The sequence below is a fragment of the Sulfurimonas sp. genome, from assembly GCF_019429335.1.
Lineage (GTDB): Bacteria > Campylobacterota > Campylobacteria > Campylobacterales > Sulfurimonadaceae > Sulfurimonas.
The window spans coordinates 1-57,671 of sequence record NZ_JAHYJB010000003.1; the positions used below are offsets into that span (position 1 = coordinate 1).

Annotated in this window: 57 protein-coding genes; 18 read left to right on the forward strand and 39 right to left on the reverse strand. The window is 38.7% G+C overall.

The features are described 5' to 3' along the window. Nucleotides 1–200: 200 nt before the first annotated feature. From K0A91_RS01960 to K0A91_RS02030, 15 genes are all read right to left on the reverse strand, one after another. Complete coding sequence (locus tag K0A91_RS01960; protein WP_295007622.1) at nt 201–2,015, reverse strand: citrate/2-methylcitrate synthase; 1,815 nt, start codon at nt 2,013–2,015, stop codon at nt 201–203. Between the two features lie 9 nt (nt 2,016–2,024). Then, nucleotides 2,025–3,359: an ATP citrate lyase citrate-binding domain-containing protein gene (locus K0A91_RS01965; RefSeq protein WP_295007624.1), complete on the reverse strand. Its 1,335-nt coding sequence runs from the start codon at nt 3,357–3,359 to the stop codon at nt 2,025–2,027. 87 nt (nt 3,360–3,446) lie between these two features. Next, entirely contained in the window at nt 3,447–4,640 is a 1,194-nt protein-coding gene (locus K0A91_RS01970) for a hypothetical protein (protein ID WP_295007626.1), read from the reverse strand. Next, nucleotides 4,637–5,206, reverse strand: coding sequence for an aminodeoxychorismate/anthranilate synthase component II (locus K0A91_RS01975; RefSeq protein WP_295007628.1), 570 nt, complete (start codon nt 5,204–5,206; stop codon nt 4,637–4,639). Before K0A91_RS01975 ends, K0A91_RS01970 begins: the two co-directional genes overlap by 4 nt. A 78-nt stretch (nt 5,207–5,284) precedes the next feature. Next, entirely contained in the window at nt 5,285–6,079 is a 795-nt protein-coding gene (locus tag K0A91_RS01980; RefSeq protein WP_295007630.1) for an ABC transporter permease, read from the reverse strand. 7 nt (nt 6,080–6,086) lie between these two features. Next, nucleotides 6,087–7,970, reverse strand: a complete 1,884-nt coding sequence (gene flgK / locus K0A91_RS01985) for a flagellar hook-associated protein FlgK (RefSeq protein ID WP_295007632.1) — start codon at nt 7,968–7,970, stop codon at nt 6,087–6,089. A gap of 1 nt (nt 7,971) precedes the next feature. Beyond that, a complete protein-coding gene (locus K0A91_RS01990; RefSeq protein WP_295007634.1) occupies nt 7,972–8,400 on the reverse strand; it encodes a hypothetical protein in 429 nt (142 codons plus the stop codon). A 28-nt stretch (nt 8,401–8,428) separates the two neighbouring features. Beyond that, nucleotides 8,429–8,638, reverse strand: coding sequence for a flagellar biosynthesis anti-sigma factor FlgM (locus K0A91_RS01995; protein ID WP_295007636.1), 210 nt, complete (start codon nt 8,636–8,638; stop codon nt 8,429–8,431). A gap of 70 nt (nt 8,639–8,708) precedes the next feature. Next, the gene (locus K0A91_RS02000) at nt 8,709–9,011 is read right to left on the reverse strand and encodes a rod-binding protein (protein ID WP_295007638.1); all 303 of its coding nucleotides are present in this window, start codon (nt 9,009–9,011) and stop codon (nt 8,709–8,711) included. Then, complete coding sequence (locus tag K0A91_RS02005; RefSeq protein ID WP_295007640.1) at nt 9,011–10,054, reverse strand: flagellar basal body P-ring protein FlgI; 1,044 nt, start codon at nt 10,052–10,054, stop codon at nt 9,011–9,013. Before K0A91_RS02005 ends, K0A91_RS02000 begins: the two co-directional genes overlap by 1 nt. A 45-nt stretch (nt 10,055–10,099) precedes the next feature. Next, nucleotides 10,100–10,690 carry a 16S rRNA (guanine(966)-N(2))-methyltransferase RsmD gene (rsmD, locus tag K0A91_RS02010; protein WP_295007642.1) on the reverse strand — a complete coding sequence of 197 codons (591 nt, stop codon included), beginning with the start codon at nt 10,688–10,690 and terminating at the stop codon, nt 10,100–10,102. Next, nucleotides 10,680–11,075, reverse strand: coding sequence for a hypothetical protein (locus tag K0A91_RS02015; protein WP_295007644.1), 396 nt, complete (start codon nt 11,073–11,075; stop codon nt 10,680–10,682). The genes rsmD and K0A91_RS02015 overlap by 11 nt, the downstream gene beginning before the upstream one ends. A gap of 37 nt (nt 11,076–11,112) precedes the next feature. Then, on the reverse strand, nt 11,113–11,844 hold the full coding sequence (locus tag K0A91_RS02020; RefSeq protein ID WP_295007646.1) for a 3'-5' exonuclease: 732 nt from the start codon (nt 11,842–11,844) through the stop codon (nt 11,113–11,115). Beyond that, the gene (locus K0A91_RS02025; RefSeq protein WP_295007648.1) at nt 11,838–12,377 is read right to left on the reverse strand and encodes a hypothetical protein; all 540 of its coding nucleotides are present in this window, start codon (nt 12,375–12,377) and stop codon (nt 11,838–11,840) included. The genes K0A91_RS02020 and K0A91_RS02025 overlap by 7 nt, the downstream gene beginning before the upstream one ends. After that, nucleotides 12,370–12,798 (reverse strand): hypothetical protein, encoded by a 429-nt coding sequence (locus K0A91_RS02030; RefSeq protein ID WP_295007650.1) that lies wholly within the window; start codon nt 12,796–12,798, stop codon nt 12,370–12,372. Before K0A91_RS02030 ends, K0A91_RS02025 begins: the two co-directional genes overlap by 8 nt. A gap of 112 nt (nt 12,799–12,910) precedes the next feature. Between K0A91_RS02030 and K0A91_RS02035 the strand changes: the two genes are divergently transcribed. After that, a complete protein-coding gene (locus K0A91_RS02035; RefSeq protein WP_295007651.1) occupies nt 12,911–14,800 on the forward strand; it encodes an EAL domain-containing protein in 1,890 nt (629 codons plus the stop codon). A gap of 56 nt (nt 14,801–14,856) precedes the next feature. Beyond that, complete coding sequence (gene murA, locus K0A91_RS02040) at nt 14,857–16,119, forward strand: UDP-N-acetylglucosamine 1-carboxyvinyltransferase (protein WP_295007653.1); 1,263 nt, start codon at nt 14,857–14,859, stop codon at nt 16,117–16,119. Here murA and K0A91_RS02045 read toward each other — a convergent pair whose 3' ends face one another. From K0A91_RS02045 to K0A91_RS02055, 3 genes are all read right to left on the reverse strand, one after another. Further along, the gene (locus tag K0A91_RS02045; RefSeq protein WP_295007655.1) at nt 16,120–16,497 is read right to left on the reverse strand and encodes a helix-turn-helix transcriptional regulator; all 378 of its coding nucleotides are present in this window, start codon (nt 16,495–16,497) and stop codon (nt 16,120–16,122) included. 3 nt (nt 16,498–16,500) lie between these two features. Continuing rightward, nucleotides 16,501–17,385, reverse strand: a complete 885-nt coding sequence (locus K0A91_RS02050; protein ID WP_295007657.1) for a DnaJ C-terminal domain-containing protein — start codon at nt 17,383–17,385, stop codon at nt 16,501–16,503. 75 nt (nt 17,386–17,460) lie between these two features. Then, on the reverse strand, nt 17,461–17,988 hold the full coding sequence (locus tag K0A91_RS02055; protein ID WP_295007659.1) for a M48 family metalloprotease: 528 nt from the start codon (nt 17,986–17,988) through the stop codon (nt 17,461–17,463). 156 nt (nt 17,989–18,144) lie between these two features. Between K0A91_RS02055 and K0A91_RS02060 the strand changes: the two genes are divergently transcribed. Beyond that, nucleotides 18,145–18,933 (forward strand): hypothetical protein, encoded by a 789-nt coding sequence (locus K0A91_RS02060; RefSeq protein ID WP_295007661.1) that lies wholly within the window; start codon nt 18,145–18,147, stop codon nt 18,931–18,933. Next, nucleotides 18,923–20,020, forward strand: a complete 1,098-nt coding sequence (locus K0A91_RS02065; RefSeq protein ID WP_295007663.1) for a hypothetical protein — start codon at nt 18,923–18,925, stop codon at nt 20,018–20,020. Before K0A91_RS02060 ends, K0A91_RS02065 begins: the two co-directional genes overlap by 11 nt. 55 nt (nt 20,021–20,075) lie before the next feature. On the opposite strand, the gene purH is transcribed toward K0A91_RS02065, so the two are convergent. After that, a complete protein-coding gene (gene purH / locus K0A91_RS02070) occupies nt 20,076–21,611 on the reverse strand; it encodes a bifunctional phosphoribosylaminoimidazolecarboxamide formyltransferase/IMP cyclohydrolase (protein WP_295007665.1) in 1,536 nt (511 codons plus the stop codon). 200 nt (nt 21,612–21,811) lie between these two features. On the opposite strand from purH, the gene K0A91_RS02075 reads away from it, so the two are divergent. Both K0A91_RS02075 and K0A91_RS02080 read left to right on the forward strand, forming a co-directional pair. Then, the gene (locus K0A91_RS02075) at nt 21,812–22,771 is read left to right on the forward strand and encodes a 6-phosphofructokinase (protein WP_295007666.1); all 960 of its coding nucleotides are present in this window, start codon (nt 21,812–21,814) and stop codon (nt 22,769–22,771) included. A 22-nt stretch (nt 22,772–22,793) separates the two neighbouring features. Continuing rightward, nucleotides 22,794–23,084: an NGG1p interacting factor NIF3 gene (locus K0A91_RS02080; protein WP_295007668.1), complete on the forward strand. Its 291-nt coding sequence runs from the start codon at nt 22,794–22,796 to the stop codon at nt 23,082–23,084. Here K0A91_RS02080 and K0A91_RS02085 read toward each other — a convergent pair. The 5 genes from K0A91_RS02085 to K0A91_RS02105 all read right to left on the reverse strand — a co-directional run bounded on the left by K0A91_RS02085 (nt 23,081) and on the right by K0A91_RS02105 (nt 28,430). Next, the gene (locus tag K0A91_RS02085; RefSeq protein WP_295007670.1) at nt 23,081–24,691 is read right to left on the reverse strand and encodes an EAL domain-containing protein; all 1,611 of its coding nucleotides are present in this window, start codon (nt 24,689–24,691) and stop codon (nt 23,081–23,083) included. The genes K0A91_RS02080 and K0A91_RS02085 overlap by 4 nt on opposite strands. Further along, nucleotides 24,670–25,041: a hypothetical protein gene (locus K0A91_RS02090; protein ID WP_295007672.1), complete on the reverse strand. Its 372-nt coding sequence runs from the start codon at nt 25,039–25,041 to the stop codon at nt 24,670–24,672. Before K0A91_RS02090 ends, K0A91_RS02085 begins: the two co-directional genes overlap by 22 nt. A 241-nt stretch (nt 25,042–25,282) precedes the next feature. After that, the gene (gene purL, locus K0A91_RS02095) at nt 25,283–27,496 is read right to left on the reverse strand and encodes a phosphoribosylformylglycinamidine synthase subunit PurL (protein WP_295007674.1); all 2,214 of its coding nucleotides are present in this window, start codon (nt 27,494–27,496) and stop codon (nt 25,283–25,285) included. 70 nt (nt 27,497–27,566) lie between these two features. Further along, nucleotides 27,567–28,079 (reverse strand): transcription elongation factor GreA, encoded by a 513-nt coding sequence (gene greA, locus K0A91_RS02100; RefSeq protein WP_295007839.1) that lies wholly within the window; start codon nt 28,077–28,079, stop codon nt 27,567–27,569. Nucleotides 28,080–28,103: 24 nt separating this feature from the next. Then, nucleotides 28,104–28,430 (reverse strand): hypothetical protein, encoded by a 327-nt coding sequence (locus K0A91_RS02105; RefSeq protein ID WP_295007676.1) that lies wholly within the window; start codon nt 28,428–28,430, stop codon nt 28,104–28,106. 121 nt (nt 28,431–28,551) lie between these two features. Between K0A91_RS02105 and K0A91_RS02110 the strand changes: the two genes are divergently transcribed. From K0A91_RS02110 to holA, 3 genes are read left to right on the forward strand one after another with little or no spacing between them, the layout of a single operon-like run. Beyond that, entirely contained in the window at nt 28,552–29,349 is a 798-nt protein-coding gene (locus tag K0A91_RS02110; RefSeq protein WP_295007679.1) for an HDOD domain-containing protein, read from the forward strand. An 8-nt stretch (nt 29,350–29,357) separates the two neighbouring features. Then, nucleotides 29,358–31,304, forward strand: a complete 1,947-nt coding sequence (locus K0A91_RS02115; RefSeq protein ID WP_295007681.1) for a ribonuclease R family protein — start codon at nt 29,358–29,360, stop codon at nt 31,302–31,304. 2 nt (nt 31,305–31,306) lie between these two features. Beyond that, a complete protein-coding gene (gene holA / locus K0A91_RS02120) occupies nt 31,307–32,269 on the forward strand; it encodes a DNA polymerase III subunit delta (RefSeq protein ID WP_295007682.1) in 963 nt (320 codons plus the stop codon). A gap of 142 nt (nt 32,270–32,411) precedes the next feature. Here the strand turns inward: holA and ilvC are convergent, their stop codons facing one another. After that, nucleotides 32,412–33,434, reverse strand: coding sequence for a ketol-acid reductoisomerase (gene ilvC, locus K0A91_RS02125; RefSeq protein WP_295007684.1), 1,023 nt, complete (start codon nt 33,432–33,434; stop codon nt 32,412–32,414). Between the two features lie 107 nt (nt 33,435–33,541). Here ilvC and K0A91_RS02130 point away from each other — a divergent pair, with 107 nt between their 5' ends. Then, nucleotides 33,542–34,162: a hypothetical protein gene (locus K0A91_RS02130; RefSeq protein ID WP_295007686.1), complete on the forward strand. Its 621-nt coding sequence runs from the start codon at nt 33,542–33,544 to the stop codon at nt 34,160–34,162. A gap of 121 nt (nt 34,163–34,283) precedes the next feature. Here K0A91_RS02130 and K0A91_RS02135 read toward each other — a convergent pair whose 3' ends face one another. The 3 genes from K0A91_RS02135 to K0A91_RS02145 are packed head-to-tail and all read right to left on the reverse strand — an operon-like array spanning nt 34,284 to nt 39,714. After that, nucleotides 34,284–37,382 (reverse strand): multidrug efflux RND transporter permease subunit, encoded by a 3,099-nt coding sequence (locus K0A91_RS02135; RefSeq protein ID WP_295007688.1) that lies wholly within the window; start codon nt 37,380–37,382, stop codon nt 34,284–34,286. Between the two features lies 1 nt (nt 37,383). Further along, nucleotides 37,384–38,484, reverse strand: coding sequence for an efflux RND transporter periplasmic adaptor subunit (locus K0A91_RS02140; RefSeq protein ID WP_295007690.1), 1,101 nt, complete (start codon nt 38,482–38,484; stop codon nt 37,384–37,386). Beyond that, nucleotides 38,485–39,714: a TolC family protein gene (locus K0A91_RS02145; protein WP_295007691.1), complete on the reverse strand. Its 1,230-nt coding sequence runs from the start codon at nt 39,712–39,714 to the stop codon at nt 38,485–38,487. Between the two features lie 92 nt (nt 39,715–39,806). On the opposite strand from K0A91_RS02145, the gene K0A91_RS02150 reads away from it, so the two are divergent. The 5 genes from K0A91_RS02150 (at nt 39,807) to K0A91_RS02170 (ending at nt 45,661) form a co-directional block, all read left to right on the forward strand. Further along, the gene (locus tag K0A91_RS02150; RefSeq protein ID WP_295007693.1) at nt 39,807–40,304 is read left to right on the forward strand and encodes a MarR family transcriptional regulator; all 498 of its coding nucleotides are present in this window, start codon (nt 39,807–39,809) and stop codon (nt 40,302–40,304) included. Nucleotides 40,305–40,668: 364 nt separating this feature from the next. Then, a complete protein-coding gene (locus K0A91_RS02155) occupies nt 40,669–41,808 on the forward strand; it encodes an HD domain-containing phosphohydrolase (RefSeq protein WP_295007695.1) in 1,140 nt (379 codons plus the stop codon). Next, the gene (locus tag K0A91_RS02160; RefSeq protein ID WP_295007698.1) at nt 41,805–42,188 is read left to right on the forward strand and encodes a response regulator; all 384 of its coding nucleotides are present in this window, start codon (nt 41,805–41,807) and stop codon (nt 42,186–42,188) included. The genes K0A91_RS02155 and K0A91_RS02160 overlap by 4 nt, the downstream gene beginning before the upstream one ends. 6 nt (nt 42,189–42,194) lie before the next feature. Then, a complete protein-coding gene (locus tag K0A91_RS02165) occupies nt 42,195–43,325 on the forward strand; it encodes a PAS domain-containing sensor histidine kinase (RefSeq protein ID WP_295007700.1) in 1,131 nt (376 codons plus the stop codon). After that, nucleotides 43,310–45,661, forward strand: coding sequence for an ATP-binding protein (locus tag K0A91_RS02170; RefSeq protein ID WP_295007702.1), 2,352 nt, complete (start codon nt 43,310–43,312; stop codon nt 45,659–45,661). Before K0A91_RS02165 ends, K0A91_RS02170 begins: the two co-directional genes overlap by 16 nt. A 135-nt stretch (nt 45,662–45,796) precedes the next feature. On the opposite strand, the gene ruvX is transcribed toward K0A91_RS02170, so the two are convergent. The 9 genes from ruvX to K0A91_RS02215 form a co-directional block, all read right to left on the reverse strand. Beyond that, on the reverse strand, nt 45,797–46,195 hold the full coding sequence (ruvX, locus tag K0A91_RS02175; RefSeq protein ID WP_295007704.1) for a Holliday junction resolvase RuvX: 399 nt from the start codon (nt 46,193–46,195) through the stop codon (nt 45,797–45,799). A gap of 112 nt (nt 46,196–46,307) precedes the next feature. After that, complete coding sequence (gene mnmE / locus K0A91_RS02180) at nt 46,308–47,648, reverse strand: tRNA uridine-5-carboxymethylaminomethyl(34) synthesis GTPase MnmE (RefSeq protein WP_295007706.1); 1,341 nt, start codon at nt 47,646–47,648, stop codon at nt 46,308–46,310. 3 nt (nt 47,649–47,651) lie between these two features. Then, complete coding sequence (locus K0A91_RS02185; RefSeq protein ID WP_295007708.1) at nt 47,652–48,587, reverse strand: Jag N-terminal domain-containing protein; 936 nt, start codon at nt 48,585–48,587, stop codon at nt 47,652–47,654. After that, nucleotides 48,580–50,187 carry a membrane protein insertase YidC gene (gene yidC / locus K0A91_RS02190; RefSeq protein ID WP_295007710.1) on the reverse strand — a complete coding sequence of 536 codons (1,608 nt, stop codon included), beginning with the start codon at nt 50,185–50,187 and terminating at the stop codon, nt 48,580–48,582. Before yidC ends, K0A91_RS02185 begins: the two co-directional genes overlap by 8 nt. Then, complete coding sequence (gene yidD / locus K0A91_RS02195) at nt 50,184–50,528, reverse strand: membrane protein insertion efficiency factor YidD (protein WP_295007712.1); 345 nt, start codon at nt 50,526–50,528, stop codon at nt 50,184–50,186. The genes yidC and yidD overlap by 4 nt, the downstream gene beginning before the upstream one ends. After that, nucleotides 50,525–50,875, reverse strand: a complete 351-nt coding sequence (gene rnpA / locus K0A91_RS02200) for a ribonuclease P protein component (RefSeq protein ID WP_366511617.1) — start codon at nt 50,873–50,875, stop codon at nt 50,525–50,527. Before rnpA ends, yidD begins: the two co-directional genes overlap by 4 nt. Beyond that, on the reverse strand, nt 50,863–50,997 hold the full coding sequence (gene rpmH, locus K0A91_RS02205) for a 50S ribosomal protein L34 (protein ID WP_295007714.1): 135 nt from the start codon (nt 50,995–50,997) through the stop codon (nt 50,863–50,865). Before rpmH ends, rnpA begins: the two co-directional genes overlap by 13 nt. Nucleotides 50,998–51,070: 73 nt before the next feature. Continuing rightward, nucleotides 51,071–51,424, reverse strand: coding sequence for a hypothetical protein (locus K0A91_RS02210; protein WP_295007716.1), 354 nt, complete (start codon nt 51,422–51,424; stop codon nt 51,071–51,073). A 7-nt stretch (nt 51,425–51,431) separates the two neighbouring features. Further along, the gene (locus K0A91_RS02215) at nt 51,432–54,026 is read right to left on the reverse strand and encodes an AAA family ATPase (RefSeq protein WP_295007718.1); all 2,595 of its coding nucleotides are present in this window, start codon (nt 54,024–54,026) and stop codon (nt 51,432–51,434) included. Between the two features lie 142 nt (nt 54,027–54,168). On the opposite strand from K0A91_RS02215, the gene K0A91_RS02220 reads away from it, so the two are divergent. Continuing rightward, a complete protein-coding gene (locus K0A91_RS02220; RefSeq protein WP_295007720.1) occupies nt 54,169–54,846 on the forward strand; it encodes a nitroreductase in 678 nt (225 codons plus the stop codon). Here K0A91_RS02220 and K0A91_RS02225 read toward each other — a convergent pair. Together K0A91_RS02225 and K0A91_RS02230 are read right to left on the reverse strand one after the other, a co-directional pair. After that, on the reverse strand, nt 54,839–55,690 hold the full coding sequence (locus K0A91_RS02225; RefSeq protein ID WP_295007722.1) for a 1-aminocyclopropane-1-carboxylate deaminase: 852 nt from the start codon (nt 55,688–55,690) through the stop codon (nt 54,839–54,841). The genes K0A91_RS02220 and K0A91_RS02225 overlap by 8 nt on opposite strands. Before the next feature lie 4 nt (nt 55,691–55,694). Further along, complete coding sequence (locus K0A91_RS02230) at nt 55,695–56,525, reverse strand: peptidyl-prolyl cis-trans isomerase (protein WP_295007724.1); 831 nt, start codon at nt 56,523–56,525, stop codon at nt 55,695–55,697. Between the two features lie 85 nt (nt 56,526–56,610). Here K0A91_RS02230 and nth point away from each other — a divergent pair, with 85 nt between their 5' ends. Further along, nucleotides 56,611–57,252 (forward strand): endonuclease III, encoded by a 642-nt coding sequence (nth, locus tag K0A91_RS02235; protein WP_295007726.1) that lies wholly within the window; start codon nt 56,611–56,613, stop codon nt 57,250–57,252. Between the two features lie 35 nt (nt 57,253–57,287). Beyond that, the gene (locus tag K0A91_RS02240; protein ID WP_295007728.1) at nt 57,288–57,530 is read left to right on the forward strand and encodes a hypothetical protein; all 243 of its coding nucleotides are present in this window, start codon (nt 57,288–57,290) and stop codon (nt 57,528–57,530) included. Nucleotides 57,531–57,671 lie beyond the last annotated feature (141 nt).

A 57,671-nucleotide genomic window follows, 5' to 3' on the forward strand; every position in this document is an offset into this window, starting at 1 on the left:
TCTCAAAAAGATAGCTAAATCTTTTAAATCTGGAATATCCTCTTATGCCGTTGAAGAGATAATCTGTTTGCATTTTTCACTCTTTAGTTCTCCTCTAGAGAGTGCCATATGTTTCTGAACTTATACATAAAGATTGTGCAGAGAAGAGAGAGACAGAGAGGTTCAAGGAGAGAGTTCTCCTTGAAGTTAGAAAAAAGGGATTATATCTCTTCTGCTACCTGAACATCATAAAGAATATCAGTCATTGGATGTCTATACATCGGCATTGCAAGACGTTTTTCATCAAGTACATGACCGATAAATCCTATGCTTCTTCCAACGATAAAGAATGAATTTAGAGTACCGCTTGAGATAAACTCACTTATCTCATCTTCACTGTATCCGAGCGCTCTCCACATATCAACCATTAAGATACCGATAGTACCGTCAACGTTAAGGATAAGATTCTCTTTTTTAGACGTTGTCAACTGCTCAACAGTCAATGCGTAATCCAAAAGAGGAGTAGCAGGGAAAGATTTGGCTGCATATTTCTTAAGTCCCTCTACGCGTAAGTCAGGATTTTTAAGAGACTTGATTCTATGCCCGATACCAGGAATAGGAATACCCTCTTTTTTCATATGATTTAAGAAATCCGCAGGAGATAACTTATTGTCATTTGCATATTTGAAATATTTTGCAGCATCATCAATTGCACCACCGAATCTTGGTCCGATTGTTAAAAGTCCTGTTACAAGTGACTCAACAACGCTTTTGCCGGCACGTGCTGTAACTTTTGCATTGTGAGCACCTGAAACCGCAGGACCATGGTCTGCTACTGTCTTGATAACAGTCTCAATAAAATCCGTAGCCCATTTTGGATACTGTTTTTTGAACCAAAGAAGTGATATAACATCACCGATTCCTTTTCCTGTGTCCGGAGTTGCAAGAGAGGAGATAGGGAAGCCTGCATATGTTGCCTCATCGCCTCTATCGTCAGAAATTGTACAGATAAACTCTTTAGATTTTCTCACGCTTGGGCATACATTGGTAGCCGGTTCTTTGATATCTTTTATAATACCCTCTGCGTGTAGCTCATGATGAACGGCACTGATTATTTCCGGAAGATTGTTGAATGATGCAGGAACATGGATTCCAGCCTCTTTCATAGCCTTGTTTTTAGCTTCAGCCGTTTCCATGTCACCGTTCGCAGATGCACCAGCATGACCAAACTGTACGCCGCTGTCATAATACTTGGCAATAGTTCCGATACACCATGCGATAATCGGCTTTTTAATTTTTCCGCTTTTTACAGCTTCGATAACTTTATACTCTTCAGTTCCGCCCACTTCGCCTAAAAGTAACATATATTTTACTTCAGGATTTGCTTCCATTCTAAGAAGATTATCAATGAAAACAGAACCTACAAATCTATCTCCGCCGATTGCCACACCCTCAGCAATACCGTCTGCATTGATAGCAATGATATTTGAAAGTTCGTTAAATAGACCGCCTGAACGAGTCACCAGTCCGCATGAACCTGCACGGTGAAGCTTAGATTGAACTATGTTCTCAATTGTGCCGCCGATATTTGCGATTTTAAATGCGCCCGGAACTATTGCACCGACCGTTGCAGGTCCGATTACGATAACATTTTTAGCTTTAGCTGTTGCATTCATTTTACGTGCTAATCTCTCAGGAATACCCTCAGCCGTTACCATGATAGATTTAAATCCACCTATCTCCAACGCCTCCATAGTTACATCGTAAGCAGTTCTAAAAGATGCAAAGTTTAAAAGTACATCAGCTTGCGGCTGAGCAGCTTTAGCTTCTGCACTGTTTTTATACAGTGGAATCATAATCTCATCCGGTCCATAGAAAAACTTCTCAAATTTAGAGCTGCTTGTAGGTGCGACAATGCCCGCTACCGAAGGTTTTTTTCTTTTTATAGTGTAGTCATAATCAAGCATTCTCTGAATAGCGCTTGAGTTGTTGTTCCAAAAAATTGCTTGCGTATCTTTAGTATATAATTGTGCCATCTCTTTTCCTTACTTTGCTAGTGCCATACGCACGATGTCAGTGACATGTGTTTCAGGTCCGTAAACTTCTATATAAAGACCAAGTCTATCAGCAGCCTCTTTAATATCTTTTAGACCTTTTTCATAGTTTGGTCCGCCGCGTCTAACATAAATTTTTATGCCGACTTTTTTCATTTTATCAGCGTAATTTTCAAATGCTTGAATAATACCCGTAAAAGTTTTTGCAACATCCGTAAAGTTAGCGATAGCTCCACCGATGACCAGAACTTTATCTCTGCCTTTTGCATCTTTGCTTCTTGTCATAAGGTCTAGAATTGTCTCAGCATAAAATTTTGTTTCGCTTGTAGTCGGTCCGCCTGAATACTCACCGTAATTAGCAAGGTCTTCGATTCCAGCCAAATCCGCAATAGTATCAGCGTAAACAACTGAAGCGCCGCCGCCTGCTACCATCGTCCAGATTCTAGCATCAGGTTTAAGTATAGTAAGTTTTAGTGAAGCACCTGATTTGCTGTCAGCATCTTCAATAGCTAAAACTTCAGGAGATTTCTCTTCCATACCAAAAGATGTAGGGTACTCAACATCGCCCCACTGCTCTCTCATCATAAATCCTGCAGTATCGTCAAGTTTTGCAACCATATCGAGAAGCTCAACTTTTTTGCCCTGAAGAACAAATGGGTTAATCTCTAGATATGCGAAGTTTAACTCTCTGTAAGCTTTAAAGAAACCTACTGCGAACTCTGCAAATGCTTCTTTATCATGTTTTGCAACATCTTTTGGGATGTTTTTTTTGATTTTTTCTGCAATCTCTTCTTCTGTTGCAGTAATCGGGAATGCTACTTCTATAACTTTGTCCCAATTCTCTTCAACTTCCATACCGCCCTCAGCAGACATGTAAAGAACGTCATCATCACCAACGCATGTAGCAGAGATGTAGTACTCCTCTTCTTGAGAGTGCGGAGTGAATGGCTCAACGATAAAATGAGTAAGCATGTCTACTTTAGCTTCGCCGTTTGGAGTGTCGCCGTCAAATGAAAAATAAACCGACTGTTTTTCAGACGATTTCTCATCAATCCAAGATGCCGCTTTAGCCAAAGATACATCACCCGGTTTAGTGTCTCTAAATAGAACTAAACCATTCTTTCCTCTTTTACCAAATAGCATATCCGGTTTAGCAACTAACGTTTTTTCTTTTAACCATGCTTTTTCTTTAGCACCCTTAGTAAGTTCTGATCCGTTTTGAACCATAACTGTTTCGTATGCATAAGTGAAACCTGGAAAATACTTATCCCAATGCTTAGCCAAAATTGACTTTGCGTCAAATTCTCTAATCGCTTTTTGAGCCATTGCAACTCCCTGTCTTTAATATTTATGAAATATTATCACATGTTAACTAATCTAGTACCATTTGAACAGATTAAGTATTGTATAGATTTAATTTATGTTTATCTTTGTAACATTTGCAGAGTAAACTAGTCTATTTTTGTAACTAATTGTTACACTATCTAAATTTGTTGAATTTATATAATTTTCTTCAAGCAGATAATTGTTGCATTTTGTTACACCGTAAAATTCTAATCTTTTTGACATCTTTATATTTGTATCTACACAATTTATATCTCTTTTTTTAAGCTCCCGCGAGAGCTCTTTTGCTACATGTAAATTGTAAGAGAAGTGTTTTTTTGGCTCTTCTAATAAGTGATACAGGTGTTTGTTAAAAAAAACTGCCGAAGAGTTTGTGAACAGGAGTGCGAGCGATATGACAAATGCCAACCTGTATTTTTTTCTAAATATATTTAAACGAACTCTATATGAACTCTCAAATGTTTGTCCAATCAGAGGAAGCGCCAAAATCAGATATGGTGCAAAAAACTCTACGCCTATTCGCTGTCTAAATGACAACAATAGTGAAAAAACAAGTGCCGTCGCTGCTATAAACCACAACGTATCCATATCTTTTGTAAGATATCTTCTATAGAGAACATAAAAAAGATAGACAAAAATAATCGGCGTAAAAATTGCGGCATAAAGCCCGAGCGTATTTAAAAAATAGCCTCTTGGTGAACCGTGCATGTCAATGCCGTAGATGAAAAGCGAAGAGAGCAACAGCGCGATACCAAACAGTAGAAGTTGTCTCTCTTTTTTGTAGATAAAAAATAGTACCAGCGCCATAAAAAGATAGACAAAGTTACCGTCAACAAACATGTACAAAATAAGCAGCGGATAGATAAACGATATAGGATAATTTTCATACAGATAGACAAAAAGCAGCAGTCCAAAAAGAATTATGCCTGCGCTGTTTACTATAATTGCCGAGCTCATAACCCCCGGTAAAAGCACAAAAACAAGGAGCAGCCAGAGTCTGTTTCTCTCAACATGTAGATATTTTGCGGAAATTTTATAAAGCAGTATTGCGCTTAATATATGCAACACTATCATTGGAAATCGCAGGGCAAAATCGTTTTGACCAAAAACAGATATAGAAGATTTTATAATAAGCTGCAAAAATGAGAAATCACCGCCTAAAAGCAGCGCCTCATTGTAGGAGATTGACAACTCGTCAATCTGAAATATAAGCATTAGTGCATCCAATCCCAAAATTAAGAGCAGGATGAGTTTTGTGTTCATATTTTTAAAAAGTTTCCAATCATCTCGTGCCCGTACTGACTCATAATTGATTCAGGATGAAACTGCACGCCGTAAATCTCTTTGCCCTTGACTTTAAGCGCCATTATTTCATCATCGTCGGTGCTATATGCAGTCGGCTCTATAATGTCAGGAAGAGAATTTTTCTCCACTATCAAAGAGTGATATCTGGTTGCGATAAACTCCTGCGGAATATCTTTAAATATCTCGCAATCTTTTGTGCGTCTCATAGTGGATGTTTTGCCGTGCATCATATTTTTAGCCCGCACAACTTTTGCACCAAAAGCCTGTGCAATGCTTTGATGACCAAGACATATGCCTAAAATAGGCACTTTATCTTTAAAGTGCTCAATTACTTTTAGAGTAACGCCCGCATCATCAGGAGTTGCAGGACCTGGAGAAATTATGATTTTTTCAGGGTGAAGAGCCTCTATCTCTTCAACGCTGAGCTCATCATTTCTAATTATCTTCAAATCAGCCCCCAACTCTCTGCAATACTGAACGATATTGTAGGTAAAGCTGTCATAATTATCAATCATTAAAATCATAATTTATCCTAAATTTGTATGGAGAAGTATATCTATTTTGCTCTTTTGTTTCACTTATTTAAAATCTACATGTAGATTTTACTGAATCTCTTTTTTATTGGTTAACTGCTGAAGATAATTTGATATATTTATAAGTGAGAACGTGACCAAAAATATCATAAGACCCGGGAAAAAGCTGACCCACCACGCAATCTCTACAACATCTTTTCCGCTGCTGAGAATCGTTCCCCAACTCATCTGCGGTGCAACTATTCCTAGTCCCAAAAAGCTAAGCCCAGACTCTGCAAGTATGGCACCGCCCACTCCAAAAGTAAAGCTGACAAAGTAGATGGGTGCGAGAAGCGGAGCGTAATATTTAAAAAGTATTTTCAGCTTGCTTGCATTTGCGATGTTTAGTATTTTTATATATGGCTGAGAGGTTATTTTAAAGCTCTCAGAGCGGATAAGCCTTGCGGTCGTCATCCATCCTGTGATGGAAATAATAACAATCAAAACCCATGCAGAAGCGTTTACGTAACTCACAAGTGCTAGAAGAAGAAAAAAAGTTGGAAATGTTAAAAATAGGTCAACCAAAACAATAAAGCTCTTATCCACACCACCTCTGAAGTACCCAGCCATCGAGCCTAAAATAAGCCCGATTACAGAAGCGATAAACGCACTCCCCACTCCGATAATAAGCGAAACTTTTCCGCCCTCCATCAATCTTGCAAGAATATCTCTTCCAAGCCTGTCTGTTCCCAAAAAATGCTCAAACGACGGCGGAAGCAAGATAGCGCTATTATCAAGGTCGTAGGCATCAACTTGATAAATTGCTGAGCCTAAAAAAGAGAATAAAAAGACAAAAACAAGTATAAAAATACTAAATTTAGGCATCTAAAAATTACTGCTTGATTCCAAGGAGTGTCTGCATCATCTGATCAACCGTTGTTATCACCTTGGAAGCGGCACCGTATGATGTTTGGTATTTTATGAGATTTGTAAGCTCTTCATCTATGCTCACCTTTGAAACAGAAGCGTACTCCTGCTCGGTTGCATTAAATAGTGCCGTAATTGTTTGATTGTTTAATATCGCTTCGTTTGTTCTTACTCCAACTTCAGTTGCAACTACGTCAAACATCCCATAAACTGTTGATTCATAAAGAATAGTGCCAACTTTAAACTTATAAACTTCAAACTGCTGCTGAATCATGTTCATTGACAATCTGTTGTCACCGGTAATAGGAGCTTTTCCTGCACTAATCTTAGTAGGATTTTCTTTCAATTGATAATTTAGCTGCATGCTTCCAGCGCTGTTTCCATCAAAAAATCTGCTTAGCCCTAATGCTCCGGCAAAATTTGAGCCAGAATCGTACTTGTCACCCTGAAGCTTATCTTCTATAGCAAATTTATATCCTTTTGCCGCGGATACAGAATCCATAATAATTTCAACAGCATTCTCGCCACTTGCATATGTTGCCCAGTTAAACTGTATAAAATCGTCCACATCGTTGTTTGCATTTCCATCAGAGTTATCGTCACCCTGAGCAATAATTTGTCCCTGTATCGAGTTTGAACCTGCAACGCCTGTCATTGATGTAGTCAGATTAATATTTATAGTTCTTCTTGCCGTCTCATTTCCGTCAATATCATATATAACGATATCAAAAGAGCCCTCTTTTATATTTAGCGGCGAGTGAACAAGCGATTGAGCCCCTGTTATATTAACGGTGTTTGACTCCATCCTACTTGTTGCACCCGAAGCATAAAGATTATTTGTGGATTCAATCAACGTAGTCGCAAACGCATCCATCTGGTCTATAACCTTTTGCAAAGCACCGTTTGTAGGTACTCCTGAAGAATCAGTACCCATCTTATCGCCTCTTAGGTCTAAGATGGCTCCGACTCTTCCGCCTGAAATAACTTCATCCATTGATATCAAGACACCGTCTTGTCTCTCATATGAAAGCTCGTAATATCCGTTTGAGTTATTGCTACTTGATATGTGTATCGGATGATATGAGCCGCCATCGACTATATTAAAGCCGTTAATACTTAACGTATAGCTTCCAAACCCCTCATTAGACGAGCTGCTTACCCCAGTATTTGATTGAATCATGCCTATATATGACTCTGCGCCGATTAGTTTTGAGAGACTCAGCTCAATAGAATTCCTCTTGTCTCTTAGGTCGTTTGCCGCATAAGCCCCTCCAGCCTCGGCAACCTCTATTGTTTTGTTTACGGTCGCCAACTCTTGGGCTAAAGAATTTACCTCTGCAATACCGACTTTTATCTGTTCGTTGAGGCTTGACTGAAGAGTTGTTATTTTGCTCTGCAGTGATGCAACACTGCTAGTGAGAATTTCAGCTTGCTTAGCAAGCGCCAATTTTATGGCATCATTGTCAGGATTGTCCGCAAACGTCTGCCACATATTGTAGTACTCTTTTAAATCAGACTTTATCCCGACGTCATTAATCTCAGGAAAATAGGTCGATAGCGTCTCAAGGGTACCTTTTGTAAAATCAGAATACTCTTTGTCGGATGAAATTCCAGTATATCTGTCATAAACAAAATTATCGAATACTCTGGCAATATCCATTATCTGGGTACCGTTGCCGACATTTCCCGGAGCGGAAAAAATAGGCATGGCTGCAGCCGTTACAACTCTCTGTCTAGAGTACCCTTCACTCTCAGCATTTGCTATATTATGGCTTGTAGTACTGACCCCGAGCTGCGCTGCCGCAAGACCGGTGTAGCCGATATTTAAAGTGTTAAATATTGATGCCATCTTATACTCTCACTTTTAAAAAGGTAGACTCTTTTGAAGCGACTTTATTATAGCCCTGCATCTCTGTCGGAACCAATCTCTCTAAAAAGGTGTTGTAGAGATTACTTACCGCAAGCACTAGTCTTGCGTAACGTTTATTTACATCACGAAGGTTTGAGAGTTCCACTTTTAGCTCTAAAAGATATTGGTGCTGCTCTTCGCTTAGAAGCTGCGGCAAATCAACATCCCCATTTGCACTCATCAAAGATGAGATTTCATGGTCTATCATCGCTTTTTTAGATTCAAAGCTCTTTAGCTTCTCCTCTTTGAGTTTTAGTCTTTCAAATTGAGGATTGTTATTTGCCACTTTTATATCTTCTACATCAGACTCCGTAATTTTTATTAAATCTCTGAGGTCGCCCAATGCACTTTGTAAATGATATGACAGCATAATATAATCCTTCCCTTTGTTTAAAAAACTACATCAACTCTTCGGCAATCTTCTCTGAAAGAGCTTGTAGATTTATTTTATATTCACCAGACTCGATAGCTTCTCTTATCTGTTCAACCTTGCTTGTGTCACCCTGTTTTGAGACGCTAGCCCCATTTTTTTGCACAACTTCCTTGCTCTCGCCAAAATTGCTGGCGTATGCAGTGCGGATGCCCGCGCTATTTATTTGTGGAATCATAACCCATCCTTTTTTCGTTCATTTGTCACTATAATTCTGTTCAACTATATCGGCATAATAAAGAAAAATATTAACGCTTTTCGCTCAAAAAGTCGTAAAGCATCTGAGAAAATCCAAACCCTCCTGCACTGGCTTTTGCAAGCTCTTCTCTGTACATAGATTTATATATCTTATCTCCTGGGTCGTTTGCTTCAGAGAAAAGATTTTTTTCATTTTGCATCGCATTATCCATAAGCATTTTAAGGATAACAGACTCAAAAGCGTCAGTCTGCTCTCTTAGCTCAGCATTTTCTGCCTTCTCATCTATTTTGGGAATCATGTGCTGCTGCGATAAAAAAGCAGCTTGTAGATTTATAGAATTAGCGCCCTGCATTAAATCAACTTCAGTTCAGCAGAGATGCTTCCCGCACTCTTCATAGCTTCAAGGATTGAGATTATATCTTTTGGTGTTGCACCTAGTTTTTGAAGTGAGCGAACCAGATTTGCAACTGTTGTCGTTCCTGATTTTGTATAAAGCTCATTTTCATTAAGTCCTATTACCATATTTTCATCCACAACCATTGAACCGGCCGGTCTGCTTAAATCTTCCTGCTCAGTAATTTTTATGGTTATATCGCCGTGAGTCATAATAATAGGCTTGATAGCTATTCCCACGCCCGAGACTATTGTTCCCGTTCGCTCGTTAATTACTATCCTCTCTTTTACATTGTAGTCCATGTCGATATCTTGAACCTCAGCCAAAAACTCTATCATTGTTTTATTCTGCGGTTTTTTCAATTTAACGGTTCTAGAGTCCATTGCCACCGCAACTTCAGTGCTGTAAAAATCATTAACGGTTTTTTGGATTGATACGCTGTTTTTAAAATTTGCGTCTCTTAGAGAGAGTGTTACAAACTCTTGATTGTACAAATCAATACTTATCTCTCTCTCAACCAATCCGCCGTCATAAATAATGCCTGCCGTAGGGTGTGAATCTCCCCCGCCCTGCCCATTTCTTCCGCCGATACTGATAGCTCCCTGAGCAAGTGCGTATATCTTGCCGTCAACCCCTTTTAATGGAGTCATAAGAAGCGTTCCGCCCTCAAGCGACTTTGCATCGCCGATTGATGAAACGGTTATGTTTAGCTTGTCACCCTGTCTTGCAAACGGAGCAAGTTCAGCCGTCACGACAACTGCTGCCACGTTTTTTGACTTAATATCAATTGGCTTCATGTCAATATTCATAGCTTTTAACATGTTGGCAATTGATTGGAGAGTAAACTTTGAAGTGGTACCGTCACCAGTCTTTTGAAGACCAACGACCAGTGAGTATCCGATAAGATGATTGTCTCTTACCCCTACTATATTTGCGACATCGCTTATCTTAGTAGCATATAGAGTAGTAAAAGTAAGTAAAAATAGAATAAATGTTCTCATCGCTAATCCTTGAATATAGCGATAAGTAGCAAACTTTATTCCACTTTATTCACTCTCTAGGTAGGTCAGCGATGTATTGCCGAATTTTTTGAATTTTTTTATGGTGTAAGGACCTATGATTTTTGGTATCTCCAGTCCGCTCATATGCTCTATAATGATGAGTTTTACACACTCTTTCGGAAGAGATGCTATTAAAGAGATTGTCTTGTCATATATCTCCTCCATCCCCTCTCTTATGCTAAAAGGAGGGTCAATATAAAAATATGCATCTTCGCCTCTTCTTTGAAGACTCTTGATAACAGATGCTATGTTTGCAAACGTATCGCCGCCGTGTACCTCACATGCAGATGGGTCAGTTTGAGCAACATTTTCCCTTAAAACCTTTAGCGCTTCATGATCTTTTTCCATAAAGATAATTTTTTTGGCACCGCGGCTAAGGGCTTCAAGCCCGATGGAGCCGCTTCCTGAGAAGAGTTCTACGAAATTAGCGTCGATTACCTCAAACTGAATCGTGTTAAAGAACGACTCCAGTACTATCGCTTTTGAAGTTCTTGTAGTTGCTTTTGAGGGGAGTTTTATAGTTTTATTTTTAAACTTGCCAGATACTATCTTTTTTGTTATTGGACTACTTTTCATAAAATGCCCGCACCGCTTTTAAAATATTCTCTTGGTACTCTTTTGTAAGTGATTCTATGCGCTTTTGCAGTATCTCAAAATCAGGCTGCTCATCATCAATAAAATCACTCTCTTCGTCTTCATTTGATTTTGGAAATGAGTACAGATTTCCTTTATTGAGACTTTTATATCTGTTTTCAAGTGCCAAAAAAAGCTGCGATTTTGAAAACGGCTTAACTAAATCTGAATCTTTTGAAGAGGAGATATAAAAACATCTCTTATCATCAAGGCATCTAGCATCTCTTATTGCGATATCGCAATTTTTAAGTGTACTGAGATGCTTGCCGAGAAAAAGCTCCAGTGATTTTTGCAAAAGCGGTGATTTACACTCAACGGCTACTCTCAAAAACACTCCTTATACATTTTGGAAGAAGTATAACACATCAAAAATTAGATTTTGGGTTTAAATATCTATTTATGCTGTATTTCAAATCTTCATCCAAATCTGGGATATTTATAACCATCCACTCCAGATATCCTCTGTCAAACATACTTATCTCCTCTATATAGCGACCGCTGTATTTTCCAAAATCGAACTTCTCCAAAAGTACATTTTTAAAGCTTAGAGCTATTAGCTCTTCGTGGCTCTTCATCTCTCTTAGGCAGTCGTATAGAAGTTTTACACATAGAGCGTCACTAAGCGCGTTATGCGCACTCAAGCTACTCTCTTTCAAGGAGCAAACTTCTGCCTCTTTTTTCTCATTTTGGTAGAGTTTGAGCTCGTACCTTAAAAACTGCAAAGAGAACTGTTCACACTCAGGAATAAGATGTTTAGTGCCTCTTAGCGTGTCGATTATTTTGCCATGCCAGATAAAACCTGCACCAAGGAGCATTTTTATGTCAAAGTTTACATTATGAGCTATTATGGTTGCATCTTCATTGTTGTGTTCTTGCAAAAACTTCCATGCCATGCTCTCTTTTAGCGGTAGCTTTGCCTTAATCATCTCATTTGTTATATGGTTTATACTAGAAGCTTTCGATGAGATTTTTTTGCCCTCGTTTACAAGCTCATAAATTGAGATAATCTCATTATCTTTAACGCCTATGATGCCTATGGAACATATTTTGTCAGAGCTCTCTAAACCCGTTGTTTCCAAGTCCAAAAAAATCAACATGCAACTATCTTTATTTTTTTACACTTAGAACTCATAATGATAAAAGAGATGTAGCCTCCAAGAAGTATGAAGCCGTAGAGCCAGTAGATGTTAAACCACTCAAAAAGACCGCTATACGAGGTAAAAAGATTTGTAAAAACAGTAGCTAAAATTGTAAAAGAGCCGACAAGCCAAATAAGCAGCATAAGCCACTTTCGCCAAACTTTTATCAAATCTCCATAACCGATAGCCTCTATCGTCTGGCTACCATCGCATGTTAAAAGTTTTAGCTCAATGCCGTTTATGCAACTGTTAAATATATATTTCAGCCCTCTAAAGAGTGCCAAAAGTATGCCAAGCGACCAAAAAATGGGAAACCAGAACTTAAAAATTTCAAAAAGCGCAAGCGATACTTCAGTTGTAAACTCCGGCATATCGCGTAAAAAATATATAAATAGTGTCGCAAAAAATGAAAATAGCAGCGCAAAAAAGAGGCTGCAAATAGTCAGGCGAACTGCCCATCTATACCAAAGAGTTACGTAAAATCTACTCATTTGGTTTAAAGGGCTCTAACATTGTGTAGTAGTGCTCAAGCGTCATAAAACTTTTCTCAAACCTGAAGCGGATTATAAACTCTACTATCTTGTTTTTCAGCTCCTCATCCACACTTTCAGTTTTTCCAAAATACCCAAGAGAGACATTTTTACTCTTAACAACCGCATCCCTGTCATAGCCGATTGCCAATATCTGCAGATATTTCCCTTTTTTTATCTCGCCTAGACTCTCGCTAAGAAGCGATGCCCCTGATAAATTTATCGCCTTATAATTAAAAAGTTCGCCAAACTCTTCAACTTTTTGATTTATATTTAATTCATTAAATAGATTTTGCAGCAACACAAGATTATCTCTTCTGGCACGCTCATAACTGGAGATTTTATTTGTTAAAGTTTTTAATCTGTCTAAGGCTGAACTCATCGTTTATCCTATCTTTTCTTGACAAATTATATCTAAAAGCATCAATTAAGACAATCATTATGTATAATACACTCAAAAAAAAATAGATTCAAATATTTGACAGAAAGATTACATGAAGCTAAATATCCACTCCATAATTGCAAAAGTAGTGATTCTATTAGTAATTCTTATATCCATGTTGGCACTTTTTCTTCTATACGGCAGCTTTTATGAAAAGCTTATAATAGGGCTGTTGTCATCAGGTATCATAGTATCTCTTCTTCTATATAAATCGCTAAAACCGCTCGACCAGATAGCAAACAATTTGGAGAGCCTAAATGAAGAGGTATATAAAAAGGCTGCCCACCTAAAAGATGCTCAAAGAATTGCGAAAGTTGGAAGCTGGGAGTATAATATTGTTACAAAAAGCTTCACCATAAGCGATGAAGCTTATCGTATGCTGGGCCTAAAACACAGCACGCAGGTTCATTGGGAAGATTTTTTAAACTTTACGGATGACTGCGACTATCCAAAAGTCGTAGCTATACTAGAAGATGCCATTAAAAACGGCTCTCAGTTCAATATGAAATATGCTCTCAACCTCACAAACAACAAAAAAATCTATGTACAAACAAGTGGGAAAGTGCGTAAAAAGCAGGACGGTTCTGCAAAAATCACCGCAGTAAGCATGGATATATCTAACGAGATAGAAAACAAGCAAAAAATAGAGCAGCTCGCATACTACGACTCTCTTACAAACCTTGCCAATAGACTGCTTCTTCAAGACAGAATAACAAATTCTATGCAGCTTGCAAAGAGAAATGATACAAAACTGGCGGTAATGTTTTTGGATTTGGATCATTTCAAACTAATCAATGACACTCTCGGTCACGGTGTTGGAGACAATCTGCTTATGTACATCTCAGAAGTACTTAAAGGGCAAGTTCGCGAAGCAGATACTGTATCGCGTTTTGGCGGTGATGAGTTTGTTATTCTGCTCTCATCCATCAAAACTGTCGAAGACGCAAAATACATTGCCGAAAAAATTCAAGCCGCCTTGCAGCAAAAACACACAATAGGAACGCACCAGCTCTATATAACGACAAGCATAGGCGTTGCAATCTATCCAGAACATGCACAAAACGTCAATGACTTAATTACAAATGCAGATATCGCGATGTATGATGCGAAAAACAGCGGCAGAAACTGTTGCAGATTCTACCAGCAAAGCATGGGAAAGAGCATAAGCAAGCGTCTAAATATAGAACAAGATTTAGCAGAAGCAATAAAAAGCAAAAACGGCATAGAGGTCTACTATCAGGCCAAAATAGACACTATTACAAATGAGATAACAGGTGCAGAAGCGCTTGTGAGATGGGTTCACCAAAGAGACGGACTTATCTATCCGGACGAATTTATATATATTGCAGAGAGCACAGGCCTTATGATAGAACTCGGATACCTAATAATAGAAAATGCGGTTTTACAAGCAAAAGCTTTAAAAGAGTTAGGATTTTCAAACTTAGTTATTGCTATAAATCTATCTTTAAGACAATTTCAAGATGTAAATCTTGTCGCTTATATCTCCTCAATAATTAAAGCCCACGATATCTCTCCGTCTCAGCTTGAGTTTGAAATAACGGAATCTATCTCCATGTATAATCTAAACGAGACGCTTAGAATATTAACGGAACTGAGCGCAATCGGCGTCTCAATTGCAATAGACGACTTTGGAACAGGACACTCCTCTTTGCTTTACCTGAAAAAATTCCCGATAAAAACTTTAAAAATTGACAGATCCTTTGTTATGGATATGACAACCGATAACAATGACAGGGTAATTGCCCAAACAATTATACTAATGGCAAAGTCTCTAAATCTATCCACTGTTGCCGAGGGTGTAGAGACTTTGGAACAGGCAAATCTCCTTAAAAAGATGGGGTGTAACCAGCTTCAGGGATACTTTTTTTCAAAGCCTATATCCAAAGAAGAATTTACAAAATTTTTACAAACTTATATTTAAAATCGCTTATATATGAGATATAATTTCACCAAAAACAACTAGGGTAAAAGAGAGAAATGGACTACTTACAAATTAAAAGAGTTAATTCTCTAAATGGAAATATAAAAATCTCAGGCGCCAAAAATGCTTCTCTTCCGCTTATAGCCATGGTAATACTTGCAAAAAACAGCGTCAGCATAAAAAATCTGCCTCACGTTGCAGACATTAACACACTATTAAAACTGCTCTCAAATTTAGGCGCAAAATGTAACAGGGAAGAGGATATAACGACCGTTGACACCTCAACTCTTACGCAGACAAAAGCGACTTACGATATTGTAAAAACTATGCGCGCTTCCATTCTTGTATTGGGTCCTATTTTAGCAAGATTCGGACATTGCGAAGTGTCGCTTCCAGGCGGATGTGCAATCGGGCAAAGACCGGTTGATTTGCACTTAAAAGCGCTTGAGCAGATGGGAGCCGTTATAAACATAGAGGCAGGATACATCCATGCTATGGCTCCAGATGGACTTAAAGGGTGCAATATCATTTTTGACAAGATTACTGTTACCGGAACTGCGAATATTGTCATGGCAGCAGCACTTGCAGAGGGTGTCACTACTATAACAAATGCAGCAAGAGAGCCTGAGGTTGTTCAACTTTGTGAAATTTTAAATGCAAACGGCGTAAAGATAGATGGCATCGGCACTGCTGTCTTGACAATTCAGGGAACAGACAAAAAACTTATACATATTGATGAGTTTAGCGTCATTCCAGACCGTATTGAGGCTGGAACATATCTCTGTGCAGCAGCCATAACAAGGTCTGAACTTACATTGACAGACGTAAATCCTAAGCATTTGGGTGCCGTTTTATCGAAGCTTCAAGAGATGGGCAGCAAATTTACGACAACAGAAGATACAATTACGATTCATCCCTCGGATGTTATAAAAGCAGTTAAGATAGTCACTCAGGAGTACCCTGCGTTTCCTACCGACATGCAGGCTCAGTTTATGGCACTTGCAACTCAGGCAGAGGGTACTTCTATCATTGAAGAGAGACTTTTTGAAAACAGATTTATGCATGTCAGCGAGCTTCAAAGAATGGGTGCGGATATCTCTCTAAACGGAAATGTAGCAACGGTAAACGGAAAATCAAAACTAAGCGGAACGGACGTGATGGCAACTGATTTGCGCGCTTCAAGCGCACTTGTTTTGGCGGGTCTTGTAGCAGATGGAATAACAAATGTTCACCGCATATACCACCTTGACAGAGGATATGACTCATTGGAGAAAAAACTCCAAAATGTGGGCGCGGACATAGTAAGACTTAAAGAGTAGTTACTTCTTAAAAATTATCATCTCATAGGTGCTTTTTTTGGTCACCAAAGCTTTGTCATGTGATACGGTCTGGGAATTTTTTACCTTTAAAACCTCTTGTCTTAACTCCAAAATATCCTGTTCCATAATGTCAACATTCTCTTTTAATCTTAAAATAATATCCACACCTGCCAAATTTACACCAAGCTCGCGAGTAAGTCTTAGTATCAGCTTGATTCTGTCTATATCTTTTTGAGAATATAGTCTTATCTTGCCGTTAGACCTAGAAGGAGTTACAAGATTTTCTCTCTCATACTGTCTAAGCGTTTGAGGATGTATCTCCAGCACCTTTGCAACAATGCTAATCAAATATACGGGTTCGTCATATTGGTGTATCATCGGCTACTCCTTTGGTAATTTATCTTTCATAAATTCTACCAGCTTTTCGTCTAACTCTTCAACTTTTGGCAAAACTATATTTGCTTCAAGGTAGAGATTGCCACGCTGTTTTGTCTTGCGGTTCATGACTCCCATCTCTTTTACGCGAAATCTCTGCCCGTTTTTAGTGTTTTGAGGGATTTTTAGCTTTATCTCTTTTTCTAATGTCTGGACTGATATTTTTTCACCAAAAAGAGCTGCATAAAGAGGCACATCAAACTTTTTAATAAGGTCGTCTTCCTCTCTTATATAGTCAGGATTTGACGCTACGTTTATCTTTAAAAATAGATCTCCCGCGCGTCCTCCCTGAGCATGTCCTTTACCTTTAACACGCATCTTCTCTCCGCTTTTAACACCCGCTGGAATTTTAATGTCAAATCTCTCTCCATTGACCGCAACAGAGTGGGAACCTCCCAAGATAGATACGTTAAATCCAATTGTGACGCTTGTTTCTATATCAAGATTTGGCTGTTGCTGTCCGCCAAAACCGCCGCCTCCAAAGCCTCCTCCAAAACCGCCGCCTCCAAATCCACCGCCAAATCCGCCGCCGCCTGAGAACATACTTCTTAATATCTCGTCCAAGTCCCCTGAACCGCCATGTGAGCGTGAAAAGTCATGGAAGTTTTGTCCGCCGAACATGTTGTCGCCGTGAGCGTCATACTGCGCTTTTTTCTTCTTATCACTCAATATCTCATATGCAGAATTTATCTCTTTAAACTTATCTTCTGCGTCTTTGTCTTTGTTAACATCCGGATGGTACTGTCTTGCTAATTTTCTATATGCTTTTTTAATCTCCGATTCACTTGCATTTTCAGAGATTTCAAGTGTTTCGTATAAAGATTTGCTCATTACTGTTTCCTAAAATTTATAGTATGTTTATTAAGCGAGATTATATCACAAGAGTTGAGTGGATGTCAATCAACCTTATTGCGGTCTTTTTAGCTTCTCTATTCTCTCTTCAAGTGATGGATGTGTACTAAAGAGCTTCATCAAGCCCTTGCCGTTTATTCCAAAAGCTTTTGTCTGCTCTGGCAGATGAGGCTCCTCTTTTGAGCGCGCCAAGGCCTGCAGCGCAGCTATCATATTCTCTTTGCCGGATAAATATGCACCTGCCTCATCGGCTCTATACTCTCTATATCTTGAAACTTCAGGTATCTTTATGCCAGCTTTTTGAGAAAGTCTTGCCACGGTCTCAAGCAGCCAAAACTCCTCTTGATTTGCAGGGTTTGTAATAACTCTAGCCCCAACCGCCATCTTTGCCATCTGCTTTGACATTAAAAGAGAGATGATAGAGCCTGTAAAACCGACAACCAGAGAGAAGACAAAAAGAGAGACTAAATTAAGTCCGTTTTCGTTCAAAAATCTGTTTAGTCCAAAAACATTGACAACAATACCGATTACAATCATTATTCCCAAGTTTGTTAGCAGAAAAAGTCCGACTCTTTTAAACATATCTATTCCTCTTAGATTTTTTGAAAATTATAGTTGAGATGGGTTAATGAAAAGGTAAAGAAAAAAACACCTTGACAAAGTGCAATGCTATATGGGATAATGGTCTCTTTTAGGGCAAATATTTATAAGTATAAATTATTGAGAATGGATAGAGAAATGGGTTACTTTGATATCAGGCAGGTTGCAGGTGCCATATCCGTAATATTTTTAGTATTGTTATTATGGGTAAACAGTTATAAGATAGGTTGCTTCTCTTTATTGATGCCTATCATAGTAACTGTTGTCATTGCCTCTAGTTATATAGAGATTAAAATGAAGCAGAAAAAATGTTTTCGAGATTGTTATTTTGAAAAAGGCACACTCATTTCAAAAATTCTAACATCTCCTGTTTTAACTTCAATCATTTTTATTCTATTGTCAATTTCTTACTCGCTTACACTGATGTACATATCTATAAATTTTGACTCTCTTTTTTACCTCTTATTGATTATCTTTATAGCTGCAGTTTTTGGAATATACAGGTTCTTTTTAAGCTTTTTTGCAAACATTGTTAATGATGCGCATTTAGAGATTTTTGCCAGAGAAACAACAGTTAAAATTTCAGCTTTACTGCTATTTTGCATATACGCATATCTGTTTTTAAATAGCAGTGAGCCTCAATATCTGAGAGAAACTTTAATAGAAACAATCAACGCAGCCACAAACTCCATCTCTTCAAATTGCGGCTTTATTGATACTGTTCTAAGAGTACAGACTGAAATAGAGAGCCGTGTCTGGTTCTTAATGAAAGAATCAAATAGTGCCATAGAAGAGCAAAACAGTAAAAATATTTTATGGATAGGTTTTTTGCTTATAAACTCCATGGCCATTTTAGGTTTAAATCGTTTTATAGTACAGGTCGTATATTTATTAAATAAAATCATTAAGAGAGACGATGGAAGATAACTCCCAGAATTTAGAAAATAAAAAAACCAAGAAGAGAACTACCAAATCTAACATGTCAAAAAATGAAAAATATTTTTGGGGTACGATAGTTGTGTTTCTTATTGTGTTTATTGCTATTTCCTTAATTGCGCTATACAAAATAAACAGTAGTTCCTCAAAAGAAAATGAAAAGGACAAAAAGCCGATTATTGTTGAAAAATGGCTTGAATTGCCATCTCAGAGGATAAGAGAAAACTTGTCTCAAAATCAAGAAAGGATTAAAGAAAATCTAAATCTACAAATAGAAAAAATAAACAGCAAAATAGATGATGAAGTAGATATGCTCTTTGAAAAAGTAATCAATGAAAATATAGAGAACTTTCTAGACTTTCACTACTCACTTGTCGGCGGCTACGTAGAGTTAGGAACTATGGCATTTAGCGATTATGACAAATATATAAATGAAAAACTTCTTGGAAATGATTTTTTTGATAAACTTGAAAAATCTTCAAAAATTATTACGAATTTTTATGAGAATAGCATGAAAAATCATCAAGATTTTGTAGAATCCATTTCTACGGATCAAGTGGATTTAGAACTAAATTCTAAAGCACTTGCCAGCATAAAAGAAGAGATAAACAATAATTTCATGCAACAAAAAATAAAACTAGGTGTAGTGGGTGCGGCAATAGGAGCTAAAGTTACAGCTCTTGTCTCTGCCAAGATTACCGCAAAAACGGCTATTACATCAGGAGCAAAAGCAGGTACAAAACTTGCAGCCTCAGCAGGAGGTGCTGTTGCCGGTGCAAGTGCCGGATTATTTTGTGGTCCTGGGTCTATAATATGCAGCCCTCTTGGCGCTATTGTTGGCGGAGCAATATTTTGGTTTGGTACTGATGCAGCAATTAATGCGGTTGATGAGACATTGCATAGAGAAGAGCTAAAAGAAGAGATTTTAAGTTCAATTAATGAGACAAAAATGGAATTAAAAAATAGCTATGTTTCAAGTTTTGAGCATGAAATAGTTAGATTTTCGGAGCAAATTCAAGAGAGCTATAAAAATGTTGAAATAAAAGAGAAAAAGAAAATTATTGATTATATAAAATAGCTAAGATGATTAAAAATCTACATGTAGAGCAAAAAGCTTTACATGTAGAAAAATGTTAATGCAAAAAGTGTCTAACTTCCGAGAAGTAAAGGCTCATGCCAAACTCGTTTGCAGCCTCTATAATCTCATCATCTCTTATGCTTCCGCCAGGTTCGATTACGCTTTTAACACCTGCGGCAGCTGCAGCGTCAATGCTATCACGAAACGGGAAGAACGCCTCGCTTGCAAGTGCTGCACCCTCTACGTCAAGCCCCATCTCTTTTGCTTTTTTAAGCGCACATTGGCTTGCATCGACACGGCTCGTCATTCCCATGCCAACAGCTACCATTGCAGAGTTTTTGACATAAACAACGCAGTTAGATTTTGTAAGAGATGCTACTTTATAAGCTATCTCCATATCTTTTTTCTCTTGGCTTGTTGCTTCTCTTTTTGTCATTAGCTTTGCGTTTTTTACTTCATCGTCATTTACTCTATCCGCATCTTGGTAGACAAAACCGCCGTCGATATGTTTAAAATCTTTCTCGTCATTCGCAAGAACTAATTTGTCATGACCCATTTCAAAGAGTTTTATGCGCTTTTTAGAAGCAAACACCTCTTGCGCTTCCTCGGTAATACGTCCTGCAATTATAACTTCCAAAAATATCTCGTTCATTTTTAAAGCCAACTCTTTTGTCACGACGCCGTTAACAGCAACTACTCCGCCAAATGCTGAAACAGGGTCGCACTTTAGAGCCTCAATATACGCCTCTAAAAGAGTATCTTTTATAGCAAAACCACACGGATTGCCATGTTTGGTTATACAAACTGCATTGTCGCTTCCAAATGCAGAAGCTATCTTAACAGCTCCGCTTAGGTCATTCAGGTTGTTAAAACTTGCTTCACCTTTTAGTGTTTTAAAGTTATTTGAGTAGTGTTTGTCAAACTCATACAATGCACCCTTTTGATGAGGATTTTCGCCGTAACGTGTATCCATCACTTTGTTTCCGACTATAAACTGCTTTTCGCCAAAACCGCCGTTAAAACGCTTGTTCATGTAGTTTGCAATCATTGAGTCGTACGCCGCTGTGTGTTCAAACGCTTTTATCATAAGAGCTCTTCTAAACTCAAGCGTATTTTTCTCATTCTCTATCGCATCTATAACTTTTGCATAATCGTTTACATCAGTCACAATCATAACACTCTCAAAATTTTTAGAAGCCGAACGAACCATCGCAGGTCCGCCGATGTCAATATTTTCTATGATTTCTTCAAAGTCATCAGTTTTTAGAATTGTCGCTTTAAACGGATAGAGGTTTACACAAACCAAGTCAATTGCTTCAACGCCTAACTCTTTTGCCTGATCTAAGTGCGACTGCTTATCACGTCTGTGTAAAATCCCGCCGTGAACGTATGGGTTTAGAGTCTTTACACGCCCTTCAAAACACTCCGGAAATTTTGTGACCTCATCTATCTCGATAGCTTTTATGCCCTCTTCTGCCAATATTTTATACGTTCCACCAGTTGAGATAATCTCAAAACCGTTTTTTACTAAAGATTTACAAAAATCTACCACTCCTGCTTTATCGCTAACGCTTACCAATGCTCTTTTCATTAATGACCTTGTGAAAATAAATTATGAAATTTTATCTCATTTGAGATTAGAAGATGGTAAACTAACTTTTTTCATAACTTATACTCACTCGCTTAGGCTTCACGGTGGGTACCCCAAATTGCAAAAGAGAAATTTGACCCTTCCGTTGCAGAATCGTTCACTCGTATAGTTATGAAATATATTTCAAAAAGAGAGATGAAATGAAAAATATAGCTATTTTATGTTCCGGCGGCGATGTTAGCGGTATGAATCCAGCCCTTAAACATTTTGTGGAGTATTCAATACACAATGGTTTGACACCCTATTTTGTATATGACGGTTTTGAAGGTCTGATTGATAATAAAATATACAGAGCAGCCCATCAACATGTAGCCGGAATAATCAACCGCGGAGGAACTATAATCGGGAGTGCCAGAAGCAGAAGATTTATGGAGAAAGGCTTTAGAGAAGTTGCCAAAAACAATCTTGATGCTCTTAAAATCGACATGTTAGTAGTTCTTGGAGGTGACGGCTCTTTTAGAGGAATGGAACTATTTTACAAAGAGCATGGGATAAGATTTTGCGGCATTCCATCTACCATAGACAATGACATAAACGGCACAGAGTACTGCTTGGGAGTAGATACTGCGCTAAATGTTATCAAGGACTCAATCGATAACGTCAGAGACACGGCAGCCTCCTTCTCAAGAGCGTTTGTGATAGAGACTATGGGAAGAAACTGCGGATATTTAGCTCTTGTTTCAGCTCTATGCAGCGGTGCGGAACTCTGCTTAATACCTGAAATAGAGTATGATTTAAAAGAGTATGAAGAAAATTTTAAAGAGCAGATAAAAAACGGGCGCAAATATTTTATTGCCGTAATCTCAGAGGGGATAAAAGAGGAGTCAAACGAGATTGCAGAGTGGTTTGAGCAGAAGATTGGGCTGGAGTCAAGAGTGACAATCTTAGGGCATACGCAAAGGGGCGGAAATCCGACAATTTACGACAGATTTATGGCATATAAGTTCGTAAACCACGCAATTGACGGTCTACTTGGCGACAAAGATGAGAGTGTCGTCTGCTACACAAAAAAAGATTTTGAGTACAAAAGCATAGATGAAGTTGCGAACAAGAAGTATCAACTCGATAGCGAGCTTTTGGGCTATTTGAAGAAGTTTTAGATGTATAAACTAAAACTTTTTCGTGCCTGCTGAAGATAAAGAGAGAGTAAAAGAGGCACTCTTTGCTATGGGTGTCGGTAGATACAAAAACTACGAATACTGCTCTTTTGAGACACTCGGAACTGGTCAGTTTAAGCCCATAAACAAAGCAAATCCCCATATCGGTAAACTTGGCAAGATAGAACATGTAGAGGAGTATAAGGTCGAGATGATATGCGCTGAAGAACTTATACATGCGGCAGTAAGAAAACTAAAAGAAGCTCACCCTTATGAAGAGGTGGCTTATGAGGTTATTAGGATGGAAGAGATTTAAAGAATCTTATCCGTAGGCTCTCCAAAATAGTAACCTTGCGAAAAGTCAACTTCTAGCTCCTGAACCTTCATGAAAACATTTTTGGAGCAGACAAACTCCGCTATAGTTTTGATACCCATATTTTTGGCAAAATTTACAATTGTTTTTGTAATTATTTGAGAGTTCTCATCCGTATCTATATTTTTTATCATGGAGCCGTCTATTTTTATATAATCAACTTTTAGCTTCATAAGATAATCAAAGTTTGAGTAACCTGTTCCAAAGTCATCTATGGAGACCTTTGCTCCGTAACTTTTCACACTTTTTATAAACTCTAAAACCTGATTAAAATTTTCTATACCCTCGGATTCTAATATCTCAAATACTATTTTTTCGCTTATTGAGCTCTCTTTTAGTTTATTTAAGATGAACCTATTAACATCTTTATTTAAAATATCCTCAACAGATATATTGATTGAGACCGAATAAGGCAAATCTTGAAATTTTTGAAATGTTTTTTCAATCATTGTTTTTGTAAGTTGATGATAAAGTTTATTCTTTTTAGCGAGTTCTAAAAAATGGATTGGAGCGATATATGTTCCGTTGTCATCAACTATCCTCATCAACGCTTCATATTTTACGATTTTTTGTGTTTTCATATCTACTATAGGCTGAAAAAGCGGAACTATCATATCCTCTTCTATGGCTCTTTTTAAACGTTTAGTCCACTCAAGATTTTTTTCATACTCTTTTGCCATATACATCGTCTCATCATATACCAAAAAGTCTCTTTTACTTTTTTTTGCAATTTTAAGAGCTATGTCTGCATTTTCGAGCAGTGTTTCATGTCCGTAAGATATACCGAATGTAGCACTTAGGCTCACTTCTCCGTTTGCATTAATCTTAAAGGATTTGTGCGATATTTTTTCACTTAACATAGAAGCAAAAGCTTTAAACTCATCAATATTGATATTTTTATTGCATATATATGAAAACTCGTCGGAGTGAAGCCTGTATATGGAATTATCCGCAGATATAATCTCTTTTAAAAAGTGGGCAAAATCTTTAAGTATAGAGTCTCCTGCCTTATTTCCGTAAAGGTCGTTTATCTCTTGAAAAGAGTCTATATTTATAATCATCAAAAATACTCTTCTTTTCTCTTCTAACTTCTCGGTTAATTTTCTTCTATTTTCCAAACCTGTTAGAACATCGTAGTAAAATTGATGCTCTATTGAATCCAACATGACATTAAAGACATCTTTAATAGAATCTATCTCTTCAATGTCATCATCCACTTCTATTCTTTTGGTCATGTCATGTGATTTTGTTATGTTCTGAATGGCGTTTGAAAACTTTTTAATGGGCTTAATAATGTACTGATTAAATTCAACGAAAATTGCCAAAAAAATCACGACTGAAAATACAATAATGAATATGATAAAAAAGTTTATCATCTCATCTAAGGATATTTTTAAATTATTGACCAGATAAGATACATCTATGATGCCAAGTACATCACCCTCTTTTGCATTTATATGGCACCTGAGACAATCTTGTTTTGTTGTAACGGGGTAGTAATATTTTATAAAAGTCGAATCGGATATATTTAGGACCTCTTCGCCATGCATCGCTTTTGTATATCTCTGTTTTGAGTGATTGCAAGCTTATCTTTTTCTATGACACCAAAAATCTCGGCTACCAAGTCTGTTCTATAGATGTCAATCTTCATATTTGGATCTACCTGATTGAGTCTGCTTATAATCTCCCCCAGATCCTCTTTGTTCCACCCTTTTTGCATAGCGGAGTATAGACTCTCAAAAACAAGCATGCTTGTCTTTTTAGCATCTTCGTGAGCAAGGGCATGTATGGCATTTTTTTTCATATATTCGCCATAAATAAAAGCAGATACTAAAGTAAAAAGAAGTGTTACGAGCATTATTTTTGCCGTAACCCTTGTGTATGTTGTTTTCTTGCTCATATTATCTATCCCTTGTGTTTTATCTACATATAAACAGACCTTACACACTTTTGTAAAAAAAAGAGCATAGAGCGTCAGTTTTTCTCCCCTATCCGAGAGATAGGGGTAGCTTTAGGGGGCTGTAGGGACTTTAGTCCCTGCCATTAAAACGGACGAGTTCGTTTTAATGCGTAACATCAGATGTAAAGATACAATTAACAGAAAAAAGGTGCTAAAAACAGATGCTTCAATTTATATCATTTTATAAATCTGACTCAACAACTTTTTTAAATGTATTAAAATAGTTATCTTGAAGCTCTATCATACTCATAGAAACATCGTTGATTTTAACAGTCTCGCCGCCGATTGTTCCAATCTGCTCGCACTTTAGAGAACCAAGCATATCTTCGAACTCGGCGCAGTTTTCAGGCTTAACCTCTATGATTGCACGGCTCATACTCTCTGCAAAAATATCTCTCTCATCAGCAACGCTCATGTTGACGTCACATCCAAGCCCGCTGACTGCTGTCATCTTAGCAAGAGCTATTGCAACACCGCCGCTACTTGCATCTTTTGCGCATGACAAAAGACCTTTTTTATTTGCCTCGATTACCAATTCCCAAAGAGCAAGCTCTTTTTTGTAGTCAATCTCAGGAAGTTTTCCCGCAACAACCCCGCAAATCTCTTTCATGTAAAGTGAACCGCCGAACTCTGATTTTGATTCGCCGACAAGATAAAGCGTATTTCCCTCACATTGAAAACTTGACATCAAAACTTTGTTTTCATCATCATTTACACCCACGGTTGCAATTGAAGGGGTCGGGAATACAGATACTCCGTTTGTCTCATTGTAAAGTGAAACATTTCCGCCGATTACAGGTGTTGTAAGTGCCAAACAAGCCTCTTTGATACCTAAACAGCTCTCGCCGAACTGCCACATAACTTCAGGATTTTCAGGATTTCCGAAATTGAGACAATCCGTAATCGCCAGAGGTCTAGCTCCGCTCATTGCAACATTCCTTCCCGACTCTATAACTGCCGCGGCAGCTCCGCCTTTTGGGTCTATATAGCAGTAGCGCACATTACAGTCAGCCGACATTGCAAGAGCTTTTTTGTTCTCTTTTACACGTATAACGGAAGCGTCAAGCATACCGCCTTTTTTGATTGTGTTTGTCTGAACCATTGAGTCATACTGAGTGTATATCCAAGCTTTGTCAACAACTTCCATGCTTTTTGTAAGCTTCTCAAATGCCTCTTGGTTTGAAACTTTTGCAAAGTCGTTGATTGTTACATTTGCGATTTTATCCAAGTATGCAGGACGACTCATCGGACGTTTTAGTATTGGAGCCTCTTCGCTCACAGGGTTAACAGGAACTTCCGCCACTTTATCTCCATGCCAGAAAAGCTCCATGTTGCCCGTCGCTGTTACCTCGCCGATAACTGCCGCATCCAAATCCCATTTCTCAAAAATCTTAATAATCTCGGCTTCGCTTCCTTTTTTTGCACAAAGAAGCATACGTTCTTGTGATTCCGAGAGCATAAAGTCATAAGGAGTCATCCCCTCTTCACGGGCAGGAACACGGTCTAGATGCATTATCATACCGCTGCCGCTTCGTCCCGCCATCTCAAATGCTGAAGAGGTAAGTCCTGCCGCTCCCATATCTTGAATACCGATAACATGGTCTGTTTTAAAAAGCTCCAAACAAGCCTCAAGTAGAAGTTTTTCAGTAAATGGGTCACCCACTTGAACTGTCGGACGAAGAGATTTTGACTCCTCCGTAAAACTGTCAGACGACATAACTGCCCCGCCCAAACCGTCACGACCTGTTTTTGCGCCGACGTAAATAACAGGATTTCCAATACCGTCAGCTCTTCCATAAAAAATCTCATCACTTTTTGCAAGACCAAGAGTAAAAGCATTTACAAGAATATTTCCGTTGTAGCATTCGTCAAAACTTGTCTCTCCTCCGATTGTCGGAACTCCCATGCAGTTTCCGTACCCGCCGATTCCAGCAACGACACCGCGAACCAAATATCTTTGATGTTTTGAAATGTCATCATTATTTAACACATTGCCGAATCTTAGCGCATTTAGATTTGCAACAGGGCGAGCACCCATTGTAAAAACGTCTCTCATGATTCCGCCGACACCCGTTGCTGCACCTTGATAAGGCTCAATAAAACTTGGGTGATTGTGAGACTCCATCTTAAACACAGCCGCATATCCGCCGCCGATATCTATTACTCCCGCATTCTCGCCCGGACCTTGAATAACCCATGGCGCTTTAGTCGGAAAGCCGTTTAAATGAACTTTTGATGATTTATAGCTACAGTGTTCACTCCACATGGCAGAAAAGATACCTATCTCGACCAAATTCGGCTCACGCCCTAAAATCTGCTTAATATGCACATAGTCATCGCTTGATAGCTTGTGAGAAGAGAGTACTTTTTCAATGTTTTCTAGTTGTTGGCTCACGGGGAAATCCTAAAAATTTAATTTTTGGTTTTTAAAGGCGGATTATATCCAATATGAAGTAAAAAGAATTTTAATGAAAAGAAAAATGCTCTTTTGTTCGGATGTTTTTTTTGAGAGAAAATATATTTTTATAGTAGATTTCTACTATCTCATACTCTTTTTTAGAGTTTGGGAGCTGGATTTTAAACTGCTCGTCAACCTCTTTTCCAATCATGGCGCGAGCTAGCGGAGAGTGCACGCTTATAAGCCCGTTTTCTGGTTCTGATTCTAAAACTCCGCATATTGTGTAAAGTTCCTCTTTGTCTGTATCGATATTTAAAATCCTTACACTGCTTCCAAAACTGACCTTTTTGTGCGAGAGTTTTGAAGGGTCTATGATTTGAGATTTTTGTATTATGGAATTTAGGTAAAAGAGTCTTTTATCTATGTGGCGGAGCTTCTCTTTTGCAGCATGGTAGTCAGCATTTTCGCTTCTGTCTCCCATAGCTGCAGCAACTAATTTTTCCTGCGCAACCTTGGACTTTTCGACCTCAAGTAAGTACTTAAACTCCTCTATTAACAGGTCGTAACCCTCGATGCTCATCGGCTCTTGCAACTGCAGTGCCGACTAGTGGTTAAATCCTACTATATAGTAGGTGTTTTTATTTTCTAATTTATCAACTTTCACTTTGTACTTTTCGCTGAAATGCTTAACTTTTTCATGTGCTCCCTCTGCTATCTGAGGACTCTTAGAATCTATTTTTATCTTAAAGTAGTTAGTTGTATTTGACATGGCAATATAAGAGTCATCAACCTTTAGATGGTCATGCAAATCCATAATATGTTTTTGTATCTTCTCATAACCAGTCGTGTTCTCCTCTATTCTGTTGAGTTGTTCCAACAGCGCGCTATTTGGCACATATCCCAACTGTGTAAGCATTGCTTCTTTTTGCATATCTTTCCCTTTTAAAAATGATGTGAAAATAATATCTATTTTTTGTAAATATTCAGTACTCTTTTATGAATATCTATGTATCATTTACCTCAATTTATTATATATTCAAAAGAGCGCAAAAATGACTGAAGAGATACTCAAAAAAATTAAACAACTTCCGCCGCTTCCAGAGTCTGCAATGCAGATAGAAGTTGTTTATCAAGACCCAAACAGCACCTTTAACGATATGGTTAAGATTTTGGAAAAGGATCCCCTTTTAACGGCAGATATTTTAAAAGCTGCCAACTCGCCTCTCTATGGATTTAGCCGCGAGATAAACACGATAAACCAAGCCGTAGGCCTCTTTGGCATGGGAACGGTCAGAGGTTTTGCACTTGCAAGCATTGTAAAAAAAAGCTTTAGTCTTGACCTCTCACCGTATGGCATCGATAACGAGATGTTCTCTCTATTGTCGAAAAAACAGCATGCTCTTACAACATCGTGGTGCATAAGAAAAGAGAATAAACTTTTAGGCGTTCTCTCGCCTGCAGCATTTTTGGTTGAAATCGGCAAAGTTCTTATAGCTCAGCAAATCATATCCGACAAGACTCAAGAAAAATTCAAAGAAGCTCTCATAGCTACACAAGACGTAGAAGCTGCAGAGAGAGAAGTCACTGGTGTAGATACACCTGAAGTAAGTGCAACTATTTTTGAACACTGGAGATTTGAGGCTAGTCTAGTTGAAACTATACGCAACTGTTTAAAACCCGAAAATGCAAACGATGAGATTAAAAAAGCTGCGCAGATTTTGCATGTTGTTCGCATCACAGTACCGATTAACGGCGTTATCACAGAAGCAAGCACTGCTGCTGCCAAAGAGCTTATAACAAAATACGACCTTGACATGGAAAGTTTTGACAAAGCTTTACAAAATATCTAAGGGCTCTGATGAAATCTCTTCTGATTAGGCTCACCAATGGTTTGGATGAGCAGGACATCTCCCAAGATGAGCGCAAATACGTAGAGGATTTTTTAGCAAAAGAGTACCTTACAAAAAACGAAAGCGTCTATAAGTTCAACTCCAAATACCGCGCCGGAACTCTCGGTCTTGTACAAAACGGCACTGCATACCTAAATGTTATCGGCGAATATGTCAGAGACCTCTTCATCGAGGATGTAGAGACTATCAAAGCAACGGAGAGTGACCTTGTCATTGCTCAAAGACTGCTCGGTAAACGTGGCGCTCCTAGTGCAAAAATAGTCGAAGTTGTAGGACGTGCGCAAACTTACAGCGTTGCTTACATCGTGGAAAAAGATGGCAAGAAATCTCTGCTTGATTTAAAAACAGATTTTCCAGCAGGAGTTGAGATTGGCATAGATGAGCTAAACTCCTACGAAGAGGGTGATGTTTTTAAACTGAACAATCAAAATTTCACCGTCATGGAACGTCTTGGCAATATAAAAGATCCACTTGTAGATGAAAAAATCGTTCTTGCTCACTTCAACAAACATGATGAGTTTAGCGAAGAGGTGTTAGCGCTAGCCTCGTCATTTAAAGAGGTTGAGCCTTCAAAATATCCATCAAGAACAGATTTGAGAAAGTTGCCTTTTTGCACGATTGACCCAGTTACAGCAAAAGATTTTGACGACGCCATCTGCTACGACGAAGAGAACACTACTCTCTACGTTGCTATAGCCGACGTCAGCGAGTATGTAACTCCGTTTGGCGCAATTGACAACGAGGCGATTTATAGAAGTTTTTCCATCTACCTTCCGCACCGCTCCATCCCAATGCTCCCACGTCAGCTAAGCGAGACACTATGTTCTTTGCAGCCCAATGTTGACAGACTTGCCTATGTTTTTGAGATAAAACTCAATCTTGACTCGCTCGAAGTTGAAAATTCAAAGGTTTACGAAGCGATTATCCATTCGCAAAGAAGATTTAATTACGAAGAGATAGATGAGTTTTTTGAGAGAACGCTAAGTGCAAAAAACAGCTCTGAGGAGAAGATTTTTGACTATATCACCAAACTAAGAGTAATAACGTATGCGCTTAGAGAAAAAAGATTTAAAGTCGGATATAACTTTCGCTCATATGAACTTGAGATGTTTATAGACGAGAACTCAAATATAGTAAGTACGTCATACTCCGAGGAGACTCCATCGCATGCACTTATAGAAGAGTGTATGCTTTTGGCAAACAAAGAGGCTGCAAGGAGATTTCAAAGAGGAATATTCCGTATACATGAGCCTCCAAGCCAGATGAAACTGCAAAATCTCTATCAAGAGCTAGCGGGCATTGGAATGCACATAGATATTAAAAAAAATATCAAAGAGACCATTACTGAGATACAGAAGCAGGCAGAGGAGATGAATCTCTCATCTGAAGTTGACACTCTGATAATCCAGTCTCAGATGCAAGCTAGATATGCACCGCTAAATGCAGGTCACTTCGGACTTGGTTTTGAAGAGTACACGCACTTCACTTCACCCATCAGAAGGTACTCAGACCTGATAGTACATAGGCTCCTAAAAGCAATAGCAAACAACGATACCGCTGAAGGCTCTTATGTTTTGAGAAACATAGAGTCTCTCTGTATAAGCGTGAGCGAAAAAGAGAGAGAAGCCTCAAGCATAGAGGTTGAGTTTATGGCAAGAAAATTTGCAAGATGGGCAGATGAGAAGATTGGCGAAATATTTAAAGCAAGAATTACATCAACAGACCCGTTTTTTAAAGCCGAGCTTCATGACGAGATTCAGGGAGCTAGATTTTTCATAACACAAAATCTTAATGCCCAGCTGTTTGATGACGTAAGAGTAAGCATAGACAAAGTCGACATTCCTAAAGCAAAAATCTACGCAAGCGTTGTTGAGATAATAGAGAAAGATATATAAGCGTGTACAAAAGCGAGCTAGATAAACATATACAAAACAACTCCGTCTCTAACAGTTTTATACTCTTTGGAGAGAGTAGTTTTTTAATCGACAGATATACAAACGCCCTTACAAACAAAGAGGGTGCTTCGCTGCTTAAGTTTTACCATGACGAGTACAATTTCAACTCCGCAAAAGCGCATCTTTCTCAAGCTTCACTCTTTGGCGACCAAAATATCCTCATCATCAAGAGCGAGAAAAAAATCCCAAAAAAAGAGCTTGATGCTCTTATAGAGCAGTGTGAAAAAAATTCAGACAATATCTTCGTGTACGCATATTACGGAACAGAGCACGCTGCGTACGCAAAACCTGCTTCTGGTACAAAAACAATGTGTGTAAGATTTTTTCATCCAAACCACACCGAGGCTGTTGCTACAATCACGCAAATTGCACGTGAGAAACATGTAAATATAGACAGCTACACAATAAACCATCTCCTAAGCATTCAGGGCGGTGACATCGCGCTTGCATGCAACGAGCTGGAGAAACTCTCTGTGTATGAGAGAGCCATAACTGCAAAAGATGTGGACAATATGATTTTTGGCCTAGCAGAGATAAGCATAGAGAGTTTTATAAAAAAGATTTTAAATAAGAAAGATTTCAAGAGCGATCTTCTGAGCCTGCTTGAACACGGAGAGGATGAGATAAGGATTCTCACAGCGCTCACCTCATACCTGACTCAGCTCTACATGTTCAATATCTACATACGCGTAAACGGTGCACCAAATGCCATGGAGATACTTGGATACAAGGCTCCTGCATTTGTCGTTGATGACAAAGCCACGGCGTCCATAAAGATAAAGCCACCTACATATTATAAACTGCATGAACTGCTTCTAGGGAGTGAGCTTAAGATGAAGAGCTCGCACATTGATAAAAGCGCTATTTTACTATCAACTCTCATTAGAGCTCAACAGCTGCTCTAAAATTTGTTAATTATTTTTGATTTATAGTGCTTTGATTTTAAATATTGAAAAATAAAAAGAGTGATGGAGTTTCAAGGCGCATAATGAGGAAGTGGACTAGTGTGCACGACGAGTGTAGCAACGCAGAAAATGCGTCGCTATTTTAGTTTTTAGCTGTGTCTACTATTTTATTTGCCGATATCCACGGCATCATAGATCTTAGTTTAACGCCCGTCTGCTCAATCAGTGAAGCTTTTGCATTTGTACGCTCTGCATTCATTCTTGGATATCCTGCTTGACCTTCAAGGATGAAGTCTTTTGCAAATCTTCCGTCTTGAATCTCTTTTAAGATCTCTTTCATCGCAGCTTTAGACTCTGCATTGATAACGCGTTTGCCTGAAACATAGTCGCCGTACTCAGCAGTATTAGAGATACTATATCTCATGTCGGCAATTCCGCCTTGAAACATCAAGTCAACAATAAGCTTTAGCTCATGCAGACACTCAAAGTATGCAAGCTCAGGAGCGTATCCAGCTTCCGTCAGTGTCTCAAAACCTGCTTGAACAAGAGAAGTTACTCCGCCACAAAGAACGGCTTGTTCTCCAAAAAGGTCAGTTTCAGTCTCATCTTTGAAAGTTGTCTCAATGATTGCAGTTCTTCCGCCGCCGATTGCACAAGCGTAAGAAAGTGCTAATTCTCTTGTTTTTCCGCTTGGGTTTTGTCCAACAGCGATAAGGTCTGGAATACCGCCGCCTCTTACAAATTCGCTTCTAACGGTGTGTCCAGGGGCTTTTGGAGCAATCATAGTAACATTGATATCAGCTCTTGGGTGAATTCTTCCGTAATGGATGTTAAAACCGTGTCCAAATGCGATAGTTGCACCATTTTTTAGGTTTGGCTCAATCTCGTTTTTATAAATTTCTGCCTGATTCTCATCCGGAAGAAGAATCATAACTAAGTCAGCCGCAGCAGAAGCTTCTCCAACACTCATAACCTTAAAGCCTTTTGCCTCAGCTTTTGCCCATGAAGAACCATCTTTTCTTAAACCGACAACTACTTCAACACCGCTGTCTCTTAAGTTTTCCGCATGTGCGTGCCCCTGAGAGCCAAATCCTATCATTGCAACTTTTGTGCTTTTGATAAGTTCGATATTACAATCTTTGTCGTAGTAAACAGTTAATGCCATTTGTTTTCCTTAGGTATTATATTAAGCTTTAATGCTTAAAATTTTTTGGCATTATACTGGAATAAAGCAAAAACTTTTATAATATCAGGAAAAATAGAGGAATATTTATGAAAAAATTTAATCTTTTCAAAGAAATCATTACAGTCGATAGAAAGAATCTACAAGAAGCTATTGATGCAAAAAAAACTTTTGGCATAGATATTAATGGAAGAGTCTGCAACGAACCGTTTACGACAGATGACATCTTTATCTACATAGGCACTCCAAACGCAAATGTTGCTCTTAGTGAGGCTCTTGGCAGTAAATATCAGGTTGTTGAGGACGATAACAGAGTTTTAATCAAGGCTTTTTCAAACTGGCAAAAGATCATAGGGTTTAATACCACAAGAGCTACATACGACGACACTACCGCGGACGGTGTTGATGAGTTTAGCACCAAAGAGATGGAAAATATAGGCTGGCATGCTGCCGAATTTAACATCAAATACAGAACGCTGGTTGAACTTCTTGAAGAGAAGTGCGATGGAACCCTTATCTGCATAGAGCAGGAGGATCCTTACCAGTTCAGCGGTCTCGGATTTGTCTCAAACCTTGATAATGCAAGAGATACTCTTTTTAACTATTGCCAAACCGAGGTAAAGAGGTTGATTACAGAGGATGAGGATTTTGCAAAAGAGAGCTTAAATGATGATGAATTGGAAGCCGCAGAGTTTTTTAAGGCTCTTTAGCTTCTAGATTTGCACTCATTTTGTCATTGCGAGCGAAGTTGCGGCAATCTCTATTTTTGTTAGCATTCTGTGAGACTGACACGTCGCTTCACTCCTCGCAGTGACGAATTCCAATCTTCAGTTACTTTTTTTTGCCAAACTTTGAGACAAGAATATAAAAGAGCGGGATAAAGACGATAGCTAGAAAAGTTGCTGCTAACATTCCTCCGACAACTCCCGTACCGATGGAGTGTCTGCTTGCAGCACCCGCTCCGCTGCTGATTGCAAGAGGAATAACCCCTAGCGTAAAGGCAAGTGAAGTCATGATAATTGGTCGCAGACGAATTTTTGCCGCTTCTATTACGGCTTCAACAAGCTCCATTCCCTGCTCTCTTTTTTGCATAGCAAACTCTACGATAAGGATTGCATTTTTAGCCGAGAGTCCGGCTAAAACAAGGATACCTATCTGGAAATAGATATCATTTTCAAGCCCTCTCATGCTATTTGCCACAACCGCTCCAAAGACTCCAAACGGTACCGCCAAAATAACAGATATCGGCATCAACCATCTCTCATACTGCGCCGCCAAGATGAGATACAAAAAGATGATTCCAAATATAAACGCCAAACTTCCGGCACTGCTTATCTGCTTCTCCTGATACGCCGTACCTATCCAACTGATGGCATACCCCTCTGGCAAAACCTCGTTTGCAACCTCTTCTATGGCTCTTAGAGCGTCTCCGGAGCTATACCCAAGAGCATTTTGTCCCGCTACTTTTGCCGCACTAAAGAGGTTAAATCTCTCTACCAAATCTGCACTTGTTGTCTGTTTTAGAGTCACAAAAGAGCTAAGCGGAAGCATCTCTCCCTCTTTGCTCCGTACAAAAATGTTGTTCAAATCCTCTGGGCTTTTTCTAAAAGACTCCTCTGCTTGCATATTGACCATATATGTTCTGCCCAAGAGATTAAAGTCGTTGACATAAAAACTTCCAAAAGTCGCATTTAGCGTTTGGTATATCTGGTCTACGTTAATCCCTTTTGCTTTTGCTTTTGCGGTATCGACGCTTATTTTGTACTTAGGCACATTTGTATTGAGCGTTGTTCTAACACCGACTAGCTCCGCTCTTGCATTTCCTTTTTGGATAATCTCATTGACATATTTCTGAAGCTCTTTTATATCCGAACCTGTTTTGTTTTGTACATACATCTCAAATCCGCCTGCAACTCCCATCCCCATAATCGGCGGAGGAACAACTCCAAAAGAGAAACCGTCACTTGTGGCAAAGAGTTTTTTGCTTATCTGTGCGGCGATAGCGTTTGCATGTTGCTCCGGTTTTGTTCGCTCATCCCAAGGCTGAAGCTTTAAGATAGTAGCCGCCGCATTTGTTCTTTGCGCAAATGTTATAAAATCTAACCCTGCGAACTGGACAATATTTGCTATATTCTCTTTATCTTTTGAAGCGATGTTGTAAATCTCTTTTGTAAGCGCATCCGTTCTGCTAAGAGATGATCCGGGAGGGTTGTAGCTAAAGACAAACACCGTTCCTTTATCCTCTGAGGGAACAAGTCCCGTTTTGAGATTTACAAACATATCGTACGTTATATAGACAAGTCCGCCAAAGAGAAGCAGGCTTAAAAGTGTGTATCTGATTGTCAGTTTTACGGCGCCCGTATAGCCTCTTGTTAAAAAATCAAATGTGGCGTTAAACCATTTAAAAAAGTACTTCGGCTCTTTGTGTGTCGGCTTTAGCATGAGCGCACATAAGGAAGGGGTGAGCGTCAGCGCAACAAACCCGGAAATAGCCAAAGAGATGACGATGGTTACGGCGAACTGTCTATACATCTCTCCGCTTAGCCCGCCTAAAAATGCAACCGGAATAAATACGGCAGAGAGAACCAAAACAATAGCAACAAGCGCACCCGAGACCTCTTTCATGGCTTGAAGCGAAGCCTCCATGGGAGAGAGTCCCTCTTTTATGTGCCTCTCGACATTCTCTATAACGATAATTGCATCATCAACCACTATCCCGATTGCCAAAACAAGTCCAAAGAGAGTAAGCAGGTTGATGCTAAATCCCAACATGTACATCCCTGCAAACGCACCGATGATAGAGACGGGAACAGCCAAAATAGGTATAAGCGTAGCTCTCCAGCTCTGCAAAAACAGAAATATTATAAGAATAACTAAGATAATCGCCTCAATAAAAGTTTTAATAACCTCTTGAATGGATATCTCAACAAAGTCGGTAATATCGTAAGGAATCACATACTCAACATCCTCAACAAAGCTCTCGCTAATGGTAGCGATAGTCTCCCTTACCCCTTTTGCAGTCTCAATCGCATTTGCTCCACTCTGTAAAAAAACAGCAACCGGAACGGCAGGAGAGTTGTTGAGCTTGTTTTTCATGTCGTAGCTTTGAGAACCCAGCTCTATGGTCGCTACATCTTTGAGCTTGAGTGCGCTTCCATCCTCGTTTGCTCTGATGATAATCTCCGAAAACTCAGAAGGCTCATTAAATCTTGAGGGAGTCTCAATGGTATAGGTAAACATTTCGCTTTTAGAAACGGGCTCTGCAGAGAGCTTTCCTGCGGCATACTGCTCGTTTTGCTCACGCACGGCAACCACAAGGTCGTTGACCGTTAACGAATACTTCTTGAGCTTTAGAGGATCGATCCAGATACGCATGGAGTAATCTTTTGCGCCAAAGATGATAACATCTCCGACACCCTTGACTCTCTTTAGGCTATCAACAACATTCATAAGCGCATAGTTGGATAAAAACGTTACGTCTCTTGTCTGTTTTGGTGAATTGAGGATAATAACCTGAAGCATATCGGGCGACTTTTCATTGACGCGGACACCCTGTCTTTGAACCTGATCGGGAAGTTTTGAGAGAGCCGCTTGAACACGGTTGTTTACGTCTATCTTCGCATCATCTGGATTTGTTCCGACTTCGAAAAAGATATTGATACTTAGTGAGCCGTTATCTGCTGCAAGTGAGCTCATGTAGAGCATATCTTTTGCGCCGTTTATCTCCTGCTCAAGAGGCGCGGCAACCGTTTTGGAGATTGTCTCCGCACTCGCACCTTGGTAAAAAGCCGAAACTACGATTTGCGGAGGAATAACTCTTGGATACTCGCTAATAGGGAGTGCGCGCATAGAGATGACACCTGCAAGTACGACAATAATCGCGATTACCGATGCAAAAATTGGTCTTTTTATAAAAAAGGCAGAAAACATCTTACTTGCCTTCCATAATGGTTACTTTGCTATTTGGTCTAAGTTTTGCGATATTACTTGAGGCGACCATATCGCCCTCTTTTACCCCGCCCTCAATCATCGCTACACCCTCTTCTACATGAAGCACATTAACGGGACGCATAACTACGGCTCCGTTTTCTACAACATAAACAACGGTTGCATCGAGAGTTTTAATCAGTGCGTTTTGTGGGATTTTTGCGACGCTCTCATAACTGAAACCGCCTAAATTTACCTCAACGTAAGAGCCTACCATAAGCTCTCTGTCTGGGTTTTTAAATGTTGCTCTTAGAAGTAGCGTTTCTGTTTGCGTATCGATTTTTGGAGCCATATAATCCACTATGCCGCTAAAACTTTTTGTACCCGCCCTTAGTGTCACCTCTGCGCCTTTTTTGATCTGTGAAATGTACTTTAAAACGTCGCTGCTTGGAAGAGAGAACTCCGCATAAACTATATCTAATGCCGTAATAGTCGTAAGATTTGAATTTTGTAAATTAGCATCTATAAAATTGCCCTCATCGCTACTGCTCATGCCCACAACCCCGCTAATAGGAGCTTTTATAGTTGTATAACTGTAGTTCAACTCCGCTTTTGCAACCAACGCTTTAGATTTTTTCACCTCTGCATTTGTATCATCGTAAGCATATAAAAGCGCGTCTCTTTGCTGCTCGCTTATTGCACTATTTTTGAAAAGATACTCTGCTCTGCTCCAATCTTTTGAAGCTTTGCTAAAGTTTGCCTCTGCCTTTGAGAGAGCCGCTTTTGCTTCATCAAGTGCTGCTCTGTACTCCCCTTTTTGTATCTCATACAAAACATCACCTTTTTTTACGGCTGAACCCTCTGTAAAATTCTCTTTTTCTAAAACTCCGCTCACTCTTGCAAAGACAGAAACCTCTTCAAAAGGTTTTAAAATAGCGGAGTAGCTCTTTGTAAAATCAACTCTCTCAAACTTTACAACTTGAGCCTTTACCGGCAACGGAGGCATTTGCACCGTTTGCGGCTGGCTTGAAGCGGTGCCTTTTTCATCACTACACCCTACAAACAGCAGTGAGACCACTACAAGCGATAATGCTAAACTTTTCATCTATAAAAACTCCTTAATATCTTTTCCGCTGTAATAAATCAGCTCTGCTTTTTTAACTTCTAAATCCAATAATGCTCTTTTATAGCCTCTAGCGGCATCATACTTCTCGCTCATAGACTCAAGATACGCCACATTGTCGATTGTTCCGTTTTGGTACTTAAACTTTACAAGCTCATAGGTTGAAGAGGCGGCGTCAAGTGTCGCTTTGGTTGCGTCAACTTTTAGTTTTGCTATCTCAAGTGCTTTTTTTGCAAATCTATACTCGACATCTGCTCTATGCTTCTCATGCTCCAGAGTAGATTTTTTACTCAAATACTCTTGAAATTTCGACTCATATGCCTTTGTGCGTGCGCCAAAATCAAAGACATTCCAAGAGAGATTGAGCATTGCAATATTTTGAGTATCAACCAAAAAACCGGCATCTAGGCTCTTGTCGTCAAAATAGTAGTCGCTGTAACTTAGCGTATTTTCAAAATAGATCTTAGGAAGATTTTCACTCTTTTTTGTCTTAGCCTCATGCAGCGCAGAGAGCACATCATACTCAAGCGCCTCAATATCCGCTCTTGCAACTTTCTCCTGCTCATTTAGCGCAACTACTGAACCCTCGTCAATTTTTTCGACTGTTTGTGTAGTGTAGTACTCTAGAGTATACAAAATTCTCTGCGATTCTAGCTCTATCTCATTTAACATGACCATCGAGTTTTTAAGTCTGGAGTCAATCTTGTCAACCTCATCTTTTGTTGCAGAGCCTGACTTGTAAAAAAGATCGAGCCGTTTAAATTCAGCTTTTAACTGCTCAATCTCTTGGGTTGTAGCCTCTTTGTCGGATTCTAGCGATAGGTACCCAAAGTAGAGCCTTGCTACATCAAGAGAGATGTTGTTTTTAACAGCCTCTACGTTTTGTTTGCTAGCATCTATGCTTGATTCTAGCTGGTTGTAAAGACTCCCTTTTTTGCCGCCGTCATAAAGCGTGTACTTCAAACTAGCTTGGACCCTTAGTGAATTTTGTGCCAATGCGGCAGTCTCCTCATAAACGTTTTGATATGTTGCACCAAGCTCTAATGTCGGCAGGTACGAACTCTTGGAGCTCTCATAAGCTTTCTCTTTTGCGCTAAGCGAATGCGTAGCAGACTCAACAACCCTGTTTTTATGCGATAACTCTATAAGCTCATCAAGCGTATATGAGTATAGAAAAATCGGGATGAAGAGCGCTGGAAATAAAAATTTCACCTATTCTCCTTTGTTCTATGTTTGCGAAATGATATCACACTAACTCTTAAATATGTCTTGCTAGAAAGATATATTTTTGCTATACTTCGGCTATGAAAAAAAATAGAGTACACACAGACCTTATAACAAATTTTTATGACAAAGTAAGCGAAAGGGAGCTTTCCGAGGTTTTTTTAATGACCTTTCCAATAGCACTCATCCAAAAAACAATCTTTACACATGCGGAGAATTTTTTAAAAGAGAAGTTTGAGCTCCTTAACTCAGAAGTGGATGTTTTAGCCTCACTATTTACGCACGGAAAAATACTCTCTCCTACTCAGCTTTATGACCTGACCATCTTCTCTTCAGGCGGTATGACGAAGGTTTTAAAAAGGCTTGAGGCTAAAGGTTTTATCTACAGAAAAGAGGACAAAAACGACAAAAGATGTATGCTCGTCTGCCTAAGCCAGAGCGGTGAAGAGATAGTCAAAAAATCACTTTTTGAAATCTCCAAAGAGTGCAGCAAATATTTTGAAATTTTTAATGAGAAAGAGAGAGAAGTTTTTGCTTCTCTTTTAAAAAAGATTCTTCTAAATATAAACAAGGTTTAACACCCTCTACCGCTGGCTCTTTATTTCATCTCTAATATTTTATTGTTGCTTTGAGTCTGCAGTCTTCTCATCTTTTCTTCAATCAGATTATTTGTTTATGGGTTTTTATTCTTCAATGCTTAACTCTTCTAATCTAAACTCCTCTTTGAGTGCAGAAAATAATGATGTTTCTAAATTCATCACTTTAAGCCACATTTTTGAAAGCTTAGATATAATTATAGTCATAGTTTGAATCTCTTTTTTGTTAGATTTTTGTCGTAAAAAATTACTGTGTGCCCCCTGAGGGTATAACTTTTATGAGATTAGACTTCAACTTTTTAACCATGCTAACAGCTAGATTACTCGCTTTTGTGTAAATCTACGAGTGGCTTTTAAAGAAAAATATTTTATTGGGGTTGTGGTGGAGACTATAAATGTTTTGGCAGTTGATGATGAACCGTTCAATTTAGACTTGATTGAACTTGCATTTTTAGATATCCCACAAATACAACTCACGCAAGCCATAAATGGTCAAGATGCACTTGAAAAACTACAAACTTGCGATGCTGAAGTTGTTTTGCTTGATTTACGAATGCCTGTTTTAAATGGTTTTGAAGCACTTAAGATCATCAAAAATGACCCGAAACTTTGTGAGATACCTATCATCGTTGTAACAGCAAATAGTGAAGAAAAACACACAGCACTTGCACTCGGTGCAAATGATTTTTTAGCAAAACCTGTTGATGTTGAAGAGTTAAAACTCCGCACAATCAATCACGCCAAATCTTACAAAGCCCACAAACAACTCGATATAATCAATAAAAATCTTGATGCTCTTGTTGCTACAAGAACAGAAGAGTTAAACAAAGCCCTTAACTTAGCCAAAGAAACAGAATATGAGATTTCATTGCGACTTGGTATGGCAAGTGAATACAGGGATCTTGAAACTGGAATGCATATCAAACGCATGAGTGCTTACTCAGCACTTTTAGGAAAACTCAGCGGTATGGACGCACAAGCAGAACAACTCCTTTTATACGCTTCGCCACTGCATGACATCGGCAAGATAGGCATACCAGATGCTATCTTGCTCAAACCTGGAAAACTAGACGACAAAGAGTTTAGGCTTATGCAAGAACATACCACTATCGGTGGTTTAATGCTTGCCAATGGACAAAAATACCCCATCATAGCTCTAGGTCAAATCATCGCTACACAACATCACGAAAAATACGATGGCAGTGGTTATCCAAATGGGATTACAGGTGAGCAGATCGACATAAATGCAAGAATCGTTGCCATCGCTGATGTATTTGACGCACTCTCATCCAAAAGAGTTTATAAAGAAGCTTTTGCATTAGATAAAGTGCTAAATATCCTCAAAGAAGGTAGAGGAACGCACTTTGATGCAAATCTACTTGATCTTTTTATAGACAATATTGAACAATTTTTGCAGATACAAAAAGCGCTGCCAGATCTTGATGAAATGCCACATATCCTAAATTTACTTGAGGAGTATAGATGAAAATTTTACTTGTTGAAGATGAAGAGTTCAATCTTATGGTAATTGAAGAGATGATCGGGATCTTTTATCCAGATGCAAACATAACAACAGCCACTAATGGTCAGATTGCCTACGAGATACTACAAACAAAGAGCTTCAATCTTATCTTGAGCGATATAAATATGCCTATACTTGATGGCTATGGACTCATCAAAAAAATACGAGAAGATTTAAGACTACAAACACCCACTGTTGCAGTAACTGCTTTTGCGATTCAAGGCGACAAGGAAAAAACTTTGCTTGCCGGTTTTGATGGATACATCTCAAAACCTATTGACATGGGAGAGCTGGAAGTGGTTTTAGATAAATATCTTACAAACAAAAACAGCGCTGAGAGTTGAGTACATATGAGCCAAAAAAATGTGCAAAATTTCACAGATATAAAAGATAATTCTCTTGCCATTCTTACCCAGTATAAAAAGGCGATGGATCACTCTTATATCATCTCTGAAACTGACCCGCGAGGAATTATCACCAATGCAAATGAACTTTTTTGCAAGATATCTGGATACACAAAAAAAGAACTTATAGGTAAACCGCACAGTATTGTGCGTCATCCGGATATGCCATCTGTTGTATTTAAAAATTTGTGGCAAACTATCCAAGCAAAACAGATTTGGCATGGCATCGTGCAAAACAAGCATAAAACGGGAGGCAGTTATTTTGTTGATGCAACCGTTTTTCCTCTTTTAGATTACAAAGAAAATATAACAGGCTATGTTGCGATTCGAGATGATATCACAAATCTTATCAAAGCTCAAAAAGAAGCCCAAGCCGCTGAGAGAGCAAAAAGTGCCTTTTTAGCCACAATGAGCCATGAATTACGAACACCGCTCAATGCAGTCATAGGATTTTCTCAAATCTTGATGAAAAAAACAGATATGCCACAAGAGAGTATGAAAAATTATATAGAAAAGATTTATACTTCAGGCAAACATCTTTTAGAACTTGTAAACAATATCTTAGATTTCTCTAAGATAGAAGATGGCAAGATGGAAATACATCCAGTAAAAATCGATCTTGAGTCTTTTATGACAAATACAAGCACACTTGTTGAAACAGCAGCAAATAAGAAAAATATATCCATAACTCAAGAAAATTTTACAGGCAAAACATTGGTAGCAGATGAGCAACTTATCAGACAAGTGTTGCTCAATCTGCTTTCAAATTCGATTAAATTTACACCACAAGGTAAAAAAATAACACTTACATGTAAGGAAAATGAAGCAGAAGTTATCATCAGTGTTTGTGATGAGGGACCCGGTCTTTCAAGTGAACAGCTTGAAAAACTTTTTAAACCTTTTTCACAAATAAAAGAACATCAAAATGAAGCCATCAAAGGAACAGGACTTGGGCTTGCTATCTCTCAAAAGATTATGGATCTTCACCATGGTTTTATCAAAGTACAAAGCGAGTTGGGCAAGGGAAGTTGTTTTGATATACACCTGCCAAAAGGAAAAATATGCAATCCAAAATAGAAATCATCAAAAAAATTTTTCATCTAAATGAGCATCTCTTAGAAGAGAGAAAAGAGGCAGGACTCTATATAGAATCACTCGCTTCCTTGATTGTGGATCGATTTTATGAGTATTTGCTTACAGATCCTGAGTTTGCAATGCTTTTAGATAAAGTAGATATTGCACGCCTAAAGCGAGTGCGAAAAGAATTTTTGGTATCGCTTTTTAATGATGATTTTGATGAATCGCTTTTAAATAAACTCTCTCGTGCGCACAGTGATATACCATTTCGAATCTCTAAGCATACTATCACATCGGCTTTTTCAATCCTACAAGATAGTATCATCGACATAGCTTCTGTCAATGCAACTTTACAAAAAAATCTTAAAATAGTTTTAAAATTTTTAGATATTGCATCCTTTATCATACAAGAAGATTTTGAGCAAAATAAAGAGATTCTCCATGGGCAAAATATAAAAGTGACCATCATAGATGCCCTCAGTTTACTTTTTGAAATGCTCACTATCCACAAAAACAAAAATGCAGCGATGGTGGAGCTTTTCAAAAGCAATAAACTCCGCCCACCTTATGGCGCAATGCTGCCTATTGCAGAGTCCAAAGATTGCTCATTTAGTGAGTTGCTCGAGCAGTTTGAAAGTCAATTTATAGACTTAAAATTTTTTCACTTAGATATAATTAACATCAAGCAGCTACACGAAAAATATCACGACGGCGTAAAGCAACTCTACAAACTTGTACAAAGCGACACAGATGCTACAAAAGAGATGGAAAAACTCCAAAAAATCTCAACCGAACTTTTTCAAGCCATTGGTAAACCATTTGAAGATAGTTCGTCCATCACATTTTTATCCATCAAATCCGGAATGCAATTTTTACAACAGTTTAACACGGCCGTAGATGAAACAAAATATATCCCATTTAATAATCCTAAGAAGATGCTTATTTTTACCCAAGAACTAATCACAAATACACTCAAAAGCTCTATGCAGTGGGCTATAGCAGAGATAAAGATCACTCAAGAAAAGCAGATGCTCAAACAGTATGAATTTAGCGAGACAATCATTTTTTCAGATGAAACATTTTATATCGCTATCAACTTAAAAAACATAGCGTACAAAAAATTTCTTCTTGATGTTCTCGGGCTTTTTTTAAAACTCTTCAAAACAACACTTATAAATAGAGAAAAAGAGTACACACTCTTAAAACTTGCCGATAAAGCCGAATCAGCAAACCGTGCAAAAGATATGTTTTTGTCAAATATGAGCCACGAATTGCGAACACCACTCAATGCTATTATCGGTTTTTCACAAATACTCAAAACAAAGCAAGATATCCCCTCAAATCTGCGCCCCTATATAGATAAAATCTCCATTGCAGGCAATAATCTTTTAAATCTAGTCAATACTATCTTAGACTTTGCAAAAATTGAAGCTGGAAAAATCTCATACCATCCCAAAATGACACTAGCTGCGGATATTTTGCATGAAGTTTTTACTATGACAAGTATATTGGCTGATGCAAAAAATATCCAAATAAATTTTCCAAATGATATCTCTTTGGCACTCTATGTTGATCCACAACTTATCAAACAAGTACTTTTAAACATCTTCTCCAATGCTATCAAATTCACTCCAAATGGAGGAAAAATCACACTTGATATACAATTTGATGGAATCAATAAAGAGTTTATCCTTAGCATTTGTGACACTGGGGTTGGAATGTCACAAGAGGGAATTTCAAAACTTTTCACCCCATTTACCCAACTTGAGAATGACTTACAATCTGCTTCAAAAGGTACCGGCCTTGGGCTTGTTATCACAAAAAGAATCGTTGAAGATCTACATCAAGGACGCATTTGGGTTGAGAGTGAAGTGGGCAAAGGTAGCTGTTTTTATATCACCATTCCTATATCTGATGCGGTCTCTACGGTAGCAATACTTCCATCTAAGCAAAAACATGCACCTAACCTACTCGTGGTTGAGGATACTCAAGAATACGCAGATATCCTCATCAACAAACTCAATCCAACGCACAACATCACTCTTACAAACTCCGTAGTAAAAGCACAAGAGTTACTGAGTAAAAATAGTTATGATAAGATTATTTTAGACTTCTTTTTGGTAGATGGCATCAGTGCTGATATACTCTCTTTTATGGATGAGCAAAAGATTGAAACCCCTGCTATTATCATTTCGGCCGAAGATGATATAAAACTTGTCGATTACATCGGCGCCGCAGAAAATGTAGTTGGGATATTTAATAAAAAAGATATAGAATCAATATGCTCTATACTTAAACGAGGGACTCAAATTACACCCCAAATTACACCCCAGTGAATGAATCTCCACTTTTTACAACCCTGTTGCTCTTTCTCGCCCTAGCGCTCCCGCGTTGGAGTGTATGCTTTTGCCTCTTTAGCCTTATATGCATTCCCGTGTAGAGCGCACAAACGAGAGAAAGGGGATATGATTCTATACATTTTTAATTTTAGCCAAAAACCTCTGCAAGATTATCATAGCGGAGATGGAGTCGATGCGTCCGTCACGAATCTGCTTTATCTCGCCTTTCATCATGCTCTCTGCCTCTTTTGAAGAGTTGCTCTCATCTTGAAAAAAAATCTCGCCCTTAAAATCAACAAGATTCATAAAGTGCGCAACTCGGCGTCTCATCTCATCCTCAGAACTTCCGCCCATCGGTATGCCGACTACAACTGCATCAACTTCCCACTCATCAAGTACTTTTTTGACATCCCTTGCGGCTTGGTCTCTGTTTTTTCGCTCAACAGCCTTGAGCGGAGTTATCAGATCTTTATGAGCCGAATATGCTAGACCTATTCTTTTTAAGCCTAGATCAATAGCAATGTATTTCAATTATTCTGCTTTTTTATATAAACTACATGAGCAAAGCCCATATAGTTAGCGCTAGCCGTTATGGCACTAAAGTAGCCTTTAGCAAGGCTTAGAAAAATAGAATTTACCAATTCTATTTTCCCAAACAGAAGCTGCCAAACATCTTGTCAAGCATCTCATCGTTTTCAAAAGGTCTGGTTATTGAAGCCATCTCTTTTACGGCCTCATTTAGGCAAAACGAGAATATCTCAAGCTCTTGGTCTCTAAGCGGAGATAGTGCCTCATCAATAAGTCTTAGCGTATTTTCCACCGCAGATATCTGTCTTTGCGATATAAGCATCATTTCATCGGAGCTGTTTGCGATATTCATTATGTTTTCTAAAGCGCCAATTAGCTCATCAACGCTCTCTTTGGAGTTTAACTCAATGTCGAATTTGATATCTACATGTAGAAATTTCGGCTCTAAATCTATCTTGTTTTTAACATATAAAATATGTTTGTTTAACGCTTCTGATTTTATAAGCGAAATAATCTGCTCATCTTCGCCATCTGCCACTCTTGAGCCATCATATAGCGCAATTACTATATCACTCTCTTTTATCGCCTCAAGCGTTCTCTCAATCCCGATACGCTCAATCTCATCGCTTGCTTCACGGATGCCCGCAGTATCAACTATGCGGATAAGATGCGTGCCGATTTTAACCTGCTCTTCGATAGTATCTCTCGTCGTTCCTGCGATGTCGCTCACAATAGCGCGGTTATAGTTTAAGAGTGCGTTTAAGAGTGAGCTTTTACCGACATTTGGTTTTCCGACTATTGCAACACGAAAACCCTGCATAAGACCTTCTCTTGCTCTGCTTGCAAGTAAAGTCTTCTCAAGAGATTTTTTAAGCTCGGCCAGCTTTGCCTCGATTTGAAGTACCAAATCCTCCGGCAAATCCTCTTCTGCATAGTCGATGCTTACCTCTGAGTAGGCAAGCATATGGATAATATCGTCTCTTGTTTTTTCTATGTACTCTTTTAGCGAGCCCTTCATCTGCTTCGCCAATATCTTTGCAGCATCTTTGCTTTTTGCCTCTATGAGCTGTGCGATAGCTTCGGCTTCGCTCAAATCTATTCTGCCGTTAAAGAAAGCTCTTTTGGAAAATTCGCCCGCAGTTGCAAGTCTTGCGCCATAAGCGATAGTCGCCTTTAAGATGCTCTGTGCAACGATGAAACCGCCGTGACACTGAATCTCTACAACATCTTCTGCGGTAAATGAAAAAGGGGCTTTGAAATAGATAACGATAGACTCGTCAATCAGGTCGCTGTTGTTGTCATAGATGTTGCAAAGAGTTGCGTATCTTGGGGAGAAATCTTTTTTGCATGTAAGTTTTTTTGCAATCTCCAGAGCACTATCTCCGCTAATGCGGATGATAGCTATAGAGCCTATGCCGTTTGCGGTCGCAATGGCACTTATTGTATCGTTATCCATCTCTTAGTTGTGGTAATCATTTATAATGATAAATTTAAGTCCCTCACGAGTGGAGCGAACAGCTACATATTTGTTTGGATATTTGTCACGAAGCTCTTTTAGTGCGATTTGGATTAAAACACCGTCAAGTATCTTGGTCTGCGCACGTCCGTCTCTGTCCACATTTTCACAGACCGTTACTAGATATCTTGCTACAGACTCCTCTTGATTTTTTAAAAATTCTGCAATCTCAAGGCGTAGCTGAAGCTGATACTTTGCATTAATCCAGTTAAAAATCATATATGATAGAGCTTTGTATCTGTAGCCCTCCTTTCCTATAAGAAGCGCCGCATCTTCGCCTTTAAACTCAACTAAAAGCGTAGCTTCGTCATAAGCAGTTACTTTTATTTTATCAATTTTGAAGCAGATAAGGTCAAAAAGTTCGTTTATTTCTCTCTCAACTCTTGTTGCAACTTCATAAGCGCTCATACTTGCAGGAACACCCCCTTGCTTTTCATCGCCCTCTTCTTCATAATCAGCAGTATAGTTGATATCTGCCATATCGTAATCATCGTCATCTTGTATACTGACAAACGACTGAGGCATAAATGTGTCGTTAACGACTTGGCGAGGGGTGTTTTTTGTTTCGCTTTTTGGTTTTCTGCTCTCTTGTTTGTACTCTTTTTTCGGCTCTAGCTTCTGTTCTGGTTTAGGCTGAATTTTTGGCTCAGGTCTTATCTCTCTTTTTTGCGTCTCTTTTGGAACGTCATGAGCATCTGATTTTTTTAGTTCCTGATTTTTCTTTGCGGCAACTATAATCGCACTCTTTTTAAAAAGTCCCATAAAACCGTTGCTAGGAATCTGAACAATCTCAATAACAAGCTCGCTCGCAGAACAACCAAGAGCCGAAGCAGCATCTTTACATGCCTGCTCAAGAGTAGTTGATTCTATCTTAATCATCTTTTTTCTCCAAATGTTTATGAGCAGCTATCTGTGCATCTTTTGCGTTTTTGAACTGCTGATTTACGATAAACTGCTGTCCTATTGAGAAAAGGTTGTTTACAAACCAGTAAAGAACCAGACCCGATGGGAACGTTATAAAGAAGAAGGTAAAGATAATAGGTAAAAACTTAAATATCTTCTCCTGCAAAGGATCAGTGAAGTTACTTGGAGTAAGCTTCTGCTGATAGTACATTGAAGCGCCCATTAATATCGGTAAAACTAACGTTGAATCCATTCTTGAGAGGTCATTTACCCAGAACATCCATGGAGCACCCTGAAGCTCAACCGCATTTAAAAGAACACGGTAAATCGCAAAAAATACAGGTATCTGAAGAAGCATTGGAAGACATCCGCCAAGAGGGTTTGCGCCATGCTTTTTATAAAGATCCATGACGGCGGCATTTGTTCGCTGAGGGTCACCTTTATATTTCGCCTGAACTTCTTTTATTAGCGGTGCGATATCTTTTATCTTCTGCATAGAGACCATACCTTTGTATGTCAAAGGATACAGAACCGCTCTTATTATGATAGTAAGTCCTATAATTGCCCAGCCCCAGTTGCCAAAAATTCCGTGCAGCCAAAGCAATAGCTGAAACAGAGGTTTTGAAGCAAACGTAAACCATCCGTACTCGATAGCATTGGTTAAAACAGGGTTGATAGCATCTAGTGTCTTATAATCTTTTTGCCCTAAATATCCGCCAAAAGAGATATTTTGAGGAGCCTCAAAATAGATAACAGGATTATTCTCTCTATCTCTCTCTACAATAATATTAGTCTCTTTTGCAAATCCGTACATAATTGATGCGGAGTATTGGTCAAACGCCGAGATGAGTTCTACACCGTTAAAAGTTTTGCGGCCTTCTGCATCTCCGTCTTCAATAATTGTAACCAAATCATCATCCGTATAGACCATAGCGCCGGAGACTGTCATCATCTGCTCTGTTATGCGAGGTCTCTGCCCTAAATAGATAAAATATCTCTTATCGTCAGATAGCGACACTTTTGCATCATAATGTCCATCAGGATAGAAAGTAATCTCTTTTGTAACAGTCAGGTTTGATAGCTTTTGAGTCAACGTAACCTTTTGAGAGGTCTCATCTAAAGTCAACTGAGAGACATCTGCAGTATAAGCAACTTTTGTCGCTTCACTATTTAGATTTTCATCCAAAAATCTTACAAAAAGAGGTTTAGTGCCTGTTGATGGAATCAACTCTGCATGCTTGTCGTCTTTGTCGTTATATTTGTCTTGAAGAAGAATCTTTGAAGAGATTCTCCCCAATGTATCCAACTTGAGTATAAATTTTGGGTTGTTGATAGTCACAATGGTGCTTAAATCATTTTGAGCCATCTTCTCATCAGTTGAAATTTGATGCCCGACTGCATCCTCTATATTTACAACTTGAGCTCTGTTTTGTGCTTGCTGATTTTGTACACTCTGAATCTTTTGAGCATCTGATTGTGCCACTTCCGGTTGCTCTGCCGGATAAATTGCTGTATAAACTACAAAAAATACGAATGATAGCAATATTGCTACTATTAGTCTCTGATTTGGTGTCATTTTGTCGAACACGGTTGCCCTTTGTATGAAAAATTTTTTATAATAAAAAAGCGGTTTTTTTTATTTGGAACCAACCAATATTTTATAGAATCAATCCCCAATCTAGCGGGCTTTAATGACAGCTTGTCTAGTAGCGGATACTCTATGCCACCGTCAAATAATTGATTACAACGGAGTATTCTAGTAAAAGTGTGGTAAAAAGCACTTGAAATGGAGTTGTTTTCGAAATTAATTCTTGCATATTCGCTACAAGATGGGTAATATCTGCAACTACCATATCCAATTAATGTAAAAAACTTCTGATAGAGCCATAAGAGCTTAAGTAAAAATTTTCTAATCATTGGATTTTTTTATTGATTGCATCTAATCGAGTTAAAACTTTTTCAAAGTCGCTTTTTAACTTTTGATGTGTTGTTTCGTCGATTGCTTGTTTGGCTACAAATATATATGTGCCATCTTTTAGAAGAGAAGAGTATTCCAAAAATAGAGCGCGAAGTCTTCTTTTTGCTCTGTTTCGTTTTACGGCATTGCCTATTTTCTTAGTAGCAGTAAATCCCACTTTTTTGTTGCTAGCCGCAGGAAGAAAAAACAGCACAATAGTGCTTGAATGAGCATCTTTTCCTTTTCTATATATATACTGAAACTCCTTATGCAGCTTCAGCGTATAGAAATTTCCTAAACTGACAATTTTTTACGACCCTTAGCACGACGACGGTTAATTATACGACGGCCATTTTTTGTTGACATTCTCAATCTGAAACCGTGAGTTGATTTTCTCGGTTTTCCATGAGGCTGGTATGTTCTTTTCATAGACACATCCTTCTTTAAATTAAGTCCGCAATATTACAAAAAAGTTACTTAAAGCGTGGTTAAGGTTCTATTTTTACCTGATAATATAATCTTTTAGAGTATCTCCGCTAGATTGCTCAAACGAAGTCGCAATGTCAAAGAGTTTCTCTTTTAGCCCAACATGGCAATCTCTGCACTCCTGAATTACATCATGCTCTTTTACTTTTGCTTTGTAAATTTTAGACATCGGATGACACCCGAAACAGTCTGCACCGCAATCTGCCATCTTGTTTGGTTCGGCTTGATGACAGTTTATACATGTAAGCATCGGTTTGTGTCTTAAATCCTCGTTTATTGTCGGAATAAGACCTGGATGACATGACATGCAATCACCGGTACATGCAAAGACTGAGACCGAAAAACAGAGCGATAAAATTATATATTTCATACCAAAATTATAGCCCTGCTTCTATTTGCGATATTTTTACCTTTATCTCGCCGTCTTTAAAATCAAAATCAACATGTGAGCCCTCGACAACATTGCCCTCCAGTATGAGTTCCGCCAGTCTATCTTCAACTATCTCGTACAGAGCACGCTTAAGCGGTCTAGCTCCATAAACTGGGTCAAACCCAGCCTCTGCTATGTAAGCTTTTGCATTTGGCGTCAATGTTAAGGCAATATCTCTTGAAGCCACTTTTTTAGCAATTTCGCTAAAGAAGATATCAACAATTCCTACTATCTGCTCACGTCCAAGAGCGTTAAATATAACAATGTCATCCAAGCGATTTAAAAATTCAGGTTTAAACGACTTCTTCAGCTCTCCCAAAACCATCTCTTGAAGCGCATCCGAGTTTGGATTGTTTATGATTTTATCGCTTGCAATGTTTGATGTCAAAATAATAATAGTATTTGTAAAATCAACTGTAACTCCCTTGTTATCGGTCAATCTTCCATCATCTAAAACCTGCAACAAGATGTTAAATACATCTGGATGGGCTTTTTCTACCTCATCAAAAAGAATTACGCTGTATGGTTTTCTTCTAACCGCCTCTGTGAGCTGTCCGCCCTCTTCATATCCGACATATCCCGGAGCCGCACCGACAAGACGGGAGACCGAATGTTTTTCCATATATTCACTCATGTCTATTCTTATCATAGCATCAGCGGAGTCAAACAAAAACTTAGCAAGAGTTTTAGCCGTTTGAGTTTTACCAACACCAGTAGGTCCCAAAAACAGGAAACTTCCTATTGGCGAATTGCCGCTTGATAGCCCTGCTTTGTTTCTTTTAATCGCACGCGCCACCGCATGCGTAGCCTTGCTCTGTCCTACAACCTCTTTATTTAGCTCATCTTCTACGTTTAAAATTTTATCTTTGTCGGCTTGGAGCATCTTCTTAACAGGAATGCCTGTCCATCTTGAGACAATAGAGGCAATGGACTCCTCATCAACGCTGTTTTTTAGGAGCGTTCCCTCTTTTTGAAGCTTTTCCCAATTCTCTGTAATCTCTTTTTCCTGAGTTAGAAGTGCAGGAATCTCTCCATACTCTATCTCAGCCGCACGGTTAAACTCCGACGTGCTTTTTGCCACATGTGCTTCTCTTCTTTTTGCTTCAATCTCATTTTTTATGCTTGATATTTTTCCAAACACCTCTTTTTCATATGCAAACTGCGCCTCAAGGCTTCTAACCTTCTCCTCAACATCCGCCAACTCTTTTTTAATCTCTTCAAGCCGCTTTGTATTTGCAGGTGACTCTTCCATTTTTAGAGCCTCTTGCTCTACACGCAACTCTGATTTTTTTATCTTTGCATTGCTTAGAGCATGCGGTTCCGACTCTATCTGCATCTTAAGCTCAGCCGCAGCTTCATCGATTAGGTCGATTGCTTTATCAGGCAAAAATCTATCTGCGATATATCTGTCGGAGAGTTTTGCAGCCGCGACCAGAGCGCTGTCTGTAATGGTTACATTATGGTGCGTCTCAAGTCTCTCTTTTATACCGCGAAGTATCTGAAGCGACTGATTTACAGTCGGTTCACTAAGATTAATAGGCAAGAAACGTCTCTGAAGAGCCATATCTTTTTCAAAATACTTTCTATACTCTTTGAGCGTTGTCGCTCCAATGGTATGCAACTCTCCGCGTGCAAGCGCAGGCTTTAGGATATTTGCCGCATCCATGCTTCCCTCGCTCGCTCCAGCTCCGACTATTGTGTGAATCTCATCTATAAAAAGAATGATATTACCGCTCTTTTTAACCTCGTCTATTACAGCTTTTAATCTGTCTTCAAACTCGCCTCTGTATTTTGCACCTGCGATTAAAGCACTCATATCAAGAGCAATCACCTTTTTGTTTTGAAGCGATGTCGGAACTTTGCCGTCACTTATTCTCTGAGCAAGACCCTCGACGAGAGCCGTTTTACCAACCCCAGGCTCACCTAAAAGCATAGGGTTGTTTTTAGTTTTGCGGATTAGTATCTGCATCATGCGGGTAATCTCTTCATCTCGTCCAATTACCGGAGCGAGCTTGCCCTCTCCTGCCTCTTGTGTTAAATCGACTCCATACTTTTTCAAAGACTCTAAAGTCTCATCGGAGCTTTGAGAGTCTATCTTCGCGCTGCCGCGAGATGCTTCTATATTTTTAGCAAGCTCAGATATATCTATATACTTTTTCAGCAGACTAAGAAACGGCTCGTTCTTTAGATTTGCCAATATATATGTATCGACAGCCAAAAAAGAGTCTCCGTTTTTTGTCATAAGTCCGATACCGTTTTCTAAGGTTTGAACAAAATTTCTTGATAACTTTATATTCTCTTTTGAGATAGATGATGATTTTGGCAGCTTCTCGCTAAGACTCTTTACGTCAAGCTCAATCGCGACCTTGTCAATACTCATTTTGTTGAACATCTGATTTAGCACAGAGTTTGAGTTTGTCAGCTGCGCCCATAAAAAGTGCACAGGCTCAACCTCTTGGTTTTTATTATGCAGAGCCAGCGACACCGCCGACTCAATTGATTCACTCATATTGTTTGTTAGTTTCTCAAATATATTATTCATTTTCTATTTCCTTGCGTTTGATTTACAGAAAATATTATATCAAGTTGAGCGACTCATTGTCAAGTATATTTAGTCTATCTTATGCATATGTGATTTTAATTTTATTTGTAATATAATTCCAAAAATATTTATAGGATTTTATATGCCAACAATTATTAATGCAATACAAAACCGTTCGTCAAAAAGGGCATTTCTGCCAAAACCGATACCGCTCGATATCCAAGAAAAAATTTTAAATGCCGCTGCAATGACGCCAAGCGGTGCAAACATGCAGCCTTGGGTAACCTACGCTATAAGCAATCAAGAGGTTCTAAAAAATATAGGTGATGCAATTATAGAGAAGATGCAAAGCGGTGTAGAGAGCGACCAGTTTATCCAGTACTATCCGCTAAACTGGAAAGCTCCTTATAGGAAGAGAAGAATAGAGACAGGTGTGGGATTATATACTCTAATGGGCGTTGACAGAAAAGATATAGAGACACGAACAAAGATGTGGCACGACAACTTCAGGTGGTTTGGAGCACGTACTGTGTTTTTTGTCTTTACCGACAAGGCAATGATAGATGGTGCACAAGGCGCTCTTATTGATTGTGGCGCATACATGCAGACTATTATGCTTGCGGCTCAGGAGTTTGGCGTAGAAAGCTGCCCTCAAGGTTCAACTACGGAGTTTGGAAAAGTTGTAGCTGAGATACTTGAAGTTCCTCAAAATCTCGCACTTCTGTACAGCATAGTACTTGGCTACGAAGACAAGAGCGCTAAAATCAACACATATAAACCAAGCAGAGTCGATTTAACAGAAAACGTAATATTTATCTAAAACCTTTTTGCGCATATCTGCGCATCATGCTCTCGTTTCCGCTTACTCCGCCGCTGTGAATATACAAAGTCTCTTCGTTAGTCTGCTCAATTAAACACTTCCAAAGACTTGGTGCATAAATCAGGTCAAACTCAACTCCTGCAGACAAAAGTTTCTGTTGTATCTCTAAAAACTCTCTATATGGTTTTGCGAAATGGTACTTTTTTTGCGGTTCTAAAATAGTAAGATTTTTTGGTATCTCATGAAGCGCGCTCATCTGCTCTCTTAAGTAGTCGACATCACCAACGCAAGGGGTTGTATAAACTCTATACTCAGGCAGAGAGAGAGCAAGATAAAGCGCCGTTGTTCCGGTTCCTGATGGGGTGGCTAGAGATTTTACATGTAAGTTTTGCGCTCTTATCTCCTCGGCTAAAACTTCCAGCCCGAGTCTTGCTTCTTCTACCGCTCCGCCTTGATCAATAACAAACGTTTTTTCATCCAGATTAAATCTCAAAGAGGCTATAAAATCTTTATAAAACTGCTGCTCGATTTCTACATGTAGCATTCCAAGACTCTTTGCATGATAAAAATTGCCGCTTTTTTCATTTTTTTGCGCATCGCTCAGAGGTTTTGTATAGTAGATAAACTCCCAGCCCTTGTTTTTACACATAGCGGCAATGGCGAGCATTGCATTTGACTGCGTTCCGCCGTAGGAGATAATTTTGTTAAATTGATCTGAGAGAGTTTGTAGAAGTGTATATAGTTTGCGGTATTTGTTTCCTGCTAAAAAAGGATCTATAAGATCATCTCTTTTAACATAAAAAACCCTCCCCTCTAAATCAATTTTAGATATGGGAGAGTTCATAAAATTATTTGATTTGAGCTTTTTTCTCTAACTCTTTCATTTTTGTCATCATAACTGTTTTTGCTTTTTCCATTTTCAGTCTCTGCTCGATAAACGGTTTTACCTCAGCAAAACTTTTTGTTGTCTTTGCTTTTTTATCTTCGATATATATTACATGGTATCCGAATTGAGTCTTCACAGGCTCTGTAGTAAACTCTTTAGCTTTCATAGAGAAAGCTTTGTCATTAAACTCAGGAACCATCTGTCCAGCAGTAAAATAACCTAAATCTCCACCCTCTGCCGCGCTTGCACATGTAGACTTCTCTTTTGCAATCTCAATAAATTTATTTTTAAGCGCGTCACCTTTGAGAGGCTTAAGTTCTGCTATAGCTTTTTTTGCATCTGCCTCTTTTTCTACTAGAATATGACGAGCATTAACGCTTTCATTTTCAACAAACTCTTCTTTGTTTGCGTCATAATATTTCTTAAGATCAGCATCTGAGATAGCAATTTTATCAACTTCTCTTTTTTGCCAAACCTGAATAGCAATCTCTTTTTTAATTCTCTCGGTTACTTCCGCGTACTTCTCTTTGTACTCTTGTGAGTCTAAAACACCGCTTTTTTTAGCATCGTCATACACAAGTTCTTTTGCAACAAGCTGCTCTAAAACCTGCTTTCTAAACTCCGCCTGTTTCTCTGTCGGAACCTGATTAAATCTGCCTTGAGTTGCAGCCATAAGTTCTCTCTCAACATCTTGTTGAGTAACAGCAGTTCCGTTGACTGTTACAAGCGTTTGTGCCATTGAGATAGTAGAGAGCATAGCTAAAGACGTTATGATTTTTGTTACTTTATTCATTATATTTCCTTGTTTAATTGTAAAAATTTTAGTTTGTTAATACTAATGATTATTAAACAAAGAGCATTTTATATATAATTGCGTCATGAAAAAAGCCACAAAAGAAGAAATTAAAGAGATTCATCGACTTTTTATCGAAAATTACAGTGATGCTGTGACAGAACTTGATTATAAAAACGCATACGAACTAGTCGTTGCAGTTGCGCTCTCAGCCCAATGTACAGATAAAAGAGTAAATATAATAACGCCTGCTCTGTTTGAAAAATATCCGGACCCAAAAGCTTTGGCAGAAGCTAATATAAAAGAGCTAAAAGAGCTTATTAACAGTTGTTCATTTTTTAACAACAAAGCAAAAAACCTAATTGATATGGCAAAAAGAGTAACAGAGGTTTACGGCGGTGAGATACCGATGGATGAAAAAGAGCTTGTAACACTTGCAGGAGTGGGGCAAAAGACTGCAAACGTCGTGATGATAGAGTATACGGGAGCGAATCTGATGGCGGTTGATACACACGTATTTCGCGTCTCACACAGGCTTGGTCTAAGCGATGACAATACAGCGATAAAGACAGAAGCAACCCTTGTAAAAAAGTTTAAAACCGATCTGCGCACACTTCATCAGGGAATGGTGCTTTTTGGACGCTATATCTGCAAGGCAAAAAACCCAAAATGCGATGAGTGTTTTTTGACGCAGCAGTGCAAAACAAAAGAGAGTTTCAAAGTTTAGTTCAAATATGGATTAATTTTTGCTTGAAAAGAGCTATGACAAAATATCTACTCATTATCTCAACACTATTTTTATTTTCTGCATGTTTTAATAAACACGGAATTTCTGCTAAATATTACAGCGAATGCAAAGAGTATTACGACGTTCAGGGTTACTACCATAAAGAGTGCGGCAAAGATGATATTGTCACCTATGATGAGCTCGGCAAAAAAAGCAATGAAGTTGTTGAGTATATTGTCGGAACCGAAGAGGAGAAGCCAAAAGGGAATGTTTGGTGAGGATAAAGAGTTCCTACAAAAGAGTCCTTTCATAGCCATGCTCGTTCACCAAGGCTTCACGGTGGGTACCCCAAATCTAGCACGACCAGAGTTGACCCTTCCGTTGCAGAATCGTTTGCTTCGTATGGCAATGAAATATAA

Bases quoted from the DNA above. Each gene is read 5' to 3' on its own strand.
- greA (WP_295007839.1), bottom strand. From the start codon at position 28,079: ATGAGCATCGAGGGTTACGACCTGTTAATAGAGGAGTTTAAGTACTTA.
- K0A91_RS01965 (WP_295007624.1), bottom strand. From the start codon at position 3,359: ATGGCTCAAAAAGCGATTAGAGAATTTGACGCAAAGTCAATTTTGGCT.
- mnmE (WP_295007706.1), bottom strand. From the start codon at position 47,648: ATGGATAACGATACAATAAGTGCCATTGCGACCGCAAACGGCATAGGC.
- yidD (WP_295007712.1), bottom strand. From the start codon at position 50,528: ATGATTAGAAAATTTTTACTTAAGCTCTTATGGCTCTATCAGAAGTTT.
- yidC (WP_295007710.1), bottom strand. From the start codon at position 50,187: ATGACACCAAATCAGAGACTAATAGTAGCAATATTGCTATCATTCGTA.
- murA (WP_295007653.1), top strand. From the start codon at position 14,857: ATGGACTACTTACAAATTAAAAGAGTTAATTCTCTAAATGGAAATATA.
- K0A91_RS02035 (WP_295007651.1), top strand. From the start codon at position 12,911: ATGAAGCTAAATATCCACTCCATAATTGCAAAAGTAGTGATTCTATTA.
- rpmH (WP_295007714.1), bottom strand. From the start codon at position 50,997: ATGAAAAGAACATACCAGCCTCATGGAAAACCGAGAAAATCAACTCAC.
- K0A91_RS02110 (WP_295007679.1), top strand. From the start codon at position 28,552: ATGACTGAAGAGATACTCAAAAAAATTAAACAACTTCCGCCGCTTCCA.
- K0A91_RS02005 (WP_295007640.1), bottom strand. From the start codon at position 10,054: ATGAGAACATTTATTCTATTTTTACTTACTTTTACTACTCTATATGCT.
- K0A91_RS02055 (WP_295007659.1), bottom strand. From the start codon at position 17,988: ATGTTTAAAAGAGTCGGACTTTTTCTGCTAACAAACTTGGGAATAATG.
- K0A91_RS02130 (WP_295007686.1), top strand. From the start codon at position 33,542: ATGAAAAAATTTAATCTTTTCAAAGAAATCATTACAGTCGATAGAAAG.
- rsmD (WP_295007642.1), bottom strand. From the start codon at position 10,690: ATGAAAAGTAGTCCAATAACAAAAAAGATAGTATCTGGCAAGTTTAAA.
- K0A91_RS02000 (WP_295007638.1), bottom strand. From the start codon at position 9,011: ATGCAGGGCGCTAATTCTATAAATCTACAAGCTGCTTTTTTATCGCAG.
- K0A91_RS02210 (WP_295007716.1), bottom strand. From the start codon at position 51,424: ATGAAATATATAATTTTATCGCTCTGTTTTTCGGTCTCAGTCTTTGCA.
- flgK (WP_295007632.1), bottom strand. From the start codon at position 7,970: ATGGCATCAATATTTAACACTTTAAATATCGGCTACACCGGTCTTGCG.
- K0A91_RS01960 (WP_295007622.1), bottom strand. From the start codon at position 2,015: ATGGCACAATTATATACTAAAGATACGCAAGCAATTTTTTGGAACAAC.
- K0A91_RS02170 (WP_295007702.1), top strand. From the start codon at position 43,310: ATGCAATCCAAAATAGAAATCATCAAAAAAATTTTTCATCTAAATGAG.
- K0A91_RS02090 (WP_295007672.1), bottom strand. From the start codon at position 25,041: ATGAGCAAGAAAACAACATACACAAGGGTTACGGCAAAAATAATGCTC.
- K0A91_RS02165 (WP_295007700.1), top strand. From the start codon at position 42,195: ATGAGCCAAAAAAATGTGCAAAATTTCACAGATATAAAAGATAATTCT.
- K0A91_RS02160 (WP_295007698.1), top strand. From the start codon at position 41,805: ATGAAAATTTTACTTGTTGAAGATGAAGAGTTCAATCTTATGGTAATT.
- purH (WP_295007665.1), bottom strand. From the start codon at position 21,611: ATGAAAAGAGCATTGGTAAGCGTTAGCGATAAAGCAGGAGTGGTAGAT.
- K0A91_RS02135 (WP_295007688.1), bottom strand. From the start codon at position 37,382: ATGTTTTCTGCCTTTTTTATAAAAAGACCAATTTTTGCATCGGTAATC.
- K0A91_RS02240 (WP_295007728.1), top strand. From the start codon at position 57,288: ATGACAAAATATCTACTCATTATCTCAACACTATTTTTATTTTCTGCA.
- K0A91_RS02185 (WP_295007708.1), bottom strand. From the start codon at position 48,587: ATGATTAAGATAGAATCAACTACTCTTGAGCAGGCATGTAAAGATGCT.
- K0A91_RS01975 (WP_295007628.1), bottom strand. From the start codon at position 5,206: ATGATTTTAATGATTGATAATTATGACAGCTTTACCTACAATATCGTT.
- K0A91_RS02220 (WP_295007720.1), top strand. From the start codon at position 54,169: ATGCCAACAATTATTAATGCAATACAAAACCGTTCGTCAAAAAGGGCA.
- K0A91_RS02065 (WP_295007663.1), top strand. From the start codon at position 18,923: ATGGAAGATAACTCCCAGAATTTAGAAAATAAAAAAACCAAGAAGAGA.
- K0A91_RS01970 (WP_295007626.1), bottom strand. From the start codon at position 4,640: ATGAACACAAAACTCATCCTGCTCTTAATTTTGGGATTGGATGCACTA.
- K0A91_RS02030 (WP_295007650.1), bottom strand. From the start codon at position 12,798: ATGAGTTCAGCCTTAGACAGATTAAAAACTTTAACAAATAAAATCTCC.
- K0A91_RS02050 (WP_295007657.1), bottom strand. From the start codon at position 17,385: ATGAGCAAATCTTTATACGAAACACTTGAAATCTCTGAAAATGCAAGT.
- K0A91_RS02140 (WP_295007690.1), bottom strand. From the start codon at position 38,484: ATGAAAAGTTTAGCATTATCGCTTGTAGTGGTCTCACTGCTGTTTGTA.
- K0A91_RS02225 (WP_295007722.1), bottom strand. From the start codon at position 55,690: ATGAACTCTCCCATATCTAAAATTGATTTAGAGGGGAGGGTTTTTTAT.
- K0A91_RS02060 (WP_295007661.1), top strand. From the start codon at position 18,145: ATGGGTTACTTTGATATCAGGCAGGTTGCAGGTGCCATATCCGTAATA.
- K0A91_RS02025 (WP_295007648.1), bottom strand. From the start codon at position 12,377: ATGAGTAGATTTTACGTAACTCTTTGGTATAGATGGGCAGTTCGCCTG.
- K0A91_RS01995 (WP_295007636.1), bottom strand. From the start codon at position 8,638: ATGATTCCACAAATAAATAGCGCGGGCATCCGCACTGCATACGCCAGC.
- K0A91_RS02150 (WP_295007693.1), top strand. From the start codon at position 39,807: ATGAAAAAAAATAGAGTACACACAGACCTTATAACAAATTTTTATGAC.
- K0A91_RS01990 (WP_295007634.1), bottom strand. From the start codon at position 8,400: ATGCTGTCATATCATTTACAAAGTGCATTGGGCGACCTCAGAGATTTA.
- K0A91_RS02085 (WP_295007670.1), bottom strand. From the start codon at position 24,691: ATGCATGGCGAAGAGGTCCTAAATATATCCGATTCGACTTTTATAAAA.
- nth (WP_295007726.1), top strand. From the start codon at position 56,611: ATGAAAAAAGCCACAAAAGAAGAAATTAAAGAGATTCATCGACTTTTT.
- K0A91_RS01980 (WP_295007630.1), bottom strand. From the start codon at position 6,079: ATGCCTAAATTTAGTATTTTTATACTTGTTTTTGTCTTTTTATTCTCT.
- K0A91_RS02075 (WP_295007666.1), top strand. From the start codon at position 21,812: ATGAAAAATATAGCTATTTTATGTTCCGGCGGCGATGTTAGCGGTATG.
- ilvC (WP_295007684.1), bottom strand. From the start codon at position 33,434: ATGGCATTAACTGTTTACTACGACAAAGATTGTAATATCGAACTTATC.
- K0A91_RS02105 (WP_295007676.1), bottom strand. From the start codon at position 28,430: ATGCAAAAAGAAGCAATGCTTACACAGTTGGGATATGTGCCAAATAGC.
- K0A91_RS02020 (WP_295007646.1), bottom strand. From the start codon at position 11,844: ATGTTGATTTTTTTGGACTTGGAAACAACGGGTTTAGAGAGCTCTGAC.
- K0A91_RS02215 (WP_295007718.1), bottom strand. From the start codon at position 54,026: ATGAATAATATATTTGAGAAACTAACAAACAATATGAGTGAATCAATT.
- K0A91_RS02045 (WP_295007655.1), bottom strand. From the start codon at position 16,497: ATGATACACCAATATGACGAACCCGTATATTTGATTAGCATTGTTGCA.
- K0A91_RS02115 (WP_295007681.1), top strand. From the start codon at position 29,358: ATGAAATCTCTTCTGATTAGGCTCACCAATGGTTTGGATGAGCAGGAC.
- K0A91_RS02230 (WP_295007724.1), bottom strand. From the start codon at position 56,525: ATGAATAAAGTAACAAAAATCATAACGTCTTTAGCTATGCTCTCTACT.